Annotated in this window: 52 protein-coding genes, 1 tRNA gene and 1 pseudogene (1 of these 54 cut by a window edge); 23 read left to right on the top strand and 31 right to left on the bottom strand. The window is 71.3% G+C overall.

The window, feature by feature from the left end; translation table 11 throughout:
• From J7I97_RS18165 to J7I97_RS18145, 5 genes and pseudogenes are all read left to right on the top strand, one after another.
• A protein-coding gene (locus tag J7I97_RS18165) for a glycosyltransferase (RefSeq protein ID WP_214936154.1) crosses the window boundary here: on the top strand, positions 1 to 742 show its 3' portion. Its footprint begins 422 nt before the window's first position; only the last 742 of its 1,164 coding nucleotides appear in the window; its start codon lies beyond the left edge, outside the window; the stop codon is at positions 740 to 742.
• A complete protein-coding gene (locus J7I97_RS39605; protein ID WP_214936152.1) occupies positions 739 to 2,685 on the top strand; it encodes a class I SAM-dependent methyltransferase in 1,947 nt (648 codons plus the stop codon). The genes J7I97_RS18165 and J7I97_RS39605 overlap by 4 nt, the downstream gene beginning before the upstream one ends.
• On the top strand, positions 2,682 to 3,602 hold the full coding sequence (locus tag J7I97_RS18155; RefSeq protein WP_251058915.1) for a galactokinase: 921 nt from the start codon (positions 2,682 to 2,684) through the stop codon (positions 3,600 to 3,602). Before J7I97_RS39605 ends, J7I97_RS18155 begins: the two co-directional genes overlap by 4 nt.
• 36 nt (positions 3,603 to 3,638) lie before the next feature.
• Positions 3,639 to 4,910 carry an alkaline phosphatase family protein gene (locus J7I97_RS18150; RefSeq protein ID WP_214936151.1) on the top strand — a complete coding sequence of 424 codons (1,272 nt, stop codon included), beginning with the start codon at positions 3,639 to 3,641 and terminating at the stop codon, positions 4,908 to 4,910.
• Between the two features lie 122 nt (positions 4,911 to 5,032).
• A pseudogene (locus J7I97_RS18145) lies at positions 5,033 to 5,479 on the top strand (short-chain dehydrogenase); the annotation flags it as partial.
• Between the two features lie 117 nt (positions 5,480 to 5,596).
• Here J7I97_RS18145 and J7I97_RS18140 read toward each other — a convergent pair.
• Complete coding sequence (locus tag J7I97_RS18140) at positions 5,597 to 6,685, bottom strand: enoyl-CoA hydratase/isomerase family protein (RefSeq protein WP_308369178.1); 1,089 nt, start codon at positions 6,683 to 6,685, stop codon at positions 5,597 to 5,599.
• A 27-nt stretch (positions 6,686 to 6,712) separates the two neighbouring features.
• Here J7I97_RS18140 and J7I97_RS18135 point away from each other — a divergent pair, with 27 nt between their 5' ends.
• Positions 6,713 to 7,270, top strand: a complete 558-nt coding sequence (locus J7I97_RS18135) for a dihydrofolate reductase family protein (protein WP_214936148.1) — start codon at positions 6,713 to 6,715, stop codon at positions 7,268 to 7,270.
• Positions 7,271 to 7,378: 108 nt separating this feature from the next.
• Here J7I97_RS18135 and J7I97_RS18130 read toward each other — a convergent pair whose 3' ends face one another.
• Positions 7,379 to 8,134, bottom strand: a complete 756-nt coding sequence (locus J7I97_RS18130) for a helix-turn-helix transcriptional regulator (protein WP_214936146.1) — start codon at positions 8,132 to 8,134, stop codon at positions 7,379 to 7,381.
• Between the two features lie 201 nt (positions 8,135 to 8,335).
• Here J7I97_RS18130 and J7I97_RS18125 point away from each other — a divergent pair, with 201 nt between their 5' ends.
• Positions 8,336 to 9,481, top strand: a complete 1,146-nt coding sequence (locus tag J7I97_RS18125; protein WP_308369179.1) for an MFS transporter — start codon at positions 8,336 to 8,338, stop codon at positions 9,479 to 9,481.
• A gap of 75 nt (positions 9,482 to 9,556) precedes the next feature.
• Here the strand turns inward: J7I97_RS18125 and J7I97_RS18120 are convergent, their stop codons facing one another.
• From J7I97_RS18120 to J7I97_RS18110, 4 genes are all read right to left on the bottom strand, one after another.
• Positions 9,557 to 9,856 (bottom strand): DUF6434 domain-containing protein, encoded by a 300-nt coding sequence (locus J7I97_RS18120; RefSeq protein WP_214936145.1) that lies wholly within the window; start codon positions 9,854 to 9,856, stop codon positions 9,557 to 9,559.
• Positions 9,762 to 10,007: a hypothetical protein gene (locus tag J7I97_RS40330; RefSeq protein ID WP_374195489.1), complete on the bottom strand. Its 246-nt coding sequence runs from the start codon at positions 10,005 to 10,007 to the stop codon at positions 9,762 to 9,764. The genes J7I97_RS18120 and J7I97_RS40330 overlap by 95 nt, the downstream gene beginning before the upstream one ends.
• 359 nt (positions 10,008 to 10,366) lie before the next feature.
• Positions 10,367 to 10,825, bottom strand: coding sequence for an ATP-binding protein (locus J7I97_RS18115; protein ID WP_214936143.1), 459 nt, complete (start codon positions 10,823 to 10,825; stop codon positions 10,367 to 10,369).
• A 115-nt stretch (positions 10,826 to 10,940) separates the two neighbouring features.
• Positions 10,941 to 11,312 carry an STAS domain-containing protein gene (locus tag J7I97_RS18110; RefSeq protein ID WP_214936141.1) on the bottom strand — a complete coding sequence of 124 codons (372 nt, stop codon included), beginning with the start codon at positions 11,310 to 11,312 and terminating at the stop codon, positions 10,941 to 10,943.
• A gap of 138 nt (positions 11,313 to 11,450) precedes the next feature.
• On the opposite strand from J7I97_RS18110, the gene J7I97_RS18105 reads away from it, so the two are divergent.
• Entirely contained in the window at positions 11,451 to 11,621 is a 171-nt protein-coding gene (locus tag J7I97_RS18105; RefSeq protein ID WP_214936140.1) for a hydrophobic protein, read from the top strand.
• A gap of 86 nt (positions 11,622 to 11,707) precedes the next feature.
• Here J7I97_RS18105 and J7I97_RS18100 read toward each other — a convergent pair whose 3' ends face one another.
• The 4 genes from J7I97_RS18100 to J7I97_RS18085 are packed head-to-tail and all read right to left on the bottom strand — an operon-like array spanning position 11,708 to position 15,203.
• Entirely contained in the window at positions 11,708 to 13,141 is a 1,434-nt protein-coding gene (locus J7I97_RS18100; RefSeq protein ID WP_214936139.1) for an NAD(P)/FAD-dependent oxidoreductase, read from the bottom strand.
• Positions 13,122 to 14,342, bottom strand: coding sequence for an MAB_1171c family putative transporter (locus J7I97_RS18095; RefSeq protein ID WP_214936137.1), 1,221 nt, complete (start codon positions 14,340 to 14,342; stop codon positions 13,122 to 13,124). Before J7I97_RS18095 ends, J7I97_RS18100 begins: the two co-directional genes overlap by 20 nt.
• Entirely contained in the window at positions 14,339 to 14,893 is a 555-nt protein-coding gene (locus J7I97_RS18090) for a hypothetical protein (protein WP_251051352.1), read from the bottom strand. Before J7I97_RS18090 ends, J7I97_RS18095 begins: the two co-directional genes overlap by 4 nt.
• Positions 14,894 to 14,930: 37 nt before the next feature.
• Positions 14,931 to 15,203, bottom strand: coding sequence for a hypothetical protein (locus J7I97_RS18085; RefSeq protein ID WP_214936135.1), 273 nt, complete (start codon positions 15,201 to 15,203; stop codon positions 14,931 to 14,933).
• A gap of 198 nt (positions 15,204 to 15,401) precedes the next feature.
• Here J7I97_RS18085 and J7I97_RS18080 point away from each other — a divergent pair, with 198 nt between their 5' ends.
• Both J7I97_RS18080 and J7I97_RS18075 read left to right on the top strand, forming a co-directional pair.
• The gene (locus J7I97_RS18080) at positions 15,402 to 16,310 is read left to right on the top strand and encodes a methyltransferase domain-containing protein (RefSeq protein WP_214936133.1); all 909 of its coding nucleotides are present in this window, start codon (positions 15,402 to 15,404) and stop codon (positions 16,308 to 16,310) included.
• A gap of 2 nt (positions 16,311 to 16,312) precedes the next feature.
• Positions 16,313 to 17,413 (top strand): terpene synthase family protein, encoded by a 1,101-nt coding sequence (locus J7I97_RS18075; protein ID WP_214936131.1) that lies wholly within the window; start codon positions 16,313 to 16,315, stop codon positions 17,411 to 17,413.
• A gap of 15 nt (positions 17,414 to 17,428) precedes the next feature.
• On the opposite strand, the gene J7I97_RS18070 is transcribed toward J7I97_RS18075, so the two are convergent.
• The 5 genes from J7I97_RS18070 to J7I97_RS18050 are packed head-to-tail and all read right to left on the bottom strand — an operon-like array spanning position 17,429 to position 21,872.
• Complete coding sequence (locus tag J7I97_RS18070) at positions 17,429 to 18,814, bottom strand: cytochrome P450 (protein WP_214936129.1); 1,386 nt, start codon at positions 18,812 to 18,814, stop codon at positions 17,429 to 17,431.
• The gene (locus J7I97_RS18065) at positions 18,811 to 19,455 is read right to left on the bottom strand and encodes an ATP/GTP-binding protein (RefSeq protein WP_214936127.1); all 645 of its coding nucleotides are present in this window, start codon (positions 19,453 to 19,455) and stop codon (positions 18,811 to 18,813) included. The genes J7I97_RS18070 and J7I97_RS18065 overlap by 4 nt, the downstream gene beginning before the upstream one ends.
• On the bottom strand, positions 19,436 to 19,798 hold the full coding sequence (locus tag J7I97_RS18060; protein ID WP_214936125.1) for a DUF742 domain-containing protein: 363 nt from the start codon (positions 19,796 to 19,798) through the stop codon (positions 19,436 to 19,438). Before J7I97_RS18060 ends, J7I97_RS18065 begins: the two co-directional genes overlap by 20 nt.
• Positions 19,795 to 20,202 (bottom strand): roadblock/LC7 domain-containing protein, encoded by a 408-nt coding sequence (locus tag J7I97_RS18055; protein ID WP_214936123.1) that lies wholly within the window; start codon positions 20,200 to 20,202, stop codon positions 19,795 to 19,797. The genes J7I97_RS18060 and J7I97_RS18055 overlap by 4 nt, the downstream gene beginning before the upstream one ends.
• The gene (locus J7I97_RS18050; RefSeq protein ID WP_214936122.1) at positions 20,199 to 21,872 is read right to left on the bottom strand and encodes a sensor histidine kinase KdpD; all 1,674 of its coding nucleotides are present in this window, start codon (positions 21,870 to 21,872) and stop codon (positions 20,199 to 20,201) included. The genes J7I97_RS18055 and J7I97_RS18050 overlap by 4 nt, the downstream gene beginning before the upstream one ends.
• 391 nt (positions 21,873 to 22,263) lie before the next feature.
• Here J7I97_RS18050 and J7I97_RS18045 point away from each other — a divergent pair, with 391 nt between their 5' ends.
• Positions 22,264 to 22,893 carry a hypothetical protein gene (locus J7I97_RS18045; protein ID WP_214936120.1) on the top strand — a complete coding sequence of 210 codons (630 nt, stop codon included), beginning with the start codon at positions 22,264 to 22,266 and terminating at the stop codon, positions 22,891 to 22,893.
• Positions 22,894 to 23,018: 125 nt separating this feature from the next.
• Here the strand turns inward: J7I97_RS18045 and J7I97_RS18040 are convergent, their stop codons facing one another.
• The gene (locus J7I97_RS18040; protein ID WP_214936119.1) at positions 23,019 to 24,359 is read right to left on the bottom strand and encodes a phosphatase PAP2 family protein; all 1,341 of its coding nucleotides are present in this window, start codon (positions 24,357 to 24,359) and stop codon (positions 23,019 to 23,021) included.
• A gap of 706 nt (positions 24,360 to 25,065) precedes the next feature.
• Here J7I97_RS18040 and J7I97_RS18035 point away from each other — a divergent pair.
• Positions 25,066 to 26,313, top strand: a complete 1,248-nt coding sequence (locus J7I97_RS18035) for a hypothetical protein (RefSeq protein WP_214936117.1) — start codon at positions 25,066 to 25,068, stop codon at positions 26,311 to 26,313.
• Here the strand turns inward: J7I97_RS18035 and J7I97_RS18030 are convergent.
• Positions 26,306 to 26,851 (bottom strand): DUF5753 domain-containing protein, encoded by a 546-nt coding sequence (locus tag J7I97_RS18030; RefSeq protein WP_214936116.1) that lies wholly within the window; start codon positions 26,849 to 26,851, stop codon positions 26,306 to 26,308. The two genes, J7I97_RS18035 and J7I97_RS18030, sit on opposite strands and share 8 nt — an antisense overlap.
• A gap of 265 nt (positions 26,852 to 27,116) precedes the next feature.
• Positions 27,117 to 27,308, bottom strand: a complete 192-nt coding sequence (locus tag J7I97_RS18025; RefSeq protein WP_214936114.1) for a hypothetical protein — start codon at positions 27,306 to 27,308, stop codon at positions 27,117 to 27,119.
• Between the two features lie 521 nt (positions 27,309 to 27,829).
• Between J7I97_RS18025 and J7I97_RS18020 the strand changes: the two genes are divergently transcribed.
• The 5 genes from J7I97_RS18020 to xerC all read left to right on the top strand — a co-directional run bounded on the left by J7I97_RS18020 (position 27,830) and on the right by xerC (position 35,061).
• Positions 27,830 to 29,752 (top strand): lipopolysaccharide assembly protein LapB, encoded by a 1,923-nt coding sequence (locus J7I97_RS18020; protein ID WP_214936113.1) that lies wholly within the window; start codon positions 27,830 to 27,832, stop codon positions 29,750 to 29,752.
• Between the two features lie 300 nt (positions 29,753 to 30,052).
• Positions 30,053 to 30,844, top strand: coding sequence for a hypothetical protein (locus J7I97_RS18015; protein ID WP_214936111.1), 792 nt, complete (start codon positions 30,053 to 30,055; stop codon positions 30,842 to 30,844).
• Positions 30,845 to 30,878: 34 nt separating this feature from the next.
• Positions 30,879 to 31,994, top strand: coding sequence for an XRE family transcriptional regulator (locus J7I97_RS18010; protein WP_308365362.1), 1,116 nt, complete (start codon positions 30,879 to 30,881; stop codon positions 31,992 to 31,994).
• Positions 31,995 to 32,234: 240 nt separating this feature from the next.
• The gene (locus J7I97_RS18005) at positions 32,235 to 33,230 is read left to right on the top strand and encodes a DUF4365 domain-containing protein (protein ID WP_214936108.1); all 996 of its coding nucleotides are present in this window, start codon (positions 32,235 to 32,237) and stop codon (positions 33,228 to 33,230) included.
• A 433-nt stretch (positions 33,231 to 33,663) separates the two neighbouring features.
• On the top strand, positions 33,664 to 35,061 hold the full coding sequence (gene xerC, locus J7I97_RS18000; protein ID WP_251058914.1) for a tyrosine recombinase XerC: 1,398 nt from the start codon (positions 33,664 to 33,666) through the stop codon (positions 35,059 to 35,061).
• A 28-nt stretch (positions 35,062 to 35,089) separates the two neighbouring features.
• Here xerC and J7I97_RS17995 read toward each other — a convergent pair.
• Positions 35,090 to 35,166: transfer RNA gene (locus J7I97_RS17995), tRNA-Pro, on the bottom strand.
• Positions 35,167 to 35,285: 119 nt separating this feature from the next.
• Between J7I97_RS17995 and J7I97_RS17990 the strand changes: the two genes are divergently transcribed.
• On the top strand, positions 35,286 to 35,810 hold the full coding sequence (locus J7I97_RS17990) for a DUF309 domain-containing protein (protein ID WP_308365365.1): 525 nt from the start codon (positions 35,286 to 35,288) through the stop codon (positions 35,808 to 35,810).
• A 245-nt stretch (positions 35,811 to 36,055) separates the two neighbouring features.
• Here J7I97_RS17990 and J7I97_RS17985 read toward each other — a convergent pair whose 3' ends face one another.
• From J7I97_RS17985 to J7I97_RS17970, 4 genes are read right to left on the bottom strand one after another with little or no spacing between them, the layout of a single operon-like run.
• Positions 36,056 to 36,445: a VOC family protein gene (locus tag J7I97_RS17985; RefSeq protein WP_214936107.1), complete on the bottom strand. Its 390-nt coding sequence runs from the start codon at positions 36,443 to 36,445 to the stop codon at positions 36,056 to 36,058.
• Between the two features lie 5 nt (positions 36,446 to 36,450).
• The gene (locus tag J7I97_RS17980) at positions 36,451 to 37,083 is read right to left on the bottom strand and encodes an LUD domain-containing protein (protein ID WP_214936105.1); all 633 of its coding nucleotides are present in this window, start codon (positions 37,081 to 37,083) and stop codon (positions 36,451 to 36,453) included.
• A complete protein-coding gene (locus J7I97_RS17975; RefSeq protein WP_214936104.1) occupies positions 37,080 to 38,549 on the bottom strand; it encodes a lactate utilization protein B in 1,470 nt (489 codons plus the stop codon). Before J7I97_RS17975 ends, J7I97_RS17980 begins: the two co-directional genes overlap by 4 nt.
• Entirely contained in the window at positions 38,546 to 39,301 is a 756-nt protein-coding gene (locus J7I97_RS17970) for a (Fe-S)-binding protein (protein WP_214936103.1), read from the bottom strand. The genes J7I97_RS17975 and J7I97_RS17970 overlap by 4 nt, the downstream gene beginning before the upstream one ends.
• 18 nt (positions 39,302 to 39,319) lie before the next feature.
• Between J7I97_RS17970 and cobF the strand changes: the two genes are divergently transcribed.
• Complete coding sequence (gene cobF, locus J7I97_RS17965; RefSeq protein ID WP_214936101.1) at positions 39,320 to 40,072, top strand: precorrin-6A synthase (deacetylating); 753 nt, start codon at positions 39,320 to 39,322, stop codon at positions 40,070 to 40,072.
• 5 nt (positions 40,073 to 40,077) lie between these two features.
• On the opposite strand, the gene J7I97_RS17960 is transcribed toward cobF, so the two are convergent.
• From J7I97_RS17960 to J7I97_RS17940, 5 genes are all read right to left on the bottom strand, one after another.
• The gene (locus J7I97_RS17960; protein WP_308369180.1) at positions 40,078 to 41,223 is read right to left on the bottom strand and encodes an aminotransferase class V-fold PLP-dependent enzyme; all 1,146 of its coding nucleotides are present in this window, start codon (positions 41,221 to 41,223) and stop codon (positions 40,078 to 40,080) included.
• A gap of 35 nt (positions 41,224 to 41,258) precedes the next feature.
• The gene (locus tag J7I97_RS17955) at positions 41,259 to 42,977 is read right to left on the bottom strand and encodes a glycoside hydrolase family 71 protein (RefSeq protein ID WP_251058913.1); all 1,719 of its coding nucleotides are present in this window, start codon (positions 42,975 to 42,977) and stop codon (positions 41,259 to 41,261) included.
• A gap of 81 nt (positions 42,978 to 43,058) precedes the next feature.
• Entirely contained in the window at positions 43,059 to 44,528 is a 1,470-nt protein-coding gene (locus J7I97_RS17950; protein WP_214936098.1) for a family 2B encapsulin nanocompartment shell protein, read from the bottom strand.
• Entirely contained in the window at positions 44,525 to 45,850 is a 1,326-nt protein-coding gene (locus J7I97_RS17945) for a family 2 encapsulin nanocompartment cargo protein terpene cyclase (protein WP_214936096.1), read from the bottom strand. The genes J7I97_RS17950 and J7I97_RS17945 overlap by 4 nt, the downstream gene beginning before the upstream one ends.
• Before the next feature lie 103 nt (positions 45,851 to 45,953).
• Positions 45,954 to 47,345 (bottom strand): hypothetical protein, encoded by a 1,392-nt coding sequence (locus J7I97_RS17940; protein WP_214936094.1) that lies wholly within the window; start codon positions 47,343 to 47,345, stop codon positions 45,954 to 45,956.
• Positions 47,346 to 47,534: 189 nt separating this feature from the next.
• On the opposite strand from J7I97_RS17940, the gene J7I97_RS17935 reads away from it, so the two are divergent.
• The 3 genes from J7I97_RS17935 to J7I97_RS17925 all read left to right on the top strand — a co-directional run bounded on the left by J7I97_RS17935 (position 47,535) and on the right by J7I97_RS17925 (position 51,955).
• Positions 47,535 to 48,947, top strand: a complete 1,413-nt coding sequence (locus tag J7I97_RS17935; protein WP_214936092.1) for a family 2B encapsulin nanocompartment shell protein — start codon at positions 47,535 to 47,537, stop codon at positions 48,945 to 48,947.
• Between the two features lie 13 nt (positions 48,948 to 48,960).
• On the top strand, positions 48,961 to 51,285 hold the full coding sequence (locus J7I97_RS17930; protein ID WP_214936090.1) for a germacradienol/geosmin synthase: 2,325 nt from the start codon (positions 48,961 to 48,963) through the stop codon (positions 51,283 to 51,285).
• Positions 51,286 to 51,481: 196 nt separating this feature from the next.
• On the top strand, positions 51,482 to 51,955 hold the full coding sequence (locus tag J7I97_RS17925; protein ID WP_214936088.1) for a hypothetical protein: 474 nt from the start codon (positions 51,482 to 51,484) through the stop codon (positions 51,953 to 51,955).
• A gap of 135 nt (positions 51,956 to 52,090) precedes the next feature.
• On the opposite strand, the gene J7I97_RS17920 is transcribed toward J7I97_RS17925, so the two are convergent.
• Complete coding sequence (locus tag J7I97_RS17920) at positions 52,091 to 54,313, bottom strand: NADP-dependent isocitrate dehydrogenase (RefSeq protein WP_214936086.1); 2,223 nt, start codon at positions 54,311 to 54,313, stop codon at positions 52,091 to 52,093.
• 225 nt (positions 54,314 to 54,538) lie between these two features.
• On the bottom strand, positions 54,539 to 54,892 hold the full coding sequence (locus J7I97_RS17915; protein WP_214936084.1) for a DUF805 domain-containing protein: 354 nt from the start codon (positions 54,890 to 54,892) through the stop codon (positions 54,539 to 54,541).
• Between the two features lie 334 nt (positions 54,893 to 55,226).
• Here J7I97_RS17915 and J7I97_RS17910 point away from each other — a divergent pair, with 334 nt between their 5' ends.
• Positions 55,227 to 56,291 (top strand): NAD(P)-dependent oxidoreductase, encoded by a 1,065-nt coding sequence (locus J7I97_RS17910; protein ID WP_214936082.1) that lies wholly within the window; start codon positions 55,227 to 55,229, stop codon positions 56,289 to 56,291.
• A 70-nt stretch (positions 56,292 to 56,361) separates the two neighbouring features.
• Here J7I97_RS17910 and J7I97_RS17905 read toward each other — a convergent pair.
• Positions 56,362 to 56,497: ATP-binding protein (locus J7I97_RS17905; protein ID WP_251058921.1), on the bottom strand; the 136-nt coding region annotated here is incomplete at its 5' end.

The raw sequence follows: 56,497 nt of genomic DNA, 5'->3' as shown, positions 1-56,497 counted from the left end.
CTTCGCGGACTTCCCGAAGGTCGGGGAGTGGGTGGCGGGACAGATCGCCGGGCTCCTCTCCGTCTTCGGGGCGGACGCCGAGGCCTGGGATCCGCGGTTCTCCGAGCGGCTGGTGCTCGTCTTCTCCACGCCCGAACTCGTGGGAGCGGCCGAGGACTTCCCCCCGCACTACGCCTTCGTCGGACCGGCCTTCGGGGCCCGCCCCGCCGGGCCCGGCTTCCCGTGGCACCGGCTGGACCCGGAGCGACGCCGGGTGCTGGTGTCCCTGGGCACCCTCAACCAGGAGGCCGGGGGCCGGTTCTACGCCTCGGTCCTGGGAGCGGCCGAACGGCTCTCCGGGGACGTCCAGTTGGTGCTGGCGGCGCCCTCTTCGCTGCTCGGGCCGGTGCCCGGGAACGTGCTGGTCCAGGAGAGCGTGCCGCAGCTGGAGCTGCTGCCGCATCTGGACGCGGTGGTCAGCCACGGCGGCCACAACACCGTCTGCGAGGCGCTCGCGTACGGGCTGCCGCTGGTGGTCGCCCCGATCCGGGACGACCAGCCGATCGTGGCCCGGCAGGTCGTCGAGGCGGGGGCCGGGGTCCGGGTCCGGTTCGGCCGGACGCGGGCCGAGGAACTGCGTGACGCGCTCACGGCCGTGCTGGACGACCCCGGCCCCCGCCGGGCCGCCCGGCGGATCCAGGCCTCCTTCGCCGCGGCGGGCGGTGCCGCCGCCGCGGCCGACCGGTTGGAGAAGCTGCTATGACGCCACCCCCCTTCCACGGGGTCCGGTGGACCTCCGCGGCAGTGCTGGCCGCGCTCGGCGCCGGTACGGTACGGGCCCGCCGCCGGCTGCGCGCGATCCCCGTACTGCCCGCGCCCTCGTCGGCCGCGGGCGGGCTGCCGCGCGCCGCCGGGTGGCGGCTGCTGACCGCGCGCGGGGTCGAACCCGATCCGGCCACCTTCCTGGCCGCCTGCGCGCACGCGGAGCGGGAGGGCCTGCGGGTGGTGGACCTGCTGCCGGCGGATCTCGCGGCCGAGCGGGTGCTGGGGCTGCTGCGGCTGGTGGATCCGGCAGGGTACCGGGAGGACCGGCTCGGCGAGGGGCGCGGGGCCGGGTATGCCGTGCTCGTCGCCGAGGAGGTGCTGGCCCGCGCCGGGGTGGAGCCGGGCGGGCCGCGGCCGGATCCGGCGGAACTCATGGCGCTGGTCCGGCGTTTGAAGGAGTACGCGGCCGGCTCGACGGGGCTGGCCATCGCGCCGGCGCTCTCCACGGGCCGGCCGACGGAGGCGACCGGACTGGCTGGGGTGACCGGGAGCGGGGCGACCGGACCCGCCGGGGCAACCGGGCCCGCCGGGGCGACCGGCGTGACCGGGCCGGGGCGGGCCGCCGAGCTGCGGGCCCAGGGGCTGCCGCCGGGGGCGCTGGCCGCCGCGCAGCTCGCCGGGCTCGCACTGCTGGCCGGGCTCGCCGTGCGCCAGGGCCGGTGGGGCGCCGCGGCGGCCGGGCTGTGGTGGCTCCAGCCGTATCTCGCGCTGGGTGGCCCGGGCGCCCCGCTGCGTCCCGCCGATCTGGCCGGGGCGACCGCCGCCCGCCCGGTGCGCTCCCTCGGCGCTGCCCTCCGTACAGCCGCCGCGACCACTGCCGCGAGCAAGGGAGCCGCGAGCTCCGGGGACTCCGCTCGGGCCGACGCGTACCGGGCCGAACTCGCCGCCGGGCCCGACCGGTTTCTCGAACCGCGCCGCCTGGACTGCCCCTGGTGCGGGTCCCTCCACCTCGGTGTCCGCGTCCGGGTGCCCGATCTGCTCCAGGGCAAGCCCGGCCGGTTCACCCTGGAGCAGTGCGGGGACTGCGGGCATGTCTTCCAGAATCCCCGGCTGACCCTGGAGGGGCTGGAGTTCTACTACCGCGACTTCTACGACGGGCGCGGCGGTGAGGGCGCGGGCACGGTCTTCGGACGGCTCGGCGCCACGTACCGGGGGCGGGCCGAGATGCTCCGGCCGCACACCGTTCCCGCGACCTGGCTCGATGTCGGCACGGGCCACGGCCACTTCTGCAATGCGGCGCGGGCCGTGTGGCCGGACACCCGGTTCGACGGGCTCGACATGGGCGACGGGGTGCGCGAGGCGGAGCGGCGCGGCTGGGTGGAGACCGGATTCCAGGGCCAGTTCCCGGAGTTCACGGAAAAACTGGCGGGGCGGTACGAGGTGGTCAGCATGTACCACTACCTGGAGCACACCCGGGATCCGCTCACCGAGCTGGACACGGCGGCAGCCGTCCTCGCCCCCGGCGGGCATCTCACCATCGAGCTCCCCGACCCGGAGTCGCGGATGGCCCGGCTGCTCGGGCCGGCCTGGCTGCCCTGGTTCCAGCCACAGCACCAGCACCTGATCCCGGCCGGGAACCTGCGTGAGGCGCTGGCCGACCGGGGGTTCACCGTGCTGGCCGAGGAGCACGGTGCGGCCCACCAGGGCAACGACTTCTTCGGCGCGGTGGCCTTGACCGCCGCCCGGCTGGCCCCGGACCCGGACCGCCCGTGGGCTCCCCCGGCCACGGCGGGCCGGAGGGCGACGGCACATGCCGTACGGGCGGCGGCTCTGCCGTTCTTCGCCGGCGCGGCGGTGCTGGACGCGCTGCGCACGGCCGCGGCCCGGTACACGGACGGCGGGAACGCCTACCGGATCCTGGCCCGCAAGGCGGAGCGATGACCCGGGTACCGCTCGGGGCCGGCATGGCCGCCCCCCAGGACCTCGCCCGCCGGGCCACCGCCGACCCGCTGTTCCGCCTCGTGGCCTACGCCCTGGAGGCCGCGCACGGCCGGGCCCCGGCCGCCGTCTGGAGCGCCCCGTACGCCTTCCACCTGGGCTCGCCGGGGCTGGTCGCGGCGGCCGGCTGGCCGGTGGCGGCGGCCGCGGCCCCCCGTACGGACGGCCTGGTCCGGCTCAGCTCGCTCGGGCACCCCGCCGACAGCTGCGATCTGCCGCTGACACCGTCGGGGCCCGCGCCCGCCGTTCCTGCCTGGGCCGCACGGCCGTACGCCCTGCTGCGGGCGCTGGCCCGGGCCGGGTACGGCGGCGGCGGGACCGACCTGCACCTCCAGGGCTCGCTCACGGCGGCCTCCGGGCTGGCCACGGCGGAACCCGCCGACTGCGCGGTGGCGCTCGCGGTGGCCGACGTACACACGGCGGCGGGCGAGGAGCCGGACCGCGCACACCTGGCCCGGCTGATGGCGCGGGCGCTGCCGGACGGGGACGACGCGCTGCGCCGGGGGGTGCTGTTCGCCCGGCCCGGCGAGGCCCTGCTGGTGGGGACCGGGCGGACGCGGCGCCACGTCGCCTTCGACCCGGCCGCCTCCGGGGCGCGGCTGGTGCTGCTCGCCGTCCGAAGCGAGCCCGCGGACCGGGCGGCGGAGCTGGCCCGGGCCGTGGCGTGCGCCCGCCGGGCGGGGGCGCTGAGCGCCTGGCCGCCCGGGCGGCGGCCGGGGCGGAGCGTGCTGGTGCTGCTGCCCGAGGAGCGGCTGACGTCGGTACGGGCCGCGGTCGCGGAGGAGTTCCGCGGCCGGGGTCGGCCCGTACCGCGCTTCCTGAACATCGCCGTGGCCGGTGCGGCCCGGCGGGAGGAATGACACCACAGCACCACCGACACCGAGGAGGAACCGCTCATGCACTCATCCAAGGCCGCCGCGAGACGCCGGACCCGCCGGTCCGCTCTCGTGGCCGCACTCGGCACGCTCGGCCTGCTGGGCGCCTTCACCGTGGCCAACTCGCAGGCCGCGGACGGCAGTACGGCGACCCGCACGACCGCTGCCGCCGCCGGGCTGCCGACGTACGACCACGTGGTGGTCGTCGTCTACGAGAACAAGCAGTACGGCGACATCATCGGCAGCGCGAACGCCCCGTACATCAACCAGCTGGCGAACGGCGGCGCGAGCCTGACCGGCATGAAGGCGCTGACCCACCCCAGCCAGCCGAACTACTTCAACCTCTTCTCGGGCGCCACCCAGGGCATCACCGGCGACGGCTGCTACACCGCGCAGTCGATGACCGCGGCCAATCTCGGCCAGGAGGTGATCGCGGCCGGGAAGACGTTCGCGACGTACAACGAGGACCTGCCGAGCGAGGGCTCGACGGCCTGCAGCAGCGGCAAGTACGCGCAGAAGCACAACCCGTGGTTCGCCTTCAAGAACGTGCCGTTGAACACCGGGAAGACGTGGGCCCAGTTCCCGCAGGGCAACTTCGCGGCGCTGCCCCAGTTGTCGTTCGTGGTGCCCAACCTGTGCAACGACATGCACGACTGCGCGGTCGGCACGGGCGACACCTGGACGAAGAGCAACCTCGACGCGTACGCGCAGTGGGCCAAGGCCAACAACAGCCTGCTGGTGCTCACGTGGGACGAGGACAACTACCTCGGGTCCAACCAGATCGCGACCGTCTTCCACGGGGCGAACGTCAAGACCGGAAAGTACTCCACCGCCTACAGCCACCACCACCTGCTGCGCACCTTCGAGGACCTGCTGGGTACGACGACGCACGCGGGGAACGCGGCGAACGTGCAGCCGATCACGGAGGTGTTCGACGGCTCCACGGACCCGACCCCGACCCCCACGCCCACACCTACCCCCACACCGACCCCGACCCCGACCCCCACGCCCACGCCCACCCCGACCACCGGTGATCTGAAACTCGCCAACCCCGGCCCGCAGACCTGCAAGTTCAACCAGTCCTGCACCATCCAGCTCACCGCCACCGGAGGCAAGCCACCCGTCCACTACGCCGCCACCGGCCTGCCGTTCGGTCTCGGCATCGACACCGCCACCGGCCGGATCAGCGGCAAGCCCTGGGCGAGCGGCACCGTCCAGGTGACGGCCACCGCCACCGACTCGGCCGGAGCCGCCGCGAGCACCACGTTCGCGCTGACGCTCACCTGGTTCTGAGCCGGGCGAGGGCCGGCCGGGCCAGGTTCAGGCGGGTGCGGAAGCAGCCCGCCGCCTCCCTCCCGGCCGGGCCCTCGCCGAGGGCGCCGACACGCACCGGGACCGCCGGGCGGGCAGGGGGGACGGACGGCACGGCCGAGTACAACGCGGGCCGCTACCGGGTGTCGTTCTTCTACGACATCGCCAAGTCGGCGGTGTTGCGGATGGCGTTCGCGCTCGGGCACGAGCTGGGTCCGCGCGGGGCGACGGCGGTGGCGCTGACGCCGGGCTGGCTGCGCTCGGAGATGATGTTGGACAACTTCGGGGTGACCGAGGCGAATTGGCGGGACGCGCTGGAGAAGGTGCCGCATTTCGCCATCTCCGAGACGCCCTCGTACGTCGGCCGGGCGGTCGCGGCGCTCGCCGCCGATCCGGAGGTCTCGCGCTGGAACGGGCAGTCGCTGTCCAGCGGGCAACTCGCCCGGGTCTACGGCTTCACCGATCTGGACGGCAGCCGGCCGGACGCCTGGCGGTACATGGTCGAGGTCCAGGATCCGGGCCGCCCGGCGGATGCCACGGGCTACCGCTGAGACCGCCAAGACCACTGAGACCACTGAGACCACTGAGACCACTGCGACCACTGCGACCGCTGAGCCGGCCCGCCGGTCCACTGCGACCGGGTCGGCGGCGAGCGGCGCCCGCGCGGCTCAGCCGCTGCCGAAGCCCCCTTCCGTGAAGGGCGGTTCCAGCCGCAGCTCGCGGTCGGCGCCGAGCGGCGCGAAGTACCGGGCCACGTCCTCGTCGGTGACGTCGGCCAGCGCGGCCGGTGACCAGCGCGGGTTCCGGTCCTTGTCGACCACCTGGGCCCGGATCCCCTCCACCAGGTCGGGCGAGCTCAGGGCGTTGCAGGAGACCCGGAACTCCTGGGCCAGCACCCGTTCCAGCAGGCCCAGTTCGCGTGCCCGGCGCACGGCGGCCAGGGTGACCTTGAGGGCGGTCGGGGACTTGGCCAGGATGGTCTCGGCGGCCTCCTTGGCGGCCGGGTCGCCGTGGCCGGAGAGCCGCTCCACGATCTCCTCGACGGTGTCGGCCGTGTAGCAGGCGTCGATCCAGCCGCGCCAGCCGGCCAGCTCACCGGGCTCCGGCCGAGAGGCATAGCGGGCCAGCACCTCCCGGAGGGGTACTTCGGCCAGTTCCGCGGTGAGGTCGGGCAGCCGGCCTGTGGGGACGAAGTGGTCGGCGAGGTCGCACAGCAGCGCGTCGGCGGCGCCCACGGCGGAGCCGGTCAGGGCGAGGTGGGTGCCGAGCTGCCCGGGGGCGCGGCCGAGCAGGTGCGTGCCGCCGACGTCCGGCACGAAACCGATGCCGGTCTCGGGCATGGCCACGCGGGAGCGTTCGGTGACGATCCGGACGCTGCCGTGGGCCGAGACCCCGACACCGCCGCCCATGACGATTCCGTCCATGAGGGCCACGTAGGGCTTGGGGTAGCGGGCGATCTGAGCATTGAGCCGGTACTCGTCCCGCCAGAAGTCCGCGGAGGCGGTGGTACCGGCCTTCGCGTCGTCGTGGATGGCCCGGATGTCCCCGCCCGCACACAGACCGCGCTCGCCGGCGCCGCGGATGAGGACCTGAGCGACGGCGGGGTCGTGTGCCCACGCGGTCAAGGCTTCGGAGATCCGCCGCACCATGGGGTGGGTGAGGGCGTTGAGGGCCTTGGGGCGGTTGAGGGTGATCACCGCCGTCCGGCCTTGGATATCGAACAGGGCCGTGTCGTCTACGGCATCTTCGCTCTTCACACCGGCCAGTATGTAGCGTGGGCCGTCATGCGAAAGATCATCCTGATGATGTCGATGTCCCTCGACGGCTTCATCGAGGGGCCCGAGCGGCAGATCGACTGGCATCTCGTCGACGACGAGTTGCACCGGCACTTCAACGAGGAACTCCGCTCGTTCGGCGGCTTCCTCAACGGCCGCGTCACGTACGAGCTGATGGCAGGGTTCTGGCCGACCGCCGACGCCGACCCCGAGATCACCGGGCCGATGGCCGAGTTCGCGGGCATCTGGCGGGACATGCCGAAGTACGTGTACTCGCGCACCCTGCGGGAGGCCGGCTGGAACTCCACCATCGTGCGGGACGTCGTCCCCTCGGAGGTGGCCGCGCTCAAGGCGGCCCCGGGCGGGGACCTGGCGCTGAGCGGGGCCGATCTCGCGGCCGAATTCCTCCGCCACGACCTGGTGGACGCGTACCGGATCTATGTGCACCCGGTGCGCATCGGCCGCGGCAAACCGCTCTTCCCGCCGGTCGGCGGCCCGGCCCCGCTCCGTCTCGAAGGCACTCACGCCTTCGGCAACGGCGTGGTGCTGCTCCGGTACGCGCGCTGACGGCTGCGCGCGGTGGCTGCTGTGCACGGTGACTGCTGTGCACGGCGACTGCTGTGCACGGCGACCCGCCGCACTACGCAATGTGACTGCTGCGCGCGCCCACTGCCCCTACGGCCGCTCACGCGGGTGCGCCCCGGGCGTGTGACCGAAGGCCCGCCGGAAGACGTCGATGAACGCGCTCGCGGAGGACCAGCCGCAGCGGTGCGCGACCGCCGTCACCGGCGTGCCCACGGCCAGCAGCCGCAGCGCCTGGTGCAGCCGCAGCTGGGTGCGCCACTGCGGGAACGTCATGCCCAGCTCGGCGCGGAACAGCCGGCTCAGGGTCCGCTCGCCGGCCCCCGCCCCGGCCGCCGCGCCCAGTGCGGCCAGCCCGCGCGGATCGCCCGGGTCCGCGTGGAGCAGCGCGCACACCGCCGCCAGCCGCGCGTCGGCCGGGGCGGGCAGGTGCAGCGGCTGGAGCCGGGAGGCGCGCAGCTGGTCGAGCAGCACCCCGAGCATCCGGCGCCGCTGCGGGCTGTCCTCCCCGGGGGCCCGGGTGTAGGCGAGGATCAGCTCCCGCAGCAGCGGCCCGACGGCGAGCACGGCCGGGGCCTCCAGGGACAGCGGGTTGAGGTGGGTCGGCAGGCCGACGGAGTGCAGATCGGTGCGGCCGTACGCGCGGTGCTCGTGCACCGTCCCGGCCGGGATCCACAGCGCCCGGGTGGCGGGGGCCACCCAGGTGCCGGCGTCGGTCGTGATGGACAGGACCCCGGAGCCGGCGTAGGCGATCTGGTGGTCGTCGTGGCGGTGCGGGTCGATCCCGATGCCGGTGTCGAGCTCCCGGATGCTCGTCGCGGCGCGTGGCGTGTGGCGGATTTTCTGCATCACCCGGCAATTTATCGGAAGCGCGATGCGTGCGGCGGCGGCGATTCTCGACGGGTGAACGCAGCGAATCCACCGAACCCCGACCATCCGACCGTCAATCCATCGGCCACGCCATCAGGAAGTCCGGCAGGCAAGCCGTCAGCCGGTCCGCCGGCCCCGGTCCGCCGCCGTACCGCGGCCATCTCGGCGGGCCACGCCTGCGTGGACGTCTACCAGGGCGCCGTCGCCGCGCTCGTCCCCTTCCTCGTCGCCGAGCGTTCGTACGGGTACGCCGCGGCGTCCGGCATCGTGCTCGCCGCCTCGCTGCTGTCCTCCGTGGTGCAGCCGCTGTTCGGGGTGCTGACCGACCGCCGTCCGATGCCCTGGCTCATACCGCTGAGCACGGCCGCCGCCGGGGCCGGCATCGCGCTGGTCGGGGCGGCCGGCGACTACCCGGCCACCGTGGCCGCCGTCGCCCTGTCGGGGCTGGGCGTGGCCGCCTACCACCCGGCCGCCGCCCGGCTGGTCCGCACCACCGTGGGCGGCGCCGGGCACTCGGCGATGAGCTGGTTCGCGCTGGGCGGCAACATCGGTTTCGCGTGCGCCCCGCTGCTGGTCGTCGGAGCCCTGTCGGTGTCCGGGCCGGCCGGCTGGTGGCTGCTGGCGTTCCCGGCAGCGCTCGGCGTGTTCCTCAACATCCCCCGGCCCCGGCCGGCGGGCCCGGCCGCGCCGGGGACCGCGGGAGCGGCGGCCGCGCCCCGCCCCGAGGACCGGCGGGCGTTCCTGCGCCTGTCGCTGGTGGTGATCGTCCGCTCGGTCGTCTTCGTCGGGCTGAGCACCTTCATCGGCCTCTACGTGCGCGAGCGCGGCGGCGGTGAAACCGCCGGGGCGGTGGCCCTGTTCGCCCTGTTCGCGGGCAGCGCGGGCGGCACCCTGCTCGGGGGCCGGCTGGCCTCCCGCTGGGGGCGGGTCACCACGGTGCGCCGGGCCTACGCCGCTGCCGCGCCCGCCGTCGCGGGGGTCCTCTTCCTGCCCCTGCCGCTGGTGTACGTCTGCGCGTCGCTGGCCGCGGCCGCGCTGTACGTGCCGTTCTCGCTCCAGGTCACCCTGGGCCAGGACTACCTGCCGACGCGCATGGGTACGGCGAGCGGAGTGACCCTCGGCCTGACGGTGAGCGTCGGCGGTCTGGCGAGTCCGCTCATCGGCGCCGCCGCGGACGCGTCCTCGCTGCGCACGGCGCTGCTGCCGCTGACCCTGCTGCCGCTGGCGGCCTGGGCACTGGCCCGCCGGCTGCCGGAACCCCGGGCGGGGGCGGAACCGGCCCCTGCCGAGGCCGAGGCCGAGGCCGAGACCACGCCGGCTGCCTGACCGGGTGGCCCCGCGCACCGTGCGCTGCGGCCCGCTGTTCAGCCGCGCCTGCGCCGACCAAGCCTGACGGATCCGTCACCGCGGGCGGGCGCGGCACTCCCGCCAGGCGGCCAGGGCCTGCGCCCTGGTCCCGTCCGGGTGGCGGGCGTGCCAGTCGCGCAGGAACCGGTTGAACTCGAACTGGGCGCCGATTTCCAGGGGTTGGGCCGCCTGTCCGCGAGTGGCGTGCCAGTGGGCGACGGCCTCGGCGAGGGTGCGTCCCGCGTTCTGGGCGACGTAGTCACGCATGAAGGCGTCGAAGTGGAACGCTGGCCCGATCTCCCGCACGAAGAACTCGCGGAGCACCTGGCTGCACGACTGCCCCTGCGGGATCACGGTGTCGCCGTCGACGGGGCCGCGAGCCGCCGGCCGGCGCGGCGGGAGGGCGGCGCCGCCTTCGGGTCCGCCTCGGGCGCCGGCAGCCGTCGAGCGCCGCGGCCAGCCGGGCCGTCACGGCGGCCTTGCCGCCCCGGGCGGACAGACCCATCTCGCGCGCCAGCCCGCTCAGCTCGGACAGCGTCCAGTACCAGCGCAGCAGCTGGGCCCCCGACCCCTACAGCGCCGAGGTCGGGGACGGCGGCCGGGACTCCCCCGTATTCGTACTCACGTTCCCATCCCGGGGCTGCCGTAACCGCCACCGCGCATACCGACACGGCCGCCGGGACGCTCACGCGCGGCTCGCCGGTCCCGTTCCCGAGCGACAGCGCCCACAGCGGATCTTCCCGCGCATCGGCAAGTCCGCAGCACAGGCGAGATCATCGCGGCCCTGGGCGGCTGACCCGCGGCCCCCGGCGGCACACAGCGCCTCGGCCGCAGTCCGCACCCCGGCGCCCGCCGAACGGCAGGTCACCCGGCCTGCAGGAGCCGCTGCCTGACCAGGGTCGGGCAGGCCACCTCCAGCCATACGCACTTGCCGTCCGCCCCAGGCTGGGAACCCCAGCTCCGCGCCAGCCGGTCCACGATGAGCAGCCCATGCCCACCCGGCCGGCCCGGCTCCGCCGACCGGCCGTTCGGCGGCACGGGTGGCGCCGGATTGCCGTCCATCACCTCGACCCGCAGCCGCTCCGGGGTGCAGTCCAGGACGAGGGCGCTGGGCCCGCCGCCATGCAGACAGGCGTTGGCCACCACCTCGGACACCATCAGCAGCACGTCGTCGGCGGCGTCGCGGTCCTCTTCCGCCTGGGCCGGCAGCCAGTGCCAGGCGGTCAGCGCCAGCCGGGTGAAATCACGGCTGCGCGTGACGCCGTCGGTGGCCCCTTCCAGCGCCAGACGCCAGGTCCGGCCGGACGGCCCGCGCTGCTCCATGGTGCTCAGACTCCTCCCTGTCGGCGGATCGGCGTGCCGCGTAGCACGCGCCACGTACCTCGTGCTCGTACGTGCCTCGTGCTCGTACTCGCACGCGTACCGCCGATCCGGATCTCTACGGGCTCCCATGCCCCTGCCGCCCCAGCGCCTCGGTCACGTCGGCGTACACCGGGAACACCCCGTCCACACCGGTGATGTGGAACATCCGGGCCACCGGTCCGCGCAGCCCGGACAGGTCCAGGCTGCCGCCGGCCTCCCGGACCGCGAGGCGGCCCTGCAACAGCACGTTGAGCCCGGTGGAATCGCAGAATCCAAGACCGCTCAGGTCCACCACCAGCCGGCCGCCCGGCGTGGCCGCCGCCGCCAGGGCCTCCCGCAGAGGCTCGGCCGTATCGTGGTCCAGCTCGCCCGAGAGCGCGAGAACGACGGCTCCGTCCACGGTCTGCACCTCGACGTTGAAGCGCTGTTCCTCCACTCCCTGCGTCATCCGGCATCATCCTTCCGTCCTGCTGTCCCGGCGTCTGCCCGCATTCGGGCCGGATACGCCTGACGGCATGATGTGCAGCGGACGGGGCAGACGGGATCTCAGACAGGTCGAAACCACTCCCCTAATGGAGGCATCGACATGATCCCGCTTCTTCTCGTACTCCTCCTGATCCTGATCCTCTTCGGCGCCGGATTCGCGGTTGAAGTGCTCTGGTACGTGGCCCTGGCCGTCCTGGTGCTCTGGCTGCTGGGATTCCTCGTCCGCGGCGGGGGGGCCGCAGGCGGACGGGCGCGCTGGTACCGCTGGTAGCCGCGCACGCCCGGACACTCCTGTGGACCGCCCCGCTCCGGGGCGGTCCACATGCACGCCGGCACGTCGGCACGCCGGCACACCCCCTAGGCCCCGGCAGGCGTGGGCGCCGGGTAGAGGTGGGCCCGTTCGGCTGCGGTGAGCGGCGGCTCCGTCAGGGCGCGGCCGGGAGGGCCCTGGATGACCTGCTTGACGATCCCGGGGCGGAAGAGCGCGGTCGGCGCCGCGTCGAGCGACATGACGTCGAAGAGCGTCCGCATGACGGCTTCGCTGCTCATGGCGGTGCGGCTGAGCCGGTCCACGTAGAGGTGGGTCATACGCCCGGCGAGCGGCGCCTTCGGGCCGGTGGCCCCGGGGAAGCGGATGTCCTGGCCCGTCGTGATGTCCCAGGGAGCCTGGACCAGGCGCCCGATCCTGCGCTGGACGGTGGAGCTGAGGCGCGCGTCGGCCAGGCCGCGCTTGCGGAGCACGTCGCGCAGGACGCGTACGCCCTGGGCGCCGATCGTCATCCCCTGCCCGTAGATGGGGTTGGTCGCGGCCACCGCGTCGCCGAGTATGACGAAGCCGGCGGGCCACTGGCGCAGCCGCTCGTAATAACGGCGGCGGTTGCTGCAGCCTCGGTTGAGGCGGACCTTGGAAAGCGGCTCGGCGCCGGCGATCAGGTCGGCGACGATCGGGTGGGGCGCGGTGCGCGCGTACGCCTCGAACGCGTCGGGGTCGATGCCGGGTTCGGCGCCGCGGGTGCCGGCCAGGGTGACGAGCCAGCGGCCTCCCTCGACGGGGAGCAGGGTGGCGGCCCGGCCGGGTAACGGCTTGCCGGGGTCGGGCTGGAGGCTGATGACCGGGAAGTCCTCGGCCCAGTCGGGCGCGCGGTACCAGCGGCTGGCGTAGACGAGTCCGGGGTCCACGGTGGTCTCGGTGACCTGGGGCAGCCCGATGGCGGTGAGCCACTGCGGGGCGTGGGACCTGCGGCCGGTCGTGTCGACGACGAGGTCGGCGAGGACGTCCTCCACGGCTCCGGTCGCCAGGTCCCGGACGCGTACGCCGGTCACGCGCGCCGGGCCGCCTATGAGCCCGTAGGCGTAGCCGCCGGTGCGGACGGTGATGCCGGGGCGGCTGAGCAGGAAGCCGCGGGCGGTGGCGTCCAGGAGGTCGCGTGAGCACACGATCTGGTGCTGCATGGCCTGGTCACCGCGGCGGACCCAGCCGTGCGGGGTGAGCATGATCAAGCTGTCGGGCATGGCCGCGTACCGGGCGCCCGCGTCGAGCCATTCCCGCCGCATCCCGGGGGCGAGCTCTTCGATCGCGCGTTCGCCGCCGGACCACAGCAGGTGCGCGTGGTGGGCCTGGGGCAGTCCCGGCCGGGGGGCCGCGTCGGCGGGCAGCTCGTCCCGGTCGACGACGACGACCTCCCGGGCGTACTGGGCGAGGACGGCGGCGGCCAGCATGCCGGTGAGGCTCGCTCCGAGGACGACGGCGCGGTGCACTGCCGGCGGCGCGCTAGGCGTTGATGCGTCCATGGGCGGGTGACTCCAGTCCTGGTCTGTGCGGGGGCACGGTGGCGACGGGGGTGTGGAACGGCGGACGGCGGATCATCCGGGAGACCCGGATCAGCGCCTTCTGGTCGAGCGGGGGCAGGGCCGTGGCGGTGTCGTCGTCGAGCAGCGGAGGCTCCTCGTCTCCGGCCGCGGCCTTGGCGGCCATCGCGTCGGCCAGGACGGCGGCTTCGACCGCGGCCTCGGCCTTCTTGGGCGCCAGTCTCAAGGCGGCGGCCTGCGCTGTCGCCGCCTGGGCGACGGCCGGGTTGCGGTAGGGCCGCAGGGCGAGCCGGCCGTCCTGCACTTCGGCAACCCGGCGGGTGGCCTTGAGCTCCACGTCCCACCAGGGCACCGGCAGTGCGGCGGCGACGGCCGGAGTCGCCTCGCGCAATGCGCGCCAGAGCGGCGCCAGTTGGAGAAACACGTGGTTTCCCGACAGGGTGCGCTCCACGCTGCCGCCGACCATGGGCAGGGTGAAGCCGACGCAGGTGAAGAGCGTGCAGGCGAAGGCGAACCCGCGGGACACCTCGGTGTTGAGCCAGTCCCATTCGGCGCTGCCGGACCACCGCCCGGCGATTGCGATGATCTTCGAGGCGTCGAGGCCGATGTTGAGGGCGAAGCCGAGGATAAGGACGCGCAGCCCGCGGCGCAGCCACTTCGGTCCGGTGACGCCGGCGGCCCAGCGCACGCACAGCACCGTGGCCAGGACGCCCGCCATGGTGTGGGCGGCGAGGTACAGCAGGATCATTTCCCGGATGTACGGGGTCTTGGCGTAGTACGTGTCGAAGTCCACGCGGCGTTCGGCGGGCGCGTCGCCGGCCGCGAAGAGGGCGACGATGCCGATGATGGCGATCCCGTAGGCGGCCATCAGCCAGCGCACCCAGTGGGCGGCCTTCTCCGGGCTCCAGTCACGCCAGTACACGAGCAGGGTGAGGACCAGCGCGCTCTCCAGCGCGAGCATCGAATACACCAGGGGGGCACTGAAGTTGGGGATTCCCGTGGCGGCGTTCACGACGCCGATCACGTCCGGGTTCGCGCAGGCGAAGCAGGTGCCGCCGAGCAGCAGCACCGCGCACACGAGGACGTACAGCGGGTCCCGGTTGTGGCGCAGGCCGGGTGCTTTGACGAGGAAGGCCAGCCACATGGAGCCGGAGATCACCCAGAATCCGGCGTTCTCACTCACCAGGCGCCTCCGCCGGCCGGTCCCAGGGAGACATTGAGCTTGTGCCCGAACGCGCTGGAGGACTGCGGGACATGGGCGCCCTTGCCCAACCAGTGCTTGCTCCGCATGGCGAGTAAGGAGCCGAACAGCTCGCAGGCGCGCTCGCCGTCCTCTCCGCAGTCGGTGCGCGCGGAGGACCGGGCGGCGATCCGCTCGACCGTGCTGGCGGTGAGGTCGGGGGCGAACAGGTCGGCGTAGTCCGACTCCCCCAGGATCTGGGCGTGGCCGGCGCCTTCCTCCATGTGCCACAGCTCGTGGCCCAGGATGCCGAGCTGGTGCTCGGGGTCGGTATTGGCCTCGATGAGGACGATGTTGCGGGTCTTGGTCCACACCAGCAGGCCGCTGACGGTGCTGACGGGGAAGGACACCAGGTGCGGCTCGACAGGTTGATCGTGCCGTCGGGCCATCGCCTCACACAGGGCGCGGAAGACGACGGCCGGTTCAGCAGGAGCGTGCAGCGTGATGCCACGAATGAGCTCGTCCCGTGTGCGGCGCATTCTCTTGATGTCCATGTCGTCCTTTGACCTGAGGAAGTGGTCGTACTCCGCGCTACTGGCCGGCCGCCTCGGGCCGCAGAATGCTCTCCACCAGGCCCAGCAGGGCGGCAGCGACCCCGTCGAGGCCGGAGAACGCGGCCGGGCTCAGGGCCCGGTCGGTCGGCTCGCCCGATGAAGGGGAATCATGATTCGGGATCGTATGTCCCGAGCGCGGCCCTTCGGAAGAGACAGATTCACAATTGTCGATCCAGCCTCCCTTATCGGCCACCTCCGGGGAAATGATCGCGCCACCCTCAAGGCGCCCCGCCGCGCAGGTCACGTCCACCGGCCACTGGCCCCCGGTCCGGCCGTGCGTGCGGCCCCGCGCCAATGGCCTGACGAGACATCAAATGGCCGGGATTGTTGCCATTTCATGTGTGGTTATGCTCAACACCCGGGCGATCGAGGACTTTTATCGATCGCTTTTGGGCAGAGGTGGGGCGGCCGATTAACACCCCCACAAGACCGCAAGACCGGAGAACCGATGGACAGCAACCTCGTCATCCAGCCCCCCACTGGAGGCCAGGCCTTCGACGAGAGCCAAGTGCCGCTCTACTACACCCGCAAGACGGCGGACATCCTCCACAAGTACGGCCCGGGACCGCGGGTCCACTTTCACATGGGGCTCTTCACCCCGGGCGCCACGCCGAACACCACCGTCGCGCAACGGGTGCTCAAGAGACGCATCGTGGAGTCCCAAGAGGCCATCGTCGAGCACGCGGCGCGCTCCTGGGGCGCGTACACCACCCCGCCCGCCCGCGTCCTCGACATAGGCTGCGGAGTCGGCGGCGGCTCGCTCTACTGGGCCCAGGAGCACGGCGCGACCGTCACCGGCCTCACCGTCGCCGCCGACCACATCCCCGTCATCGAGGACTTCGCCCGCCGGGCCGGGGTCGCCGACCGGGTCACGCCGCTGCTCGCCGACGTGCACGGCTTCACCACGCGGAAGAAGTACGACGCCGCCTACGCCAACGAGAGCTCCGGCTACATGGACCGCGAGCGGCTCTTCCAGGTGGCCGCCAAGGCACTGAAACCCGGCGGCTGGTTCGGCATCCAGGAGCACTTCATCTGCCGCCCCGAGTGGACCGAGTTCATCGACGGCTACTACAAGACCCGCCTGGGCACCCTCACCGAGTACATCATCGCCGCCGAGGCCGCCGGCTTCGAGCTGGAGCAGGACGAGGACGTCACGGACCGGGTCGCCGAGTTCTGGGTGCAGTCCATGGCCTGGAACACGGCCGAGCTGGACCGCGTGGAGCACACGGGCATCGAGTCCGCCTGGTCGCGCGAGCGGCTCCAGGAATCCACGATCACCCACGGCAAGCTGTTCCGCATCTGGCGCGACCACGCGCTGGAGACCCGGCTGCTGCTCTTCCGGCTCGGGGGCAAGTGACCATGGCGACCCCGCACGGCCACCGGTCCCGCATCGGCTGGCGACTCCCGCCGTTCTACTGCCCGTTCAACGAGAAGCTGATCCACCCCAAGGCGGCGGAGCTGGAACAGCGGGCCGTCGACTGGATCGACGCCTTCGGCATCTACCCCGACGCCACCGAACGCGCCTGGGGCCTGGCCACCCACAGCGCGGACTTCACCAGCCGCATCATCCCGTACGGCGACGTGGAGCCGGTACTGCTCTTCATCGAGTGGAACTACTGGGCCAACGCCGTGGACGACTGGCAGGACTCCGGGTCGACCGCCACCCGGACCGCGGACATCGCCGACCACAGCGCGCGGCTGGTCCGCTCCATCGAGGCACCCGGATCGGGCCTGCTCCCCCGCGGCCCGCTCACCGACGCGCTCGACGACCTGGTGACCCGCACCCGCGCGACGCTCACGCCGTTCCAGCTGCGCAGGTTCACCGAGGGCACCCGGGACTGGCTGTTCGGGGCCGGCTGGCAGACCGCCAACGCCGAGCGGAACATCATGCCGAGTCTGAACGAGTTCGCCGCGATGCGGATGTCGGTCAACGGCACCCGCTTCACGCTCACCTGGTGCGATGCGGCGAACGGCATCGACGTGCCGGCCGATGTGCTGTATTCGGCGCCGGTCCAGGCCCTCACCGATGCCGCGGGCTTCATCGTCAGCTGCGACAACGACCTGTTCTCGTACAACAAGGAAGACCACCAGGAGCCCTGGGAGCAGAACCTCCTCAATGTGGTGGCGCAGCACCACGGCTGTACGCCCGAGGAGGCACTGGCCCCGGCCGTGGCCCTCAGGGACCGCGCGATGACGTTCTTCGTCCGGATGCGCGAGCAGCTCGCGCGCGGCGCGGACGAGCAGCTGGGCCGTTATCTCGTCTCGCTCGGCCACTATGTCTCGGGCTGCATCGAGTGGCAGAACCTGGCGCCGCGCTACGCCAGCCCGCGCAACCGCAACGAACTGCCGGTCGAGGGCTCCTCGTACGACATCACCTGGCGGGACACCCCGAGCGACGCGAGCGTCGAGCCACTGCCCATCCCGGCGATCGCCTGGTGGTGGCAGCAGCTCGACGCCTGAGCCCCGGGCCCGGCCTCAGCGACCGAGCAGCCGGGCCCACCAGGAGCGGCGTACCGTCCGCACCTCGTGCAGTAGCGCGGGAGCGGGCGGTGCGCCGGCCCCCGACGGCGGCTGCGTCCTCGCCGCGCCGGGTGCGCGCGAGGAGGCCGTCACCGCATTGCCACGCGGGGTGAACGTCACCGGCAGGGCCACCAGATGACGTGACATCAGCGACGCGTCCCAGTGCAGCTCGCCCTCGTGCACCGCCAGTTCGAGGTCGGGCAGCCGCGACAGCAGGGCGTCGATGCCCGTGTCGGCGATGGCCCGGCCGATGTCCTGGCCGGGGCACTCGTGGGGGCCGCCGCTGAACGCCAGGTGTGAACGGTTTCCGTGCACCGGCAGCGTCAGATCCGGCCGGATCTCGGGGTCCGCGTTGCCCGCGGCGAGCCCCAGCAGCAGCATGTCGCCGGCCTTGATCCGCTGCCCGCCCAGCTCCGTGTCGCCGGTGGCCCAGCGCCCCAGGATCGTGGTGAGCGGCGGCTCGTCCCACAGCACCTGTTCCAGCGCGTCGGGCAGGGTCATGTGACCGCCGGAGAGGTTCGCGCGGAAGCGGCGGTCCGTCAGGACCAGCCGCAGGGTGTTCGCGATCAGGTTGGCGGTCGTCTCGAACGCCGCGATCAGCACCAGCCGCAGATGCTCGATGATCTCGGCCTCGGTGAGCGAGGTGGAGTGCTCCAGCAGCCAGGAGGTGAAGTCCCGGCCGGGGGCGGCCCGCTTGCGCTCGACCAGCTGCTGCAGCGCCTCCGTGACGTACGCGTTGCTGGAGACCGCCGTCTCGGTGCCCTTGATCATGTCGCGGGCGGCTTCCACCAGGCGTGGACCGTACGAGTCCGGCATGCCGACCAGCTGGGTCATCACCAGCATCGGCAGCGGCTCGGCGAAGTCCCGTACCAGATCGGCCCGTCCGGTCTCCGCGAACGCGTCGATCAGCTGGTTGGCGAAGCGTGTCACGTAGCGGCGGACGCCGCGCCGGTCGAAGCGCTCCAGGGACTCGGTGACGGCGCCGCGCAGCCGCTCGTGTTCGGGCCCGTCCTGGAAGTTGCACACGGGCTGCCATGCGGCGACCGGGGTCAGCGGGTGGTCCGGGGGGACGTTGCCCTCCTGCATGTCCCGCCAGCGGCGCGGGTCGCGGGAGAACCGGGACGGGGTGCGCGCCACGTCCAGGTTCTCGCGGTGGCCCAGCACCAGCCAGGCCGGCAGATCGCCCTGGACCAGGACGGGCGCCACCGCGCCGTGCTCGGCGCGCAGCTTCTCGTAGAGGCCCGTCGGGTCGGCCTCGGCCTCGGGGCCGTAGAGCCGGTGCGCCGGGCAGCCCGGCGGCGGGGCGGCGAAGCCCTGCTGATCGGTCGGGGGGGTGCTCACAATGCCTCCGGGGTCACGGCGAGGGAGTGCAGATAGCGCATCAGCGTCATCAGGACGTCACGGCTGGAGTCGCGCCGCCGCGCGTCGCAGAGGACCAGCGGTACGGACGCGGGCAGGTCGAGGGCGGCGCGCAGCTCCTCCACGGGGTGCTCGGGCGCGTCGGGGAAGGAGTTGACGGCGACGACGAACGGCACGCCGCGCTCCTCCAGCCGGCCGATCACGTCGAAGCTGACCTCCAGCCTGCGGGTGTCCACCAGCACCACCGCGCCCAGGGCGCCCTCGAACAGGCCGTGCCACAGGAACCAGAAGCGTTCCTGGCCGGGGGTGCCGAAGAGGTACAGCACCAGCTCCTCGTTGATGCTGATGCGGCCGAAGTCCATCGCCACGGTGGTGGAGCTCTTGCGCTCCACGCCCACCGTGTCGTCGACGCCGACCCCGGCCTGGGTCATCGTCTCCTCGGTGGTCAGTGGCCGGATCTCGCTGACCGAGCCGACCAGGGTCGTCTTGCCGACCCCGAAGCCGCCCACGATCACCACCTTGACTGCGGCGGCGGCCGTGGCCGGCAGTGCGTCCTCGCGCCGCGGCCCCGCCTGGGGGTGGCTCCCGGGAGCCGCGGGAGGGTCAGAGCTTTCGAAGTCCATCGATGACTGCCTCAATCAGTGCCAGGTCCGGGAGTTGGGCGGGGGCGACGGGTGGGCGTGAGATCACCTGCTGCGCGGCGAGCAGGTCACCGAGGAGTACGGTGACCACGCTCACCGGCAGGCCGAGGTACGCGGATACCTCGGCCACCGAGAGCGGCGACTGGCACAGCCGCATGATCGCCGCGTGCTCCGGCTGCATCCCGGGCCTGGGCCCCGACCTGGCGATGATCAGGGTCACCAGGTCGAGGGTGGTGGTGGACTGTAACGGCCCGCTGCGACCGCCCGTGATCACGTAGAGCCGTTCGGGGGTGCCGTCCTCCCAATCCCGGCCCGGGTCCTTCACGCGGGCTGCCCATCGTGGCGCGGCGGGCTGCTGAGGTGCTCTCCGATCCGGGCGACCAGGTCGCGCATCCGCTGGCCCATCAGGCCGGCGTCGACACCTTCGTCGGCCAGTACGGCAAGGTAGGCGCCGGCACCGGCCGCCATCAGGTAGAAGAAGCCGCCGTCCATCTCGATCACGACGAGCCGCATGCGCCCGTTGCTGTGCGGGAGTTCGGAGGCGACCGCGCCGGCGAGGCTCTGCAGCCCGGCGCAGGCGGCGGCGAGCCGGTCCGCGGTGTCGGTCTCCGCGCCGTACTGCGCCATGCGCAGACCGTCGGCGGAGAGCACGATGACATGGCGGGTCTGCGGAACGCTCTCGGCCAGGTCCTTGAGCATCCAGTCCATATTGGTCTGCTGCTGACTCATGGCTGTTCCCCCTTGCTCGCCGAGTCCGGCGAGGCGTCTGTGTTCTGGCTTGCTCCGCCGGTCCGGCTTGCGGCGGTCTGGCTGTCCCCCGACAGGCCGCCCTGGAAGGCGGCCAGCCACATCCCGGGCTGCACCTCGGGCTGGGGATCGGGATCGGATCCGGCCCGGTCGGCGGCCGCCGCGGTCGCCGCGGCTGCGGCGATGATCCGGTCCGTGGCATGGGGCAGGTCGGGCACCACCGCGCGGGCCTTGCGGCGTCGCTGGGGCAGGCCGTTCGGGGTCCGCTCGGTCACGGCGGGTACCTCGTCGGGGGCTGCGTCGATCCGCGGGCCGGTGGCCCGCCGGGGCTGCTGCGGCCGGGCGGCGGCCGGTTCGCCGTTCCCTCCGGGGGTGGGCCGGGTGGTCGGTCCGGCGGTGGGTCCGGTGGACGGTCCGGCGGTGGGCCCTGCGGTCGGTCCGGACGCCGGTGCCAGGGCCGCCCTGGGGCCCGAGGAGGTGCCGATACCGTGCGCGACGCCGGTCGCGGCCGCGGTGGTGGTGATCAGCTCCTGCGGGATGATCAGGACGGCGCGCACCCCGCCGTAGGCCGAGGAACGCAGCGAGACCTGGAAGTTGTACGCCTGCGAGAGCCGGCCGACGACGGCCAGGCCCAGGCGCGGCGTCTCACCGAGGTCGTTGAGGTCGATGCCCTGCTGCGCCTGGCGGAGCATGCGCTCGGCCCGGCTGCGGGCCTCCTCGCTCATGCTCACGCCGCCGTCCTCGATCTCGACGGCGATGCCCGAGTTCACGTCGACGGCGGTCAGGTGGACCTTGGTCTGCGGCGGGGAGTAGCGCGTGGCGTTGTCCAGCAGCTCCGCCAGTGCGTGGATGAGCGGTTCGACTGCGGGTCCGACGACGGCGACCTGCGAGACCGAGTGGAGCTCGACACGCTGGTAGTCGATGATCCGCGACATGGCGCCGCGCAGCACGCTGTACAGCGGGACGGCCTTGTTCCACTGGCGGCCGGGCCGCGCGCCACCGAGTACGGCGATGGAGTCGGCGAGGCGGCCGATGAGCGCCGTGCCGTGGTCGAGGCGCAGCAGGTCGCCGAACACGTCCGGGCTGTGGCCGTGCCGGTCCTCCATCTCCCGGAGCTCCTGCGCCTGCTGGTGCACGATGGCCTGGACGCGGCGGGCGATGTTCACGAACGCCCGCTGGGCCGAGTCGCGCAGGTCCTCCTCGGCGACGACGGCGTCGAGGACGGAGCGCAGCACGGCGAGGTGAGCCGACCTGAACTCCCGGGTCAGGCCGGGCTCGTAGGCATCGGGGTCCTCCAGGGAGGCGAGCACCTCCTCGGGGAACTCCCCCTTGCCCAGGCGCTCCACGACCTCGGGCAGCAGCGCCTCGGCCAGCCGTACGGTCTCGGCCTCCTGCCGCGACAGGGCCGCCTCCTGCGCGGCGACCGTGGCCCGGAGTGCGGCCACCGCCTTGCCGCGCCGGGCGGCCTCACCGCAGGAGAGGGCTACGGCGACGAAGGCCACGGCACCGACCCAGGCGACGGGGGTGCGGGCAGGTGCGGACACCAGTGCCACGGCGATCGCGGCGACGGCCGCGGTGACCAGGGCGGGCAGCGCCCATACGGTGGGTGAGGTGGGCCCTGGACTTCCGGGCGACGATCCCACTCGAACCATCAGAACCCTCAAACGATCGAAATTGAATGATCATAGGACAACGGCCCGGAAGCTTAGCGGCTTTGCGCACGGGTCTTGACAGTGGCTCATGATCTGGACCTGTCAGGCCTGTTGACGCTGCGGGATCTGGCCGAAACCCGTCGGCGTCCTTGACCGGCCTTCAGGGCTCCCCGGCCATCTGCCGTGCTTTCAGGGCGCGGTCGGTGCCCACACCGGATTCGGGGACGGGGCGGCACGGCACCGCCCCGGGATCGGCCGATTCCCGTCCGGCCGTTCGGCCGGGGACAGCCCGGTGATCATGAAGACCGCCCCTCAGGGCACAATCACCCCAGGCACCGGAATCCGTCCCACCGGCCCATCGCGGCCCACCACCAGAACAGGAGCAGGCACGTTGAACCAGGCAGTGCGTGAGCAGGCGGCGAGGTTCGTGCACCAGGGTGAACGGCTCATCGCGGCGTGTTCCTACGAACTCGCCCCCAGCGTGCCGCACCCTCCGGAGGCCCTCCTCGCCCCGGCGGAGCCGTCTGCGCTCGGCCAGCGGATCGAGGCGAAGCTCCCCCGTCCGCTGCGGCAACTGGTCAGGGCGCGCGTACTCGATCCCCGGCAGTCCAAGCCGGCCGCCGCCGCGGACGCGCCCGACCGCGCACCCGACGCCCTGGACGGTCTCGGCACGCGGCTGATGCACGGCAAGGGCATGGAGGGCGGCTGGCAGAGCGCGGCCGGGCACTTCCTCGTCAGCCGCGCCGACGCGCGGGGCTCGGTCACCGGCGTACTCGCGGTCACCGACCGGCGCTGGTTCGGCCTGAGCGACGTCTCACCGCTGTGGCAGTCGACGCCGGTCATGAAGCAGTACTGGGAAGCACCGCGGCCGGCGGTCGCCGCGCTGCGCGCCAACCCGACGGGAGTGCTCCAGAAGGGGCGCATGGACATCGAGTTCACCGACGGCTCGTGGGTCGCCGTCCTCGCCTCGGTCCCAGCGCACGCGGCGCCCTTCGCGGCGGCCGCCGTTCGCTACCGCTGAGCCACCGCGCCACCGAGCCCGGCGACGGCGAAAACGAGGAGAGGCCGTACCGGAGAATCTCCGATACGGCCGCGACCATCACGATGGTGCCTCGGTGCTCAGCCCACGACTCGCTGCAACATGACTCAAACCAGTTCGGGCTGTGGTTCGCGTCGCGGTGCCGGCAGATGCGCCGACGCGGCCTTCCGTCCCCACCTCCTGGTGGTTCGCACGTAGCCGTAGACCACTGAGGTCATCGCCAGAATGAGCAGCGGCCCGAAGACCCACGGATGTCCGGCCATCTCCATGGACAGATAGCGATACGACGCCAAGAGCGCAGCGAAGACCGCGGCGCCGTAGACGACCAGCTGGATTCCCGGCCGGTCCCAACCGCGGTCGAGCGCGCGCAGCGCCGTCTCGATCGTGAGCGTGAACACCACGCCGGCGACGATGTCCGCGCCGTAGTGGTAGCCGAAGCCCAGCGTTGCGCCGAGCGTGGCGATCAGCCAGAACGCGCCTGCGAATTGCAGAGCCCGGGGGCCCTTGCGGGAATGAATGAAGATCGCGGTGGCCCACGCTGTGTGCAGGCTGGGCATGCAGTTGCGCGGGGTGATCCCGTCGAAGGGCATCGGGTGCGGGGTGGTGACGGGCGGCGGCGTGTCCGGCCACAGGTTGGCCACCGCCCAGTGCCCGCCGTCGGCGCCGTAGGCGAAGACCGGTCCGACCACCGGGTAGATCATGTAGATGGCCGGCCCGAGCAGACCGATGACCAGGAAAGTGCGCACCAGATGATGGCCCGGGAAGCGGCGCTCGACCGCCACGTTGCGCAATTGGTACAGCGCGACGGCGACCGCGGCCACCCCGAGCTGAACGTAGACCCAGTCGAGAACGTGGGCGCCGACCGTGCCGGTGGCTTGGACGATCCGGCCCACCAGCCACGACGGGCTGCCCAACGCGTGATCGGCGGCTGCCACGTACTGGTCGAGCACCACCGGACGGCTCTTCGACGTGATCAGCAGCCAGATGTCGCCGGTCTTGCGGCCGGCCACCAGCAGCAGGCCCAGTCCGACGCCTTTCAGCAGCAGGACACGGTCCCGGCCGGTGCGGCGCGTGACAGCGATGACGCCATGGGCCAAGACCACCCACAACGCTCCGTTGCCGGCCATCATCTTGGCGTCGACCGCCCACCGTACGAGCCAGAAGACGACGTCGATGCCGATCGCGGCGCCGGCCGCGACGAACCGCTGCCGCGGGGTGAGCACCACCATCATCAGCGCCATACCGGCGTACAACAGCGGCCCTGATTTGGGGGCGAATATCACCTCTCGCACCTGGTTGGTCATCGGCCCCCGTACGCCGTACCGACGCGCGGAGATCTCCAGTGCGATGAGGAATCCGAGGGCCACCACACTTATCGCGGCCCACAGCACGACCCGTGGTTGACGCCACGCGGCGAATCCGTTTCTGCCGCTTATTCGCGAGAACATCCGCGATATCGTAGATTTCAAATTTTCAGCCGATTTATACATTTCAAGGCGATCGTTGCGAGTTCGAACATGCTAACGGAGCGGGCGGGTCTCGCTGGTCACGGGTACGTCGAATACAACGATCGGCTCCCCTCTGCCGGCGGCCACAGCGGGCGCGGTGGCCGGGAGGGCGAGTGCCGGGGCGGGCTTGACGGCCACGGCGGCGGTGGCGGCGGTGGCGACGGTCCTCTACGCCCAGTGGCCGGCAACGATATCCTGACTGACCGTCGATCACATCCGCCGCAACAGCTCGCAGCGCGGTTCCCCCCGACAGCGGCCGGATCCTGACGCAGTCCCAGATGACCCCATCGCGCCGCTGGTCGCCAAGCGGTCCCCAAAAACGATCAAGGGGCCGTTTCAGATTGCTCTGAAACGGCCCCTGACCTGCGACTCTTTCAAGTCGGGACGACAGGATTTGAACCTGCGACCCCTTGACCCCCAGATGTGCAGGTGACCCGGATTATCCGGACATATTACACTTATCTGGGGCGCAAGTGGTGCACAGGGAGGCGTTTCGTGCACCACCGCTTCCATCGCATGGTCCCCAACTGGTCCCCAGGACACCGCGCTGGCGGCCAGACACCTCCGCCGTCGAGTCTGGTCCACTGCCGGGTGGATGGGCTGGTTTACCCGGCGGACTGTCAGTGCCTGCACATAGCCTGCCGGCATGGCCTCGACTAACGGTGAGCTTCGTCACGTCCCGCTCGGTTCCACGTTCGCGCCTGAGGTCCCCCTCGGGCCGACCCGGGACATCCTCATCACCTGCCACGCCTCAGCATCGGGCAAGGGCAAGCTCCACGGGAGCCCGGCGTGCGGGACCCTGCGATCAGCCGCCTCCGTCAAGGAGCTCGACATCCCGTTCGGCGAAGCCGTGGAGCGGCTCTGTACGAGCTGCCGCTGGCCGCTGCCCACGGACAGCCCCATCCTGCCGCTCGGAGCAGCCGTCATCGACGTGGACGCTCTCCGCGTCTGGCTCGACCGGAAGCCCCTGGACGAGGAAGACATCGAGGCCGAGCGTGACGCCGCCGACGCCCTCGCCACCGGTGAGTACCCGCCCCGAACCGCCGCCTCCGACAACGAGGAGGATGAAGACGACGACGATCGCTACGAGCAGCGCGAGCGGTACGACCGCGCCCGCAATGTCCGGTCCCGACGTCACGAGCACTGGCGCCGGCTGCACTCCTACCTGGCACGGAGCATTGAGGCCGTAGCCCAATACCCCTTCCTCGCCCCGTGGGCCGATGGTCTGCAGAGCCGCCTCACCGCCGTCCTCGACCAGGAGCGCCGCGCCTTCGCCGCCCTCGTGCGACCGGACCGTCTGCTGGAGGCGGCAGCAGTACGCGTCCTGCCCGCGCCACAGTTCACAGAAGATCCCGCCTTCGCCGGACTGGGAGCGGAGGCCGCCAAGACCTTCCGGCGAGCCTGGCACGAGTGGAGTCACCGAGCCATCTCGTCCTGGCGCCGCCTGGAAGACCACGACTTCGCGGTCTACACCGTCGTCAGCGACGCTTTCGGGCGACGCCGCAAGGGAAAGCCCGAGGCCCACGCCGCCTTCGACCAGCTCGCCGCCGACTGGATCCGCCAGGCACGCGAGGAAGCCAGCCGCCCCGCCAGCGCACCGTGGCAGCTGGTGGCCATCAAGGCGCCCGCCCTTCCCCGGACCCACTACAGCGAGCCGGAACGGGACACCCTCACCGAATGGGAAGCCTCGGTCATCGCCACCTACCAAGTGACCTTCAACCGGCAGGCCGGCACGGCGGCCCTGCTGGTTCCCCACCTCATCGCCGAGCAACTGCTCGCCTGCGCCTCCAGCGACATGCCGGTCGAGCGCTTGGCTCCCAACGGCAACGCACTGCCTGCAGAGGTACTGCTCGAGCAGTGGACCGCCCGCGCTGATCCGAGTGCCGTCAGCTGACCGTGAACGCGGCCGTGATCAGGTCCCGGGCTGCCTGGCCGTAGACAGCAGAGGCTTTCAGGAGCCCGAACGCCTTGCGGAACAGCGCAACCCGATCCTGGTCTGTGATCGTCTCAGCCCCGCCGTACCCCTCGACCTCCACCCTGCCGGCGTCGAAAATCGAGAAGCCGCCCCCGGGGTGGACCAGGAGGCGGGAACGGGCCGGGATGATCCCCAGGGACAGGCCCGGCAGGTCCGTCGCGTCCAGCAGCCGGCGGAGTTGGCCTTGCATCACTTCAGGCCCGCCGAGGTTGGTGTGCAGCGCCTGTTCGCCCAGCAGGACGTGGAAGGTACGACCGTCCTGGCCGATGTACTGTGCGCGAGCCGTACGGGCGGCTACCCCTGCCTCGATGTCGTCGGGAGTCCCATGGAAGTCCACGACGAGCCGCAGCACGGCAGCAGCGTACTCCGACGTCTGCAGGAGGCCCGACACCAGATCCGGGCTGTACCCCACGTACTCACGCGTGGTCCTGACAAGGTCGAGAAAGGTCTGCTGCACGGGGCCTGTGCCTGCACGAAGGAGGTCGTCCCAGCCTGGGGCAGCGTCCGGCGATGAAGTCGTCATGACTGCGATCGTGACAGCGGGGCGGTGGGCAGGCTGGTGCGCTGGCCTGAACTCCATGGAGGCATGGCTCAACTTCATGCCCCAGGCTGGCACGCGACTCATCCGGAGCTCGGCAGGATCGAGCCCAGATCGGGCAGCTCCGGCAGGCAGCCCTGCGGCTCTGCGAGGGGGGCGCCTCTTCCTGCCTCCGCTCGTGGCCCTACCGCCCGATACGGCGCAGACCACGGCGAGCCTTCAACAGCATGTCGAGGGTGCAGTGTGCCGCTTTACGGCGCTCGGGGTGGCGGGACCAGATGGTCGGTAGGACGACGCCGGCATACAAGAGCACGAAGATGACGAAGCCCATAACCCCGGGGATGATCACGGCGGTCGGAAGGCAGTCGATAGGCATGCTGGGGCTCCAGGGTGATCTCGTGGATGGAGTCGGCCTCTCAGTGCGGCCTGGGCCCAACGCTCTCTGTGCAATGCGGTGTCCAACTGCCATTCAGCGATGGATTGCACACGTACTTCGCATCAACCCTGTTCAGGCGACGTAGACTTCGCAGCTGTCCAGCCCGTGTTGTCCGGGCTTCGGGGAGAGGGGTGGACAGCGTAGTGGGTGCACGTAGCGAGGATGCCTTCTTCGCTGCCCTCAAGCGGCTGGGCGCAATCCATGGTGAGTACCTGACGAGGCGTGTCAGCCTCCGAGCCCTTTCTCGGGGGGCCGGCGGTCCCGTAGCCACGACGATCGGGGCATGGTTAGACGGGCGTCGGTTCCCGCAGCGGGTCGACACCCTTGTCAAGATCGTAGAGCAGTTGCATGCCGCGGCTCTGGCTGAGGGATTCGAGCCAGCCCCTTCCGAAACGCATCTGTTCGATTCCCTGTGGTGGCGTGATCGGCACGCTGCAGTAGCCCGGCAGCGTGCCGAGTCTGTGCGGACCGGCGTACAACAGGCGCAAGCTGAAGCGGCACTTAACAATCACCGGTCGGCCGCGGCCGTGGGACGCCCGATCTCGCAGCTGGACCCGTTCGACCTGGAAGTCCACCACAGTGTCGACGTCATCCCCACTCACCGGTTCCCTGAGGGCTGGACCGTGCATTACGACACAGGTCTGACCACCTCGAGGCCGACGGCTCCACCCGTGCTGTCAGCCCTCACGCCGTACGTCATACGGGCCCACGACCGGCTTCTGCGTGACGTCGTCCGCCGAGCGGAAGCCGGACAGAGCGGCATGGCAATGCTGGTCGGCAGCTCATCGTGCGGTAAGACCCGGGCGTGCTGGGAAGCAGTACAGTCGTTGGCCGACGGCTGGAGGCTGTGGCACCCGTTCGATCCCACTCGACCCGAAGCGGCACTGGCCGACATCCAGAATGTCGGCCCCCGAACGGTGGTCTGGCTGAACGAGGCGCAGCACTATCTGCTCCCCTCGACCGGTTCCCTGGGCGAGCGGGTGGTTGCAGGCCTTCGGGCACTGCTTCAGGATCAAGCCCGTCGCCCGATCTTGGTGCTGGGCACCGTCTGGCCGGAGTATTGGGCGACGCTCACCGCGCTGCCGAAGGCTGGCGCCCCTGACGTGCACGAGCAGGCCAGGAAGCTGCTGGCGGGTACCAACATCTCCGTGCCCTCCTCATTCTCAGCTGCAGATCTGGCTGCCATCCGACGTGGTGAGGTGCGCGACCGTAGGCTGCTCTACGCGGCCAAGCGTGCCGCAGACGGCCAGGTCACGCAGTACCTGGCAGGAGCCCCAGCATTGCTGGAGCGGTATCACAATGCCCCTCCCGGTGCACGTGCCGTGCTGGAAGCAGCCATGGACGCCCGCCGGCTCGGTAACGGCCTCGCCATCCCCCGTCTCCTCCTCGCAGCCGCCGCGCCGGGCTACCTCACCGATCAAGAGTGGGACCAGAGCAGCGACGACTGGTTCGAAGAAGCGCTGGCGTACACAGCCCAGCCTTGCCATGGAGCTCGCGGTGCGCTGACCCGAATCAAACCGCGCCCCGGGCAGGAAGCGTTCGAAACTCCGCACTATCGGCTGGCCGACTACCTGGAACAGCACGGTCGTAACAGCCGGGCCAACAAGGCCGTGCCCACTGAACTGTGGGAGGCCGCGTTCGTGCACGCCCACGATGAGGACCTGTTCGCGTTCGGCCGCTCCGCACGCGCCCGCCACGCGGACCACCTCCGATTCGTTTTGAAGGCCGCGCAGGCGGGAGACCATGCAGCAGCGTGGGAGGCTGCGGAGGAGCTGCACAAGTCAGGTCGCCTTCCACAAGCGCTGGTCCTGTACCAGCGTGCCTCTGGCGGCGCGGCCTTCGCGGTCGCCCGCCGAAAGGCTGCTGCACTGCTCCAGAAGCTCGGTCGCACAGACGAGGCGGTGGACGAGTACAAGAAGGCAGCCGCCCAGGGCCACCTTTCTTCGGTTCATGCCGTCGTTGACCTCATGCTCAGCCAGGACCAGGTCGCTGCAGCCGCAGCCTGGATCAAGCAACTTGCCGAGCAGACAGACCTGGACATACTCGATACCGCCATCGCCCTGCTGAAGCGAGCCGAGTACGAGATCGACATCATCCGATGGCTCTGCGATCTGGCCGATAAGGGTCGTCCTGGTGCTCTGGGACGCGCAGCCTCTCTCATGCAGCAGGCTGGCCGGTCTGAGGAAGCTGCGGTTTGGCTCACTCGCTTGGCGAACAACGGCTTCCTGGGGGCCGAACTGCTCGTGGCCGAGGTCCTGGAAGAGGACGGACTCGTCGGCGAGGCAATCGAGTGGTATCAGCGAGCAGCCAAGTCTGGGTATCCGAGCGCCCGCAGCGCCTTGGCCCGCCTCGCCGTTCAAGGCCGGCCTGACGCAGTGCAGTAGACGGTGCCGAGACGTCGGCACCAACCAAGATCCGTTCGGCAGGCTAGCCGTGGCCTTCGGCGGCGACGTGGCCGGGCGAGCTGGGACCATGGGAGGCGCGCCTGCTCGTGACCGCCCCTCGTGGCCAACTCCGCCCGTCAAGCAGGCGTAGTTGCTGGACCCAGATCCGCCGGCGGGGCGGACCGGCGTGCTCAGGCGCTCCTAGAATCGAGCTTGTGCAATATAATTGACACAAACTAAAGTGTTGAACGTGTTCCTATGCTTCATTCAGAAGTAGCTCATCGGGAAGGACCGGTGAAAGTGAACCACGTACATCCCCCCTGGGCCGTCGACCTGTTCGGTGACAGCCAGGTCGACCTGGTGCGGGACCGGCTCGGTCAGGCACTTGTCGACATGCAGGAGAACGCCCGCGCCGCTCAGCACGAGGGCGACGTCGAGAGCAACCACCCCTACGGCTGGACTCGCTGGCCCGGCTCGTACCGGCAGGTGGCCCGCCAGTTCGACGGAGTCGAGGGCGCGACAGTCTTCAAACCGAACGGTTTTCCCTTCGACCTGGTCCACTTCAAGCGCGGTCTGCTCTACCCCTTCCGCTTCGCGACGGAGGACGTCAATGTCCGCCAGGCGAAGCTGCCTTCGGTGGGCCCGTTCATCCGCGAGCTGTTCACCTTCGCCCCCGAGCCCAGTCAGGGATCGCTCTTCGAAGACGAGCAGCTCAGCCACGGCCGCGTCGAGGTACGACCCAAACTCGCGGCACTTCCCGAAGGCACCCGTCTGGTGCTGATCCCCTACGCCTGCAACCCCCACGGCCTGCTCAAGCCGTACTGGGGCGTGGCCTCCCTCCTCGACGAACAGGGCAGCCTCGAGTGGGCCGTCCAACCCGAACCCCTGCCAATGCCGGCAACACCCACCCGGCGTAGGCTCAGCGCTGTTCCGCAGCAGGCCGCGGCGCCGGAGCACGTCAGCTTCGACGCAGGCGACCAGCCTGTGCCGATCCTGTTCGCTCGGCCCGACGTGGACGAGAAGCGGGACGTGCCGCCCCTGACCGAGCCGGCCCCGATCGAACCACTGGCCCACGAGGACGATGAAAACTGACCAGCCCCTGCTGCCTGGCACTTCCGAACGTGTTGTGACCCCGCGTGCCGTCCATGACGCCTTCGACCCCGCCCGGCTGACCCAGGCCAGGCGCCTGGCGGGAATGACGAAGAAGGACGTGGCAGAGCACCTGGGCGTAACACCCGCGGCAGTGGGCCAGTACGAAACGGGGGTGGCCAAGCCCCGCCCGGATCTCCTCCCGCGGCTCGCCGACACGCTCGACGTGCCGCTGCCCTTCTTCATCGCCGGTCGGCCGAGCAACCGGCTCGACTCTTCCATGGCGCACTTCCGCGCCCTGCGCAGCACACCAAAGGCCCAGCGTGAACGCGCCCTTGCCTTCGCCGAACAGGTGTGGGAGCTGACCTACGCGCTGGAGAAGCGAGTACAGCTCCCGCCCGTCGACCTCCCGGGCTTCGCCGGCGGCGAGGTCCACCCTGGCGTCGACCTCCCCCTCGACCCGGCAGCGGCCGCACGCGAGTTGCGCAAGCGCTGGAACCTCGGAGACGGCCCGGTCACCCATCTGGTCAGACGCATGGAAGCGCGCGGGATCGTGGTCGTCCTCCCAGCCGCCGACGAGACCGCCCGCACGGTCGACGCGTTCTCCTCCCGCTCTGCTCGCCCGGTGGCGATCCTCACGCCCAACCGCACCAACGACGTGTACCGCCACCGCTTCACCGCAGCACACGAGCTGGGCCACCTCGTCCTGCACGGCGACGCCACGGGCGACAGCCGGCAGGAACGCGAGGCTGACGCATTCGCTGCGGAGTTCCTGACCCCAGCTGCAAGCATCACGCCACTCCTCCCCCGACGCCTCGACCTCGCACACCTCACCGAGATCCGGCGGGTGTGGGGAGTCAGTGTCGATTCGCTCATCTACCGCTGCCGCGAGCTCGGCATGATCTCCGACGCCACGGCCAGCCGTGGATACCAGCGCCTGCGCGCACTCGACGGCCAACCCGGCTTCGCCTCCGAACCGGTCGACGGCTTCCCCGGCGAACAGCCCGCCCTCCTGACCCAGGCATACGAACTCGCCGAACGCGAGAAGGGACTCACCATCCCCAAGCTGGCCGACGAACTCGGATGGCACCCCGCACGCGTCCGCCGCCTCCTTGGCTCACCCGACCCCAGGCCGAAACTCCGCATCGTCTGACCCTTGGGAGTGGGAGGTGCGACTGTCCTTGCGACCGGACGGTCGCTCGCCTTGCGCCCATGACGCCCGCAGACCCCTGGCAGTCACGGATCTGAACGTCAGGAGAGCCTGGCATGCTGCGCGTACGGTCGGAATGCTGATCACACCACTGAGGACGACGAACGGTCGCAGCGCGTTCGGTCAGGGTCTGCTGTCAGAGCAAGTCGGTATCCTAGCGGCCACTACTTTCGAGGGGGAACGGTGTCAACTGTACGTTCTAGCCGCAGAATTGAGCGGGCCGGCGTCAATGCCCTGCGTTCACTCCTCGAGGAAAACGATCATATCGTTCAGGAAATCGATGGTGGAAACGATCACGGCGAGGACATGATCGTAAATTTCACTCGAAGCGGGAGGCGAACCGGGTGCTGGATTGCCATCCAAGTAAAGAGCGGCAAGAAATACAAGCGAGCCAACGGGTATGCAATCCCCGTTGAAGATCACTTCGACGACTGGCGGCAGAGCCGGATCCCCATCATTGGCGTCGTATACGACATGAAGAAGAAGGAGCTTTTCTGGGTCAACCTCACCGAACAGTTACGCTCGACGGACGTCAGCCCCGGTTGGGTGCAGGTGTCAAACTTGGCCCGACTCAACGCGGACACCGTAGATGGATTCCAGTCAGAAATCTCGGCTTACGCAGGCGATACACAGATGCGCATTCGCGCATCCAATCAAGAAGAGGCTTTCACCGAAGCCATCCGAGCACGCCAAGGACTGGATCCCGAAACCGCACCAAACCCTCTTTTCGAAGGAATGGCCGACTTCGCCCTTCGACACGAGGAACGACTTCACGTGATCGCACGAGACGTGCGACGATCCATCCCAATCCAAGTCCTCACCTTGATCATGGTGTGGGAGTGGCCTCGACAGATCCGCTTCGTGGAGGGATCCGTGGACATGAACCCCGTCCCGTGGGTGTTGGGCCTCTATTTCTTCATGCTCCTCATGGCCTTCACGATCTTCTTTGAGTTGAGGGCAGGCCGAAGGCCTAAAGAAACCGGCAACTGGCTGATTTTCGTCGCATGCAACTTCCTTTGGCTTCCATTCCTGGACCCCGACGGAGATCGCGGCTGGTGGGGAACGACCTGGATCGTCGCCGGAATTGTGATCCCGTCTTTCGGCATCAAACTCCTATACATTAGCTTCATCGGCTTTGCTCGCGACCGAAAAAAGAAGCATTATCGGGCCACTTTCTGACTGCCGAAGCTCGCACCTGAGCGGCGGGGTGGTCGCCCGTGATCGCATGGGCGTGGAAGCCCTCCGCCTCCCGGAGGCGATCCCCATGCGTACCACCGCCGGCCGCAGCCGGATCTACTGCCGCTGTGGCCGCAGAGACCCCCAGCACCACCAGTTGGGCTCCCGCCGCCCCCTGCTCCAATCGGCGCTCGCGACGCCAAGCACATGGCCCCTCAAGATCCGAGCCGCACACCGCGCAGCTTCGCTGGTCGGCGGCTGGGTAACCGCTCAACGCCCTGAGGCGAAAAACCGACTGGGCGGACGTTTCAAAGCTGCCCTTGGGACGTGGATAGGGGAAACGTGCTGGTCACACGCCGCTGGAGAGCATTGTGGTCGCCTGTGGTCGCACGCTGGAAGCATCCACTCCCGCTCTCGCCTCCCGGAGGCGATCCCTATGCGTACCAGCCTCGGCCGCGGCCGGATCTACCGCCGCTGCGGCTGCAGAGACACCCAGCACCACCAGCTCGGCGCCCACTGCCTCTACCTGCTCACCGACAGCCAGCACGGCACCTGGAACTTCGCCGTCGATGTCCCCGCCCCAGGCCACCGCACCACCGTCCGCCGGGGCGGATTTCCCACCCAGGACAGCGCCGAGCAGGCTCTGGGCCGGTTCCTCGAAGGCGAGGTCGGCGGGTACAACGCCGACCCCAGCCAGACTGTCGCCGCCTACCTCAACACGTGGCTGGAAGCGAAGGCCCTGGTGCTGAAGCCGACCACTATGGCTCGCTACCGCGACTACGTCCGCAACGACCTCATCCCCGCGTTCGGTGGCCTCAAGCTGGACCAGCTCGCCCACCGGCACATCTCCGCCTTCGTCACCTGCCAGCTCGCCGCCGGACGCGGTCACACCACCCTCTACCGCTGCCTGGCCACCCTCTCCAGCGCCCTCGGTGACGCCGTCCGGCAGCACCGCCTTCCCCACAACCCTGCCTCTCCTCCGGTCCTGCGGCGCCCGCCGGCGCCGGAGCGGCGCATCTGGACGGCGGAGGAGGCGGTCCGCTTTCTCCTGTACTGCCACCGGGCCGACCCGGAGATAGCCGACCTGTTCGAGTTCCTCATCGGTACCGGCATGCGCAAGGGCGAAGCCCTGGGCCTGCACTGGAACGACGTCCACCTCACCGAAGGCGTCCTGTACGTGCGCTGCACCCTCTCCGCGATCGACAACAACCACCTCGTCATCACCGCGCCGAAGACCCGCTCCAGCCGCGCCTGGGTCGCGATCTCGCCCCGCGTCGCCACCGCCCTACGACACAGGGCGACGACAATGACCAGTACGAGAGGTGATCCTGACGACCCGTTCACCGGACTCGTCTTCTGCCGTCCCGACGGCAGGCCAATCGGGCCCCACCACGTCCTGGACCGGCTGCATCAGCTGTCCGAAGAGGCCGGCGTCCCGCGGATCACCGTGCACGACCTGCGGCACCTGGCGGCCACCATCACCATCACCGCCGGCGTGCCGCTGACCGTGGTCTCCAAGACGCTGCGGCACTCCACCCTGTCGACCACCGCGAACATCTACAGCCACCTCACCCGGCAGGCCGCCCGCGAAGCCGTCGACACCATCGACCGCACCCTCACCGGGGCGGAGACCGCTGGCCACGAGACAAGCTTCCCGGCGTGGTTGCGACCACCACGCGACCACATCCGGCAGCTCGGGGAAGTCTTCCGGCGGCTTCACTCCCCCGTGCCGCCAGCCTTCAGTGCCACAGCCTCCCGGCCGCAAGGTGGACGTGCGACCACAGTGCGACCACCATGGCCCCGGACGCACGAAAGGCCGCTCTCCCATGGTTGAGAGAACGGCCTCCGACCTGCTGAAAGCATGGTCGGGACGACAGGATTTGAACCTGCGACCCCTTGACCCCCAGTCAAGTGCGCTACCAAGCTGCGCCACGTCCCGTTGTGCTTCCGACTGGGCTTCCCACTTGGGCTTTCCCCGTCCCGGCGGCACATGCAGAACATTACCCCACGCCGAGGGGTGTGCATGCACCGGTAATCGGCGCGAGGGAGGATGAGGGGGTGAACGCACGGGATCGGGACGGTGAGGGGCGGGCGCGGAACGCCCGGCCCAGGGATGGGCTGGGGCGGCCGCTGCCATACGGGGAGGCCGGGGTGGAGCGGCAGCCCGAGGGGGTGGTGCGGACTCCCGCGGAGACGGTGCGGGAGGCGCAGCGGCTGCTGGACGCCGGGATGCCGTTCCACGCGCACGAGGTGTTCGAGGACGCCTGGAAGTCCGGGCCGCAGGCCGATGCCCCGCTGTGGCGCGGGCTCGCGCAGCTGGCCGTAGGGCTGACGCACGCCGCGCGCGGGAACGCGGTCGGCGGGGCCCGCCTGTTGCTTCGCGGAGCCGATGCCCTGGCCGGGCGGGACGTGGTGGCCGGGGCGGCTGCCGGCGGGCCGCGGGCCCCGTACGGAATCGACGTGCCGGGGCTCGTCCGCTGGGCCCGGGAGTTGGCCGCACGGGTGGAGGCCGGCCAGCCGGTCGACGCGGCGTCGGAGGCACCACGCCTCGCGGCGCCACCGGTCAGGCGGGGCCCCGCCTGACCACCCCGGCCGGTCAGGGCCGGCTTCGTCCTGCCCGGCCGGGGCGGGCGGGGGCTTCGCCGACCGGTCAGGGGGCCGACCGCGAGGCCGGTGCGGCCCGTGCGGCCAGTGCGGCCAGTGCGGCCAGTGCGGCCAGTGCGGCCAGTGCGGCACGGGCAGGCGGGGCGGCACGGGCAGGCGGGGCAGACGGCCGGGCCGGCCCGTGCGGCCGGGCGCCGGACCCTGGTGGAGTGCCCGGACAGGGCCTACGCGGGCTGGAGCAGGTCCCAGCGGTTGCCGTAGAGGTCCTCGAACACGGCGACCGAGCCGTACGTCTCGTGGCGCGGCTCCTCCAGGAAGCGAACGCCCTCGGCGGTCATCCGGGCGTGGTCGCGCGTGAAGTCGTCGGTGTAGAGGAAGAAGCCGACCCGGCCGCCCGCCTGGTCGCCGACGCGGGAGCTCTGGGCCTCGTTCTTGGCGCGGGCCAGCAGCAGCGCGGATTCCGTCGCGCCCGGCGGGCGGACCACGACCCAGCGGGAGCCGTCGGGCCGGGGCGTGTCCTCGGCGAGGCCGAAGCCGAGGGCGCGGGTGTAGAAGTCGATGGCCTCGTCGTAGTCGTGGACCAGGAGAGCGGTGAGGGCGATGTGTGCGGACATGGGTCCTATTGTGCGGATGCGGTGAGCAGGACGACCTCCAGGGTGCGGGGGCCGTGGACCCCCTCCACCCGGTCTAGCTCGATGTCGCTGGTCGCGGAGGGGCCGGAGATCCATGTCAGCGGGCGGGTGGGGTCGAGGCGTTCCAGCGCCTGCGGGACGGAGTCCACCACCTGGTCCGGGACGCGGACCACGCAGATGTGGTGGTCGGGGATCAGGGTGATGCGGCGCCGACCCTGCTCGGGGCCGCCGTCGAGGACGATCGTGCCGGTCTCCGCGACGGCCAGGGCGCAGCCGGTCACCACGCTGTCCACGCCGTCCAGCTCGCGCGCGGTGCTCACCGCGCGGTCGTGGACGCGGGTCGGGTCGGCCGCCGAGAGCCAGTACGGGGGCAGGCCTGGCGGGACGAGCACCGTCCGCGCGCCCCGCTCGGCCAGGAGCCGCATCAGGAGCATCGCGAGCCCGTCCTCGCCGGTGCGGTGCACCTTCGCCCGGTACTCGGCGAGGTTGGCGGCGAGGAGGTCCGCGGTCTCCTGCGGCGTGCGGGTCCCGTGGACGCGGAGGTAGTCCCGGGGGACGGCCACCTCCGGGCCCGTCGACGCCCGGCGGATCCGGCCCAGGATGCGGTCCCTGCTGCTCATCGGCGCTCTCCCCGTTCACGGGCCCACCAGTCGCGGAACGACTCCGCCGGGAGCTCCGGCAGCTCGCGGCTGTCCGTCCAGGCCCGGCCGGCCCCTGGCAGCCGGCGCGGCCGGAAGCGTCGGGCCCGGCTCAGCAGCCGCTCCCCCGCGCGCACGGCACACGGGTGGTCGAGCGTCCAGCGGGCGGCGCGCATCGCGGCCCGCTCGGCGGCGTGGCCCCGCGCGGGCCGGATCCGTACGCGGATGCCCTCACGGGTCGCCGGGCCGCCCTGGACCACCCGTTCGCGCAGGTGGACCAGGACCTCCGGGATGTCGATGGCGACCGGGCAGACCTCGTAGCAGGCCCCGCACAGGGTGGAGGCGTAGGGCAGCGAGGCGTCGATCTCACTGCCCGTGCCGCGGAGTTGGGGGCTGAGGATGGCGCCGATCGGGCCGGGGTAGACGGATCCGTAGGCGTGGCCGCCGGCGCGTTCGTAGACGGGGCAGACGTTGAGGCAGGCGGAGCAGCGGATGCAGCGCAGGGCCTGACGGCCGACCTCGTCGGCGAGGGTGTCGGTGCGGCCGTTGTCGAGGAGGACCAGGTGGAAGGCCGAGGGGCCGTCGCCGTCCGTGGTGCCGGTCCACATGGTGGTGTACGGGTTCATCCGCTCGGCCGTCGAGGAACGCGGCAGTGTCTGGAGGAAGATCTCCAGGTCCCGGAAGGTCGGCACCACCTTTTCGATGCCCACGACCGAGATGAGCGTTTCGGGCAGGGTCAGGCACATCCGGCCGTTGCCCTCGGACTCGAAGACCACCATCGTGCCCGTCTCGGCGACCATGAAGTTGGCGCCGGACACGGCCACTTTGGCGCGCAGGAACTTCTCGCGCAGGTGCAGGCGTGCCGCTTCGGCCAGTGCGGCCGGGGTGTCGGCGAGGCCGTCCGGCGCCGGCCGCCCCCACCTGCCCATCTCCGCCTGGAAGATGTCCCGGATCTCGCCGCGGTTGCGGTGGATGGCCGGGACCAGGATGTGCGAGGGCCGGTCGTGGCCGAGCTGCACGATGAGCTCGGCGAGGTCGGTCTCGTAGGCGGCGATTCCGGCGGCCTCCAGGGCCTCGTTGAGGCCGATCTCCTGGGTGGCCATGGACTTGACCTTGACCACCTGGCGCTCGCCGGTGGCCAGCACCAGCTCCGTCACGATCCGGTTGGCCTCCTCGGCGTCGGCCGCCCAGTGGACGGTGCCGCCCCGGGCCGTCACCGCCTCCTCCAACTGGACGAGGTAGCGGTCGAGGTGGCGGAGCGTGTGGTCCTTGACGGCCTTGCCCGCCGCGCGCAGCCGGTCCCAGTCCTCCAGCTCGCCGACCGCGCGGGCCCGCTTGTCGCGGATGGTGTGCGTGGCGTGCCGGAGGTTGGCGCGCAGGGTGGTGTCGTGGACGGCCTCCCGCGCGGCGTCGGGGAAGGCCGGCATGCCGAGGTACGTGCCCGTCATCGCAGGGGTTCCTCCTCGGTAGCGGCCAGGATCTCGGCGAGGTGCAGGGCGCGCAGCGGGGCCCCGTCGCGGCGCAGGATGCCGTCGAGGTGGGCGAGGCAGGAGTTGTCGGCCCCGCAGAGCACGTCCGCGCCGGTGGCCCTCGCGTGGTCGATCTTGTCGGTGCCCATGGCGGCCGACACGTCCGGGTTCTTGACGGCGAAGGTACCGCCGAAGCCGCAGCACTCCTCGGCGCCGGGCAGCTCCACCAGGTCGAGGCCCTTCACGGCGGCGAGCAGCCGCCGTGGGCGGTCCCCCAGCCCGAGGCCCCGCAGGCCGTGGCAGGACGGGTGATAGGTGACGGTGTGCGGGAAGTACGCGCCCACATCGGTCACCCCGAGCACGTCGACCAGGAACTCGGTCAGCTCGTACACCCGAGGCGCCAACGACTGTGCCGCTTCGGCGAGTTCCGCGCCCCGTCCCTCGGCGGCCGCCTTCCGGCCGATGCGCGGGTAGTGCTCGCGGATCATCGCGGCGCAGGACCCGGACGGGGTGACCACGTACGGGTAGCCCGCGAAGGCCCGGGCGGTACGCCGCACCAGGGGTTCGCTCTCGCGCCGGTAGCCGGTGTTGTACTGCGGCTGGCCGCAGCAGCTCTGGCCCGCCGGGAAGTCCACGTCGACGCCGAGCCGCTCCAGCAGGCGCACCACGGCGATGCCGGTCCGGGGGTACAGCGCGTCGTTGACGCAGGTGACGAACAGGGCGACGCGCATGACGGGCAGAATAGCCCCGTGAAGAAGTTCTCTGTGATCGGCATAGGCGCGGGCGACCCGGACCACCTGACCCTCCAGGCGGTCAAGGCGATCGGTGCCACGGACGCATTCCTCATCCTGGAGAAGGGCGAGGAGAAGGCGGACCTGACCGGGCTGCGGCGCGCGATGCTCGACGCGCACGCCCGCCCCGGCCACCGGCTGGTGGAGGGCCGCGACCCGGACCGCGACCGCACCCCGGCCGACTACGCCCCGACCGTGGACGGCTGGCGCAGCGCGCGGGCCGAGATCTTCGAGCGGTTCATCGCCGAGGACCTGGCGGAGGGCGAGACCGGGGCGTTCCTGGTGTGGGGCGACCCCTCGCTGTACGACTCCACGCTCGCGATCCTCGACGAGGTGCTGGAGCGGGGGCGGGTCGCCTTCGAGCACGAGGTCGTGCCCGGCATCAGCAGCGTCTCCGCGCTGCTGGCCCGGCACCGGACCAACCTGAACCGGGTGGGCCGCCCGGTCCAGATCACCACCGGCCGGCGGCTCGCGGAGGGCTGGCCGCAGGACGTGGACGACGTGGTGGTGATGCTGGACGCGCGGCACGCCTTCACCGCCCACCTCGACCAGGACCTCTTCATCTACTGGGGGGCCTACGTGGGCACCCCGGACGAGATCCTGGTCTCGGGGAAGCTGGCGGAGGTGGCGGGCCGGATCGAGGAGCTGCGGACCGAGGCCCGCGCCCGCAAGGGCTGGATCATGGACACGTACCTGCTCAGGCGCGCCTGAGGGCCCTACCGCTCCAGGAAGGCCGGGAGCCCGCCGGCGAGGCGTTCATACTCCTCGGGCCGGTTGTAGATCTGTCCGCAGACCCGGATGCCGCCGCCGCCCGGCCAGGGCCAGATCAGCACCCTGATGCGCAGCCGCGCCGCGAGCTCCTCGCGCAGGGCGCGGGCGGTCTCCGGGGTCTCGGCGATGCCGGGCGGCAGCCGCAGGGCGCGCATGGCGAGCCCCTCGGTGTACGGGAGCGGCGCGAGCCCGGGAATCCGGGCGAGCAGGGCCGCCCCGTATGCGGCGAGGGCGCTGTTGTGGGCCCGTACCTTGGCGGCGTCGAGGCGCTCGAGCAGGTCCAGGCCCTCTGGGGCGGCGAGCCAGCCGGTGTAGTCGGCGGTGGCCCGGTTCTCGATGGACCGGGGAAATCCGTAGTGGTCCTCCCAGGACGGCACCAGCGCCCGCATCCGGCCGCGGTGCTGTGGGGCAACGGCGAGGATCGCGCTGCCGGGCGGGGCGTAGCCCCATTTGTGCAGGTTCCCGAACCAGAAGTCGGCTCCGCCGGCGAGCGGGTCCGCGAGCATGCCGAGGGCGTGGGCTCCGTCGACGACGGTGGTGACCCCGCGGGCCGCGAGGTCGCCGAGGAGCCGGGGGGTTGCGATGATCCGGGCGGTCGGCGAGCTGATGTGGTCGAGGACGGCGGCCCTCGTCCGCGGGGTGACGCCCGCCAGCACGGCCTCCCGTACGGCGTCCTCGTCGGGCAGCCGCGGGTCGAGGGCGACGGTGGTGACCCGGGCCCGGCGGGCGGCGGCCGCGACGACGGTGCCGTAGCCGTGGTCGGTGACCAGGATTTCGTCGCCGTCGGCGAACGCGATGGCGTCGAGGGCGAGGTTGGCACCCTCGGTGGCGTTGGCGATCAGGGCGATCCCCTCGGGGTCGGCGCCGACGTGGGCGGCGATCCGCCCGCGAGCCGCCTCGATCCGTTCCGCCACGCCGATGAAGAACGTGTCCGGGTCCGCGTGGACCTCCGCCCGGAGCGCGGCCTGCGCCTCCAGCACGGGGATCGGTACCGCGCCGAAGGAACCGTGGTTGAGGTGGGCGATGGCGAGGTCCAAGCGGAACAGGGCCGGCCCGTCCGGGAAGTCGGCGGGGTGTATCGGCTCGGGCACGTGGGGCTCCATTCTCGAAGGCCGGACGGGCCGGATCAGCCCCGCCCGCTCGTCACGGCGTAATACTGCAGGTCCTGGACCTCCACCTCGCGGTCCGCCACGTACGGCAGCTCCACCGCCGTGCCCGCCTTACCGTCCCGGACCACCACCGCCGAGCTCGTGCCCGGCCCGAGCGGCAGCAGTTCGCTGTGGAGGCCGGCCGGAGCCTCGTGCGTGTCCTTGGCCGGGCCCGCCTTCGTACGGATGGCCGCCGGCGCCGTCAGGAAGCTGAGCACCTCCACCGTGTCCCGGGGCGCGGCACTGCCCTTGCGCAGGGACATCAGCAGCGACTGGTCGCCGGTGGGGTCCGCACCCGCGAACTGGGTGCGGGCGGTGAGGTACAGCGTGTCCCGGACGATCTCCGGCCAGCTGCCCGTCTTGAACCTGGTCAGGAAGTACGAGGTGAGGTCCAGGTAGGCGTACCCGTTGTGCAGCGAGGGCGCGAACTGGCTGCCCTCCGAGTAGTCGTTCCAGGTGGTCAGCTGCACCCAGTCGGCGCCGTCGTCGATCGCGTGGGCCCAGGTGGCGCGCAGGGTGGCGGTGTTGCCCGCCTCGTCGTAGACGCCCTGGTTGGGACGGGCGTCCTGGACGGACACGGGCTGCATCCAGATCTTGCCCATGGCGTGCGCCCGCTGGACGTCGCGCGTCGAGCTCTCCTGGCCGACGTAGCTGCGGCTGCCCCATTCGGAGAATCCGTAGCTGATCGGGGCGAACTCCCCGTTGTGCGCGCCGAAGTCGAGGAACAGCGGGACGAAGGCGGTGCTGATGCCGTGCCTGGACTTGAGGGTGTTGATGACCTGGCTCCACCAGCCCGCGCTCTTCGCCTCCGCCTTGAACGGGGAGACGACGAGGCGGCCGTCGCGGAGCCGGTGCGCGGCGGGGGCCTTGCCGAGGGCCGCGACCGCGTCGGCGAGGACGCCGGGGTCGTCGGTCCTCAGCGAGGTCATGTCCGGCATCAGCATGACCTTGAAGGCCGGGTCCACCGAATGGGCCGCCTCCATCAGGAGGTTGGACCGCTCCCAGTTCTTTCCTGAGAGGGACAGCATGTCGAGGGTGAACCCGTCGATGCCGGCGGCGCGGGCGGTGCGCACCTCCTGCTGGAGGTTGGCGTACTCCCAGTTGCCGCCCTTGGGCTGGACGGGCAGCGGGCGATCGCGCAGCAGGCCGCCGTAGCGCTCGTGCTTTCCGCCCTCCCCGTCGGGGTCGAGGTAGTTGCGGGTGTAGTAGTCGCCGTCCGCACCGGTGTTGTCGAGAGACAGCGGGTACGGGGTGAAGTAGTGGGCGAACACCAGCTTCTTGCCCCCGGCGGCGGAGCGCAGCGCGGCGGGCTGGGGCATGTCGAAGGGCAGGGCTCCGGCGGGGCGCGGGGCGCCGGTGTCCACCTTGCCCTCGATGATGCCCTTGTCGGGCGCCTTCGCTTGCCGGCTCGGGCTCGGCCGCGGGGTGGCCTGGCCGGAGGGGGCGCCGGGCGCGGCGCTGCCGCTGGGCCCGGTGGACCAGGGCACGCCGATGCCGGGCGCCGAGGCGTCCTGCCGGGAGCCGGCCGGGAAGGGGTCCCAGGCGATGCCGGTGGCGGCGCAGACACCGACCAGCAGAAAGGCGGATACCAGGAAGACCAGCAGGGCCTTGCGTCCCCGGAAGCCCTGGCGGCGCCGGTGCGATGAGTGCCGCGCCTGCCGCTCGGCGCCGCGGGGCGCTCGCCGGTCCGCTGTCATCGCGCTCCCTCTCCCCCGCATATGCCCCGAGTTCGGGCCCCGCAGAGCAGTAGAGCCGATTCGGGGCCTGCGGACAACTGTTCAGGAGCGGGGGGCCGCGATGTTGACGTTCTCCAGGATGCCGATGGCGTCGGGCACCAGGATCGCCGTGGAGTAGTAGGCGCTGACCAGATAGGAGATGATCGACTTCTGGTCGATGCCCATGTACCGGACGTTCAGGCCGGGTTCGTACTCCTCGGGGATACCGGTCTGGGTCAGGCCGATGACTCCTCCGTTGTCCTCGCCGGTGCGCATCGCGAGGACGGAGCTGGTGTGGCCGTCGGTGATCGGGATCTTGCCGCAGGGCAGGACCGGTACACCTCGCCAGGCCGGGACCGTCCGCCCCTGCGCCTGGGTGGTGTCCAGGGCGAGTCCGCGCTTGTTGCACTCGCGGAAGAAGGCGGCGATGGTCTTGGGGTGCGCCAGGAAGAAGGCGGTGCCGCGGCGCATGCTGAGCAGGTCGTCCATGTCGTCCGGGGTGGGCGGTCCGGACCAGGTGTTGACGCGCTGTCCGTAGTCGGCGTTGTGCAGCAGCCCGAACTCCCGGTTGTTCAGCAGCTCCGACTCCTGGCGTTCGCGCAGCGCCTCGACGGTCAGGCGCAGTTGCTGCTCGAACTGGTTCATCGGGTCGTTGTAGAGGTCGGCGACCCGGGTGTGGATCTGCAGGATGGTCTGGGCGAGCGAGAGTTCGTACTCGCGGGGGGCGAGGTCGTAGTCCGCGAAGGTGGCGGGCAGCACCGCTTCGCCCTCGTGACCGGAGGACAGCTCGATGTCGGCCTCGCCTCGCCGGTTGACCGGGCGCAGGCCGTTCGCCACGTACTGGCCGAGGTGCCCGCGCAGGGCGGCCGAGCGGTCCAGTACCTCCTGGAGGGAGCGTCGGCGCAGCACCATCACGGTCGCGGCGGTGGTGGCCACCACGGAGTATCCCCAGCGCGGTTCGGGGCGGCCGAGGGAGTCGTCGCCGAGCTGTTCTCCGTCCGCGGCGACACCGAGGAGGTCGACGCCGCCGTACTTGCCCGTGGTCCGCTTCTCGAAGCGGCCGTGGGCGATGACGTAGACCTCTTCGACGGGGGTGCCGGACTCTGCCAGGGTGTCGCCGGCGCGCAGATCGCGGGTCACGAAACGGGCGGCGAGGTCGGCGAGGACCGCCTCGTCCTGGAAGCCCTTGAGGGCGGGCAGTTCGCACAGGGTGGGCGCGAGGATCCGTACGTCGTCGGCGCCGGCCTGGACGAAGGCGACCCGGCCGCGGCCGATGGTGTGGGTGAGCCGGCGGTTCACCCGGTAGGTGCCGGCGGTCACGTTCACCCAGGGCAGCATGCGCAGCAGCCAGCGGGAGCTGATGCCCTGCATCTGGGGGACGGACTTGGTGGTGGTGGCGAGGGTTCGGGCGGCGGCGGTGCTCAGGGCATGCCGGCGGGCCGCGGTGCCGGCAGCCGGGCCGGCGTTGATATCGGCGGTGGTGTCGGTGGCGGGTGCGTTCGGTCCGGGTGCGTTCAGTCCGGGTGCGGTCATGCCGGGTTACCTCCCTGCTTCGGACTGCTGCCGGTGGCCGCGTCGGCGTTGTAGCGGGCGGTGGTGCGATGCCATTCGAGGCTTCCGCCGAGCCAGGCCCATACGTCGGCCAGGTAGCGGGTCAGCGGCGGGAACCCGGCCGCCACGAGGAGGGCGGACTCCTCCTCGAAGGCGTGCATCAGCTCGTCGTGGATCTCGACGGAGCGGCGGACAGCCTCCTCCCGGGAGCAGTCCTCTTCGCCGGCGATCAGCGACGGCAGGTTGTAGTTGACCGCCGCACTCCGGTCCTCGCGGTGCATGGAGTAGAGGTCGTTGACGATGACGCTGGCGGAGGCGCCCTTGAGGAGGGCGCGGCGCACGCGTGGATCGGCGTACGTCTCGACGGGGAGCTCGTAGCCGCCGGCCGGGTCCAGCATCACGATGGTGGGCATGAAGCTGTTGTCCTGGCGGACGGTGAGGAACTCCCAGACGGACGGGGTGTGTCCGGCGACCCGCCAGCCGGCCTCGGCGGTGTAGCCGGCGAAGAGCGCGGCCATCTCCTGGCGGTAGCGGGTGAGCTGGGAGTAGTTGGCGTAGCGGGTCAGGTGCGCGGTGCTGGAACGCAGTGCCACGAGGACGGGGTCGGCGCGCATGGCCTCTTCGAGCCGGGGCGCGTAGCGGGCGGGGAGGTGGGCCGGGTCGATGGCGGCTGCGGCCATGGACAGGTTGGTGGCGATCCGCAACGGGACGGCGCCGGCGGTCTCGTCGTCGCAGTAGTAGTCGTCGGTGGCCCACTGGGCGAGGGTGCACTTGGCGGGGGCCAGCAGCCGGTCGGGGTCGTCGACACGGGCGTAGGTCAGCATGGTGAACCGGCCGATCGAGAGCGCGCGGACCTCGTCGAGCCGGCCTTCGTAGAGCCCGCTCTCCTCGGCCCAGGCGAGGAGCCGGTCGTCGATCTCACGCGCGAGCGCCTCGTCGTCGCGGTGCGGGGGCGGACAGTACAGCTCGGGCACCGCCCGGTTACCGCGGGCCCGGCCCGGTTCGGGCCGGGCGGCGGGCGGGCGGTCCCGCGGCGGGATGCGCAGGGAGGCGGTGCCGGGGCCGGCCGGGCCGCCGCGGAGCCGGGCCAGCAGCGCGGCACGGGAGGGCGGGGACGGCAGCGACGACGAGGGCGACGGCGGCGACGAGGGCGGCGAGGGCGGCGAGGGCGGTCGCGACGGTGACGGCAGTCCGGCAAGGAGACCGGCGGGCGGAGCGGGCGGAGCGGGCGGAAGACCGGCGGCAGCAGCAGGCGGAAGACCGGCGGGCGGAGCGGGGGCGGAAGTGGACGGGTACTTCTGCATGGCATGAACTGTGCGACGCGGGATCGGCGCACCGGTACGCACAGCGGCACCGCCCGTGTTGAAAATCCCCGCGAGTTGAACCTCTGTACGGATGTTCGACCCATCAGGACGCGTCGGCGGACGCGTCGGCCCGTTCCAGCAGCGGCCGCACCACGCCGCTCGCCCGCACCGGCCGTAACCGGCCCCGCATCCGCCGCAGCGCGTCGTTCACGCGCGCCGAATCCAACTGCGGTATGACATCGAGGAGTTCGTGCCAGGCGACACAGGCGCGCTCCAGATGGCCCTGCTTCAGATGGAGTTCGGCGAGCCGCGCCGCGGTGATCGCGCGGGCCCGCCGCTCGGCGGGCGGCCGGTGCCGCAGCGAGGCGGCGAGCGCCACGATGGCGCCCTTCGTGTCCCCGAGCGCGGCCAGCGCCTCCGCCTGCTGATGGGCCAGAGCGGCCCGGTGGTAGTCGCCGATGGGCGCCGACTGCCCGGCCGAACGCTCCAACAGCCGTTCCGCACACGCCAGATGAGCGACCGCGGCACGGCGATCGCCGCAGGCCGCCTCGGCGACCGCCAGCTGTCCGGTGACGAACGCCGCCTGCCCGTCGGGGAGCCGGGGCGCCTCGCGGGCCGCCGCCTCGGCCAGTTCCAGGGCCTGCTTGCGGTGGCCGAGGTAGTGCGCCTGCACGCTCATGCCCCGCAGTACGGGCGCGTAGCACTGCGGGTCTCCCGCCTCCCGGCCCAGCCGCAGCGCGGCCCTGTAGTAGGCCTGGGCCACCCCCTGCTCGTTGCTGTCGAAGCACAGGAAGCCGGCCGTGTAGGCGAGCCGCGCGGTGCATCCGAGCAGCCGGTGGCGTACCGCCGGCAGGGCGGCGGCACGCAGCCAGGGGGCCACAGTGGTGGTGAGGTAGGCGGTCAGGGCCGGGCGGGCGTGGCCGCTGCCGAACATCATGTCGGCGTTGCGGAAGACCGGCAGCACAGCCTCCGCGGCCTGTACGTGGTCGAGGCCGATCCGGTCGCCGGCCGGCTGTTCGGGGGACGGCGCCGGCGGGCCCTGCGGCGGCCGCCAGGCGGAGGAGTAGACGGGGATCTCGCCGAGCAGCCCCGTCCCGCAGTCGGGCCGGACCCCGGCCAGCGAGGCCGCCGTGAGGGCGTCCGCGCCCGGCGGTTCCCCGCCGGGGCGGTCCCGCGTCCGGGTGCCGGCGGGCCGGGAGAGCCCGGTGTCGGCGGCGCTGACGCGCCGCCCGGTCCGCCTGCTCAGCGCCTCGGCGGCGAGGGCGACGACATGGGCCGGCGGCCGGGTGCCCGCGAGCCAGTGTGAGACGGAGGTCCGGTCGTAACGGAGGGTGAGGCCGGTTTCGGCGGCCACGCCGTTGACGGCGCGTGCGAAGTCCTGGCCGCTCCAGCGGGCGTGGGCGAGGAGGGTGCGGAGTTGTCCATTGGGTTCACGCTTGGCCATCAGAACCACCCAGCTCGTACAGGTGTCCAGCGCTTCAACACGGTTGGACATTCAACAGGGTGGGGCCGGGACGGATGTACCGGGTGAGGCCGCCCTGCCCCTAACTAAGACGTGTGCACACGGTGGTACGCGGTCACACCCTGTGTTCGTGGCGTGTGGGAGCACAGCAGATCACTCGGGAGCGGTATCGCCCCTTCCGGTCACCCCCGTACGCGACCCCCACTCGAAAGGGAGACCTTCATGCCCGTCGACCCGACCACCGAAGAGAGCGCCACCACGGACCCGAACACCAGCGCCCGCCAGAGCCTCAGTACCGAGGCCGCCCGGAATCTGGCGACCACGACCAAATCCGCTCCTCAGATGCAGGGCATCAGCTCGCGCTGGCTGCTGAAGATCCTCCCCTGGGTACAGACCGGCGGCGGCACGTACCGCGTCAACCGCACCGTGAGCTACACCCTCGGCGACGGACGCATCAGCTTCGTCAAGACCGGCTCCGAACTCCGCGTCATCCCGCCGATGTTGCGCGAGCTCGGCATGCTCCGGCACTTCCCCGACGACGACGTGGTGAAGTCGATCGCCGACCGGTTCGTCAAGGAGGAGTTTCGCAAGGGCGATGTCATCGTCCGCCAGGGCGAACCCGTCGACAAGATCTACCTGATCGCCCACGGCCGCATCGAGCGCCTCAGCCGCAACGCGTACGGGGACGACGGCAGCCTCGACGTTCTCAGCGACGGCGACCACTTCGGCCACCATCCCCTTCCCGACTCCCGCTGGGAGTTCACCGCCCGGGCCCTGACCGATGTGGTGACGATGACCTACAACCGAGGCGACTGGGACGCCTCCCTCAACGCCTCGCCCGCCCTGCGCCGGCACGCCGAGGCATACCTGGAGGCCGAACGCGTCGGCCGCAAGGGAAGCGAGGCCGTGGACCTGTCCTCCGGCCACGTCGGCGAGCCGCTCCTGCCGGGCACCTACGTCGACTACGACCTGAGCCCGCGCGAGTACGAACTCAGCGTCGCCCAGACCGTGCTGCGCGTGCACTCCCGAGTCGCCGACCTCTACAACCAGCCGATGAACCAGTCCGAACAGCAACTCCGCCTGACTGTCGAGGCCTTGAAGGAACGCCAGGAGAGCGAGCTGATCAACAATCCCGAGTTCGGGCTGCTGCACAACGCCGACTACGAACAACGGATCTACGCCCGCACCGGCCCGCCCACCCCCGACGACATGGACGAACTCCTCAGCCGGCGCCGCGGATCCCAGTACTTCCTCGCCCACCCGCGCACCATCGCCGCCTTCGGCCGCGAGTGCAGCCGGCGCGGCCTGTATCCGGACAGTGTCGACTTCCACGGGCACAAGGTGCCCTCCTGGCGCGGGGTCCCGTTGCTGCCCTGCAACAAGATCCCGGTGACGAAGGAGCGCACCAGCTCGATCCTGGTGCTGCGCACCGGCGAGGACAACGAGGGTGTCATCGGGCTGCACCAGATCGGCCTGCCGGACGAGTACCAGCCGGGCCTGTCCGTCCGGTTCATGCACATCAACGAGCAGGCGATCATCTCCTACCTCGTCACCGCCTACTACTCGGCGGCGATCCTGGTCCCCGACGCCGTCGGGGTGCTGGAGAACGTTGAGATCTCGCGTTTCGACGACTGAGGGCGGCCGGAGAGTGAGCGCCGAACGCACGACGCAGCAGCAGCTACAACAGCAACAACGCGAACACCAACAACCCTTTGAACTGCCCGAGTTCTACGTTCCGCACCCCGCCCGTCTCAACCCGCATCTGGACGAGGCCCGGGCGCACGCCCGCGCCTGGGCCGGCGCCCTGGGGATGCTGGAGGGCTCCGGCGTATGGGACCTCGCCGACCTGGAGGCGCACGACTACGCCCTGTTGTGCGCCTACACCCACCCGGAGTGCGACGGGCCGATGCTCTCGCTCGTCACCGACTGGTACGTGTGGGTGTTCTTCTTCGACGACTGGTTCCTGGAGGTCTTCAAACGCTCCGGGAACCGTACCGCCGGGCGGGAGGCCCTCGAACGGCTCGCCCTGTTCATGCCCGAGGCCGCACCCGCCGACGGCCTGGCCGCCGTGATGCCGGAGCCGACGAACCCGGTGGAGGCGGGGCTCGCGGACCTGTGGACCCGTACCGTCCCCGGGCATTCGGCGGACTGGACCGCCCGGTTCTCCCTCAGCACCCGCAATCTCCTGATGGAGTCGCTGTGGGAGCTCGACAACATCACCATCGGCCGCGTCTCCAATCCGGTCGAGTACGTGGAACAGCGCCGCAAGGTCGGCGGCGCGCCCTGGTCGGCCAGTCTCATCGAGCACGCGGTGGGCGCCGAGGTGCCCGCCGCGGTCGCCGCCGAACGGCCGCTGCGCGTGCTGCGCGACTGCTTCGCCGACTCCGTGCATTTCCGCAACGACCTGTTCTCGTACGAGCGCGAGGTCGGGAAGGAGGGTGAACTCAGCAACGGGGTCCTGGTGCTGGAGAAGTTCTTCGGGTGCACCACCCAGGAGGCGGCCGACCAGCTGAACCATCTCCTCACCTCGCGCCTCCAGCAGTTCGAGCACACCTTCTTCGCCGAGTTGCCCCCGCTGATCGCCCGGGCGGGCCTGGACCCGGCCCAGGTGATGGCGGTGCTCGCCTACGCCCGCGGGCTGCAGGACTGGCAGTCCGGCGGCCACGAGTGGCACATGCGCTCCAGCCGCTACATGAACAAGCGGGCGGGCCGCGACGGGCAGGGCATGCCGCAGTGGCTGCCGGGTCCCTCGGGGCTGGGCACCTCGTCCGCCAACATCCGGGCACTGCTCGGCATCACCGGCGGGGACCGGCGCGCCCGGCAGCACGGCCACACCCGGCGCGCGGTGGGGCCGTCGGTGATCCCGGAGTTCTACCTGCCGTACACGGCGCCGCTCAACCCCCATCTGGAGGGCGCCCGCGAGCGCTTGATCGACTGGAACCGGCGGATGGGGATGCTCGACGAGGGCATGTGGTGGGAGGACAAGGCCGTCGGGTACGACTTCGCGCACTGCTCGGCCGGCATCGACCCGAAGGCCTCGGCGGAGGCCCTGGACATCAGCGCGTGCTGGCTGAGCTGGGGCACGTATGCCGACGACCTCTACCCCCTGCGGTTCGGCACCGTCCGCGATCTGGCCGGGGCCGCCGTGCAGACAGCGCGGCTGCGCTCCTTCATGCCGCTGGACCTGGGGCCGGGGCCAGGGCCAGGGCCAGGGCCGGGGCCGTCGGCTTCGGCTCCGGTGAACGCCATGGAGCGGGGGCTCGCCGACCTGTGGCGGCGCACGGCCGCTCCGATGTCCGCGCTCCAGCGGCGGATGTTCCGGACGGCGGTGGAGCGGGTGCTGGACAGCTGGCTCTGGGAGCTGGAGAACCAGGCCGCGAACCGGGTGCCGGACCCGGTGGACTACCTGGAGATGCGGCGGGTGACCTTCGGCTCGCCGATGACCATCTCCCTCGGCCGGATGGCCCACCTGGACGTGGTCCCGCCGCAGGTGTACGACAGCGCCGCGGTGCAGTCCCTGGAGGCGGCCGCCTTCGACTGCTCGGCGCTGATGAACGACGTGTACTCGTACCAGAAGGAGGTGGAGTACGAGGGCGAGCTGCACAACATGCTCGTCGTCACGGAGACCTTCTTCGGCTGTGACTACCCGACCGCGCTCCGGATCGTGAACGACCTGATGACCTCGCGGATGAGGCAGTTCGAGCATGTGCTGGAGAGGGAGTTCCCCGTCATGTACGAGGACTACGGGCTGGACGCGGCGGCCCGTGCGGCGCTGGACCGGTACGCGGAGGAGCTGAAGCTGTGGATGGCCGCGATCGCCACCTGGCACGAGGAGACGCGGCGCTACCGGGAGGAGGACCTGAAGCGGCACCACGCAGATCGGCGGGCGGATGGTGCGCGGCCAGGGGCGGGCCGGCGGCCGGGGGCCTTGCCTCGGGCGCCGCACCGGGCCTCCTGGACCTCCTGGGCCTGACCTGCGACGCCCGGGCGGGGCATTGATCACCATCGGGATCCAGCGGGCGGAATCCGACATTCCCCTGGCCATCCGGCAGAACTGACGCATAATCGTCGACACGCGGCTTGAAAGAACCCTCTGGCCGCCCTTGGTCACGCATGCAATGGGGGGCATCGTGCCGACGAGGGAAACAGGCGGCGCGGGAACGCTGCCGATGACATCCACCGAGCTGTCCGGACTGCTCACCGCGGTCCGGCGGAGCCGGGTTCTGACCGTGACCTGCGGCTTCCGCGCGCCGCGGAGCCTGCTGGTGCGGGACATCTCGCTCCGGCTCTCGTCCAACTTCTTCGACGGGGCGGCCGTTGTCGCCCTGGAGCAGCTGGAGCAGTGGGAGCAGCTGGAGCGGTCGGGTCAACCGGAGCAGTCGGAGCACACCACCGGCATGCGGGAGCTGGTGGCCGCGCTGGGACGCGTACCCGGGATGCCCTTCCTGCCCTGCGGGACGGCGAACGCCGCCTCGTGGCTCGCCGAGCGGGACATGCTGCTCGTCCTGGACGGCACCGACCGGCTCAGCCCCGAGGCGCTCGGGTGGCTTCGCGCGCTGCTCGCCCGCGCGCCCGGGCTGCGGATCCTGGCCGCCGGGCGGCACCCGCTGGCCGTCGGCCAGGGGCGCGTCCACCGGCTCTGACACCGGGGCCGGGCAGCTGGGGCGCGTCACCGCGACACGGCAGCCTCCGTGGCGGCGAGCGGGTGTCAGATACGGGACCGCCCCGGCCGGGCGAGATGCCGGCCGGGGCGGAACACGTAGGACTGCCTGCGGGCGTCAGCCCAGGATCGCGAGAGCCTGGTTGAAGCTCGCGGACGGGCGCATGACCGCCGCGGCCTTGGCCGGGTCGGGCTGGTAGTAGCCACCGATGTCTGCCGGGGAGCCCTGCACCGCGATGAGCTCGGCGACGATGGTCTGCTCCTGCTCGGCCAGCGTCTTGGCCAGCGGCGCGAACGCGGCGGCCAGCTCGGCGTCGCCGGTCTGCTTGGCCAGCTCCTGCGCCCAGTACATGGCGAGGTAGAAGTGGCTGCCGCGGTTGTCGATGCCGCCGAGACGGCGGGTCGGCGACTTGTCCTCGTTGAGGAAGGAGCCGGTCGCGCGGTCGAGGGTGTCGGCCAGGACCTGGGCACGGGCGTTGCCCGTGGTGGTCGCGAGGTGCTCGAAGCTGGCCGCCAGGGCGAAGAACTCACCCAGGCTGTCCCAGCGCAGGTAGTTCTCCTTGACGAGCTGCTGGACGTGCTTCGGGGCGGAGCCGCCGGCGCCCGTCTCGAACAGGCCGCCGCCCGCCATCAGCGGGACGACCGACAGCATCTTGGCGCTGGTGCCCAGCTCCAGGATCGGGAAGAGGTCGGTCAGGTAGTCGCGCAGCACGTTGCCGGTCACCGAGATGGTGTCCTCGCCGCGGCGGATGCGCTCCAGGGAGAAGGCGGTGGCCTCGACCGGCGACAGGATCTTGATGGTCAGACCGTCGGTGTCGTGGTCGGCGAGGTACGTCTTCACCTTGGCGATCAGCTGCGCGTCGTGCGCGCGGCCCTCGTCGAGCCAGAAGACGGCCGGGTTGCCGGTCGCGCGGGCGCGGGTGACGGCGAGCTTGACCCAGTCCTGGATCGGCAGGTCCTTGGTCTGGCAGGCGCGGAAGATGTCACCGGCGGCGACCTCCTGCTCCAGGACCGTGTTGCCCGCGGCGTCGACGACGCGGACGGTGCCCGCGGCGGCGATCTCGAAGGTCTTGTCGTGGCTGCCGTACTCCTCGGCCTTCTGGGCCATGAGGCCGACGTTCGGCACCGAGCCCATCGTGGACGGGTCGAACGCGCCGTGCGCGCGGCAGTCGTCGATGACGACCTGGTAGACACCGGCGTAGCTGCTGTCCGGGAGGACGGCGAGGGTGTCGGCCTCGGCGCCGTCCGGGCCCCACATGTGGCCCGAGGTGCGGATCATGGCCGGCATGGAGGCGTCGACGATGACATCGCTCGGGACGTGCAGGTTGGTGATGCCCTTGTCCGAGTCGACCATCGCGAGGGCCGGGCCCTCGGCGATCTCGGCCTCGAAGGAGGCCTTGATCTCGGCGCCGATGTGCGGGACGCCGGCCAGGCCGTTCAGGATGGTGCCGAGGCCGTCGTTGGGGGACAGGCCGGCGGCGATGAGGACCTCGCCGTACTTCGCGAAGGTCTTCGGGAAGAAGGCGCGGACCACGTGGCCGAAGATGATCGGGTCGGAGACCTTCATCATCGTGGCCTTGAGGTGCACGGAGAACAGGACGCCCTCGGCCTTGGCACGCTCGATCTGCTCGTTCAGGAAGGTGCGCAGCGCGTCGACGTGCAGGACGGACGCGTCCACGACCTCACCGGCGAGGACCGGTACGGACTCGCGCAGGACGGTGGTGGCGCCGTCGGCGGAGACGTGCTCGATACGGAGCGTGTCGGCCTCGGCGATCACGGTGGACTTCTCGGTGGAGCGGAAGTCGTTGGCGCCCATGGTGGCGACGTTCGTCTTCGACTCGGGGGTCCAGGCGCCCATGCGGTGCGGGTGGGCCTTGGCGTAGTTCTTGACCGAGCCGGGGGCACGGCGGTCGGAGTTGCCCTCGCGCAGGACCGGGTTGACGGCGCTGCCCTTGATCTTGTCGTAGCGGGCGCGGACCTCGCGCTCCTCGTCGGTCTTCGGCTCGTCCGGGTAGTCCGGGAGCGCGTAGCCCTGGCCCTGGAGCTCGGCGACCGCGGCCTTGAGCTGCGGGATCGAGGCCGAGACGTTGGGCAGCTTGATGATGTTCGCTTCCGGCGTCTTCGCCAGCTCGCCCAGCTCGGCGAGGGCATCGGCGATCCGCTGGCCCTCCTCGAGGTACTCGGGGAAGCTGGCGATGATCCGACCGGCCAGGGAGATGTCACGGGTCTCGACATTCACACCGGCCGTCGACGCGTACGCCTGGATAACAGGCAGGAACGAATACGTCGCGAGGGCCGGGGCCTCGTCAGTGTGCGTGTAGATGATGGTCGAGTCAGTCACCGGATGCTCCGCTCCACAGTCTGCGTCTCTCGTCTGCAACATTGCTCGACATCAAGATATCTCGTGATCGGGCCGGTCTGGACAGCCCCCTGCCGCGAGCCCGGGGAGACGCGCGTCACCTGGCGTCGGCGCCTTCCTTTTCCTTCGGCCCGGAACGGCGAGAGCGCCGCCTCCGGCTGTTTCCAGCCAGGGGCAGCGCTCAGGCGTTCAGGCGTACGGGCCTGCTCAGGCGTGGACCTGCTTGGGGTTCGCACCGTACTGGTTCGGCTGCGGCTGACCCTCGGTCGCCATCAGGACGATCAGCCAGATGCCACCGATCAGGGGCACGAGGCTGATGAGCAGCCACCAGCCCGACTTGCCGGTGTCGTGCAGCCGGCGGACACCGACGCCGAGGCCCGGGAGGAAGACGGCGAGGGCGTAGATCAGGTAGAGCAGCGGGTACGTGCCGATCGCGCTGTCGATGATGGCGACGATGATCAGGGCCGCCAGGTTGAACAGGAAGAACATCCAGTACTCCTGCCGACGGGCGCGGCCGGAGAAGTCGACGTACTTCTTCAGAACATCGGTGTAGTAGTGCATGTGTCCCCCCAGAGGACGGTTCGTCGGCCCGTCCTGCTGGAGCAAGCCGGGGCAGAACTTATGCCCCCTTTACTGCGCGGTCAAGCCAGTTCACAAGACGCCAATAGGGGCACTTTCCGAGGTTTGATGGCGTAAAAACGTCGGTAATGGACGCCAGTTGGGACCACAGAGAGACGAGGGGGTGAACGCTGGGTGACGCTCGCGGTGCCCAGGTGGTGAGGCGGGGAGAAATCGGGGAGCCCGGGGAGAAAGCGTGGACGAGCGGGATGACGGAATCCTTACGTCCGGGCGCGGGAGCCCGACGGAGCCCACCGTACTCCGTACCGTCCGAGGTATGCGCGTACTCGTCACCGGAGGAGCCGGGTTCATCGGCTCGCACATCGTCACGGCACTGCGTCGGCGCGGGCACGACCCGGTCGTCCTGGACGCCCTGCTCCCGTCGGCCCACCCCGGTCCACCCGGACCTCCGGACCCCGGCTTCGTACGGGCGGACGTACGGGACGCCGAGTCCGTACGGGCCGCCCTGCGCGGGGTGGACGCGGTCTGCCACCAGGCCGCGATGGTGGGACTCGGCAAGGACTTCGCCGACGCACCGGAATACGTCGGCGTCAACGACCTCGGCACAGCGGTGCTGCTCGCCGCCATGGCCGGGACCGGGGTACGCGGGATGGTGCTGGCCGGCTCGATGGTCGTCTACGGGGAGGGGCGGTACGAATGCCTGCGCCACGGGGTGGTCCGCCCGGGCCCGAGGCGCGTTGACGACCTGTCAGTGGGCCGGTTCGAACCTCACTGCCCCTTCTGCGGCTCGGAACTGACGCCGGGTCTGGTGGCGGAGGACGCCCCGGCGGATCCGCGCAACGTGTACGCGACGACGAAGCTGACGCAGGAACATCTGACGGCTTCGTGGGCGCGGTGCGTGGACGGCCGGGCGGTGTCGCTGCGCTACCACAACGTGTACGGGCCGGGGATGCCGCGGGACACCCCGTACGCGGGGGTGGCGTCTTTCTTCCGCTCCGCGCTGGCCCGGGACGAGGCCCCGCGGGTCTTCGAGGACGGGGGGCAGCGGCGGGACTTCGTCCACGTCCGGGATGTGGCGCAGGCCAACATCGTCGCCCTGGAGGCCCTGCCCACCCTCCCGCCCGGCACGTGCACGCCGTACAACACGGGCAGCGGCGACCCCCACACGGTCGGCGAGATGGCCACCGCCCTGTCCGTTGCCCACGGCGGCCCGCCCCCGGTCGTGACGGGCGAATTCCGCCTGGGCGACGTCCGCCACATCACCGCCGACTCCCACCGCCTCCGCACCGACCTGGGCTGGCACCCGGAGGTCTCCTTCACCACAGGCATGACGGAATTCGCCATTTCCCCCCAACGCCCATCCCTGAGCACCGCCCTGTGACCCCTGGCACCCCCAGCCCGTCCGGCGTNNGGTCCGGGGCGGAGCCCCGGCGCACCGGCCCGGGCGGGGCTCACACGGTGAGCGGGAGGGTCACCTCGAACCGGCAGCCGCCCGGAACGTTGCGCACAGCGGTGTGACCCTCATGCGCCTCCACGATCCCCCGCACGATCGCGAGCCCCAGCCCGGCCCCCGCCCCCGCCCCCGCC

It is taken from the genome of Streptomyces sp. ISL-87 (assembly GCF_018614095.1).
Taxonomy (GTDB): domain Bacteria; phylum Actinomycetota; class Actinomycetes; order Streptomycetales; family Streptomycetaceae; genus Streptomyces.
Note: the sequence above shows the minus strand (reverse complement) of the source record. Positions and strands in the feature narration are given on the sequence as shown.

Coding starts and splice junctions, on each gene's coding strand:
- J7I97_RS18155 (WP_251058915.1), top strand. CDS start 2,682: ATGACCCGGGTACCGCTCGGGGCCGGCATGGCCGCCCCCCAGGACCTC.
- J7I97_RS17940 (WP_214936094.1), bottom strand. CDS start 47,345: ATGTCCAACCGTGTTGAAGCGCTGGACACCTGTACGAGCTGGGTGGTT.
- J7I97_RS18115 (WP_214936143.1), bottom strand. CDS start 10,825: ATGGAGCAGCGCGGGCCGTCCGGCCGGACCTGGCGTCTGGCGCTGGAA.
- J7I97_RS40330 (WP_374195489.1), bottom strand. CDS start 10,007: ATGGGTCTGTCCGCCCGGGGCGGCAAGGCCGCCGTGACGGCCCGGCTG.
- J7I97_RS18055 (WP_214936123.1), bottom strand. CDS start 20,202: ATGAGTCAGCAGCAGACCAATATGGACTGGATGCTCAAGGACCTGGCC.
- J7I97_RS18110 (WP_214936141.1), bottom strand. CDS start 11,312: ATGACGCAGGGAGTGGAGGAACAGCGCTTCAACGTCGAGGTGCAGACC.
- J7I97_RS18035 (WP_214936117.1), top strand. CDS start 25,066: ATGGCCTCGACTAACGGTGAGCTTCGTCACGTCCCGCTCGGTTCCACG.
- xerC (WP_251058914.1), top strand. CDS start 33,664: ATGCGTACCAGCCTCGGCCGCGGCCGGATCTACCGCCGCTGCGGCTGC.
- J7I97_RS17970 (WP_214936103.1), bottom strand. CDS start 39,301: ATGCGCGTCGCCCTGTTCGTCACCTGCGTCAACGACGCGCTGTACCCC.
- J7I97_RS17915 (WP_214936084.1), bottom strand. CDS start 54,892: ATGCACTACTACACCGATGTTCTGAAGAAGTACGTCGACTTCTCCGGC.
- J7I97_RS17955 (WP_251058913.1), bottom strand. CDS start 42,977: ATGACAGCGGACCGGCGAGCGCCCCGCGGCGCCGAGCGGCAGGCGCGG.
- J7I97_RS18040 (WP_214936119.1), bottom strand. CDS start 24,359: ATGTTCTCGCGAATAAGCGGCAGAAACGGATTCGCCGCGTGGCGTCAA.
- J7I97_RS39605 (WP_214936152.1), top strand. CDS start 739: ATGACGCCACCCCCCTTCCACGGGGTCCGGTGGACCTCCGCGGCAGTG.
- J7I97_RS17925 (WP_214936088.1), top strand. CDS start 51,482: ATGACATCCACCGAGCTGTCCGGACTGCTCACCGCGGTCCGGCGGAGC.
- J7I97_RS18075 (WP_214936131.1), top strand. CDS start 16,313: ATGGCGACCCCGCACGGCCACCGGTCCCGCATCGGCTGGCGACTCCCG.
- J7I97_RS17910 (WP_214936082.1), top strand. CDS start 55,227: ATGCGCGTACTCGTCACCGGAGGAGCCGGGTTCATCGGCTCGCACATC.
- J7I97_RS17950 (WP_214936098.1), bottom strand. CDS start 44,528: ATGACCGCACCCGGACTGAACGCACCCGGACCGAACGCACCCGCCACC.
- J7I97_RS17980 (WP_214936105.1), bottom strand. CDS start 37,083: ATGAGCAGCAGGGACCGCATCCTGGGCCGGATCCGCCGGGCGTCGACG.
- J7I97_RS18100 (WP_214936139.1), bottom strand. CDS start 13,141: ATGGACGCATCAACGCCTAGCGCGCCGCCGGCAGTGCACCGCGCCGTC.
- J7I97_RS18065 (WP_214936127.1), bottom strand. CDS start 19,455: ATGGACTTCGAAAGCTCTGACCCTCCCGCGGCTCCCGGGAGCCACCCC.
- J7I97_RS17935 (WP_214936092.1), top strand. CDS start 47,535: ATGCCCGTCGACCCGACCACCGAAGAGAGCGCCACCACGGACCCGAAC.
- J7I97_RS18025 (WP_214936114.1), bottom strand. CDS start 27,308: ATGCCTATCGACTGCCTTCCGACCGCCGTGATCATCCCCGGGGTTATG.
- J7I97_RS18135 (WP_214936148.1), top strand. CDS start 6,713: ATGCGAAAGATCATCCTGATGATGTCGATGTCCCTCGACGGCTTCATC.
- J7I97_RS18050 (WP_214936122.1), bottom strand. CDS start 21,872: ATGGTTCGAGTGGGATCGTCGCCCGGAAGTCCAGGGCCCACCTCACCC.
- J7I97_RS18150 (WP_214936151.1), top strand. CDS start 3,639: ATGCACTCATCCAAGGCCGCCGCGAGACGCCGGACCCGCCGGTCCGCT.
- J7I97_RS17985 (WP_214936107.1), bottom strand. CDS start 36,445: ATGTCCGCACACATCGCCCTCACCGCTCTCCTGGTCCACGACTACGAC.
- J7I97_RS18080 (WP_214936133.1), top strand. CDS start 15,402: ATGGACAGCAACCTCGTCATCCAGCCCCCCACTGGAGGCCAGGCCTTC.
- J7I97_RS17975 (WP_214936104.1), bottom strand. CDS start 38,549: ATGACGGGCACGTACCTCGGCATGCCGGCCTTCCCCGACGCCGCGCGG.
- J7I97_RS18090 (WP_251051352.1), bottom strand. CDS start 14,893: ATGGACATCAAGAGAATGCGCCGCACACGGGACGAGCTCATTCGTGGC.
- J7I97_RS18130 (WP_214936146.1), bottom strand. CDS start 8,134: ATGCAGAAAATCCGCCACACGCCACGCGCCGCGACGAGCATCCGGGAG.
- J7I97_RS17945 (WP_214936096.1), bottom strand. CDS start 45,850: ATGCAGAAGTACCCGTCCACTTCCGCCCCCGCTCCGCCCGCCGGTCTT.
- J7I97_RS18105 (WP_214936140.1), top strand. CDS start 11,451: ATGATCCCGCTTCTTCTCGTACTCCTCCTGATCCTGATCCTCTTCGGC.